General features: G+C 66.0%; 45 protein-coding genes, 1 tRNA gene, 2 rRNA genes, 1 pseudogene and 1 riboswitch (2 of these 50 running past the window's edge). Of the genes and pseudogenes, 34 read left to right on the forward strand and 15 right to left on the reverse strand.

The window, feature by feature from the left end; genetic code table 11:
- From I6L39_RS09655 to cbl, 9 genes are all read left to right on the forward strand, one after another.
- Positions 1 to 1,184: ribosomal RNA gene (locus tag I6L39_RS09655) — 23S ribosomal RNA — on the forward strand; it begins 1,705 nt to the left of the window's first position.
- 124 nt (positions 1,185 to 1,308) lie between these two features.
- A 5S ribosomal RNA gene (gene rrf, locus I6L39_RS09660) occupies positions 1,309 to 1,423 on the forward strand.
- Positions 1,424 to 1,519: 96 nt separating this feature from the next.
- Positions 1,520 to 1,596, forward strand: a tRNA-Asp gene (locus I6L39_RS09665).
- A gap of 434 nt (positions 1,597 to 2,030) precedes the next feature.
- Positions 2,031 to 3,032 carry a sulfate ABC transporter substrate-binding protein gene (locus tag I6L39_RS09670; protein ID WP_042078603.1) on the forward strand — a complete coding sequence of 334 codons (1,002 nt, stop codon included), beginning with the start codon at positions 2,031 to 2,033 and terminating at the stop codon, positions 3,030 to 3,032.
- Positions 3,033 to 3,071: 39 nt separating this feature from the next.
- Positions 3,072 to 3,647, forward strand: a complete 576-nt coding sequence (locus tag I6L39_RS09675) for an alpha/beta hydrolase (RefSeq protein ID WP_042078604.1) — start codon at positions 3,072 to 3,074, stop codon at positions 3,645 to 3,647.
- 282 nt (positions 3,648 to 3,929) lie between these two features.
- A complete protein-coding gene (gene cysT / locus I6L39_RS09680; protein ID WP_216991654.1) occupies positions 3,930 to 4,769 on the forward strand; it encodes a sulfate ABC transporter permease subunit CysT in 840 nt (279 codons plus the stop codon).
- Positions 4,766 to 5,659 (forward strand): sulfate ABC transporter permease subunit CysW, encoded by an 894-nt coding sequence (cysW, locus tag I6L39_RS09685; protein ID WP_042078607.1) that lies wholly within the window; start codon positions 4,766 to 4,768, stop codon positions 5,657 to 5,659. The genes cysT and cysW overlap by 4 nt, the downstream gene beginning before the upstream one ends.
- A gap of 32 nt (positions 5,660 to 5,691) precedes the next feature.
- Positions 5,692 to 6,759, forward strand: a complete 1,068-nt coding sequence (locus tag I6L39_RS09690; RefSeq protein WP_042078608.1) for a sulfate/molybdate ABC transporter ATP-binding protein — start codon at positions 5,692 to 5,694, stop codon at positions 6,757 to 6,759.
- Between the two features lie 116 nt (positions 6,760 to 6,875).
- On the forward strand, positions 6,876 to 7,823 hold the full coding sequence (gene cbl, locus I6L39_RS09695; RefSeq protein ID WP_209794757.1) for an HTH-type transcriptional regulator Cbl: 948 nt from the start codon (positions 6,876 to 6,878) through the stop codon (positions 7,821 to 7,823).
- 80 nt (positions 7,824 to 7,903) lie between these two features.
- Here cbl and I6L39_RS09700 read toward each other — a convergent pair whose 3' ends face one another.
- From I6L39_RS09700 to I6L39_RS09710, 3 genes are all read right to left on the reverse strand, one after another.
- Positions 7,904 to 8,431 (reverse strand): cytochrome b, encoded by a 528-nt coding sequence (locus I6L39_RS09700; protein WP_216991655.1) that lies wholly within the window; start codon positions 8,429 to 8,431, stop codon positions 7,904 to 7,906.
- A 98-nt stretch (positions 8,432 to 8,529) separates the two neighbouring features.
- Positions 8,530 to 9,954, reverse strand: a complete 1,425-nt coding sequence (gene gbpA, locus I6L39_RS09705; RefSeq protein WP_216991656.1) for an N-acetylglucosamine-binding protein GbpA — start codon at positions 9,952 to 9,954, stop codon at positions 8,530 to 8,532.
- Between the two features lie 66 nt (positions 9,955 to 10,020).
- Positions 10,021 to 10,106, reverse strand: a riboswitch (cyclic di-GMP riboswitch).
- Positions 10,107 to 10,338: 232 nt separating this feature from the next.
- Complete coding sequence (locus I6L39_RS09710) at positions 10,339 to 12,021, reverse strand: methyl-accepting chemotaxis protein (RefSeq protein ID WP_042078614.1); 1,683 nt, start codon at positions 12,019 to 12,021, stop codon at positions 10,339 to 10,341.
- A gap of 295 nt (positions 12,022 to 12,316) precedes the next feature.
- On the opposite strand from I6L39_RS09710, the gene I6L39_RS09715 reads away from it, so the two are divergent.
- From I6L39_RS09715 to I6L39_RS09750, 8 genes and pseudogenes are all read left to right on the forward strand, one after another.
- Positions 12,317 to 14,161, forward strand: a complete 1,845-nt coding sequence (locus tag I6L39_RS09715; RefSeq protein ID WP_216991657.1) for a M3 family metallopeptidase — start codon at positions 12,317 to 12,319, stop codon at positions 14,159 to 14,161.
- Between the two features lie 211 nt (positions 14,162 to 14,372).
- Positions 14,373 to 14,849: a murein L,D-transpeptidase family protein gene (locus I6L39_RS09720; RefSeq protein WP_081843603.1), complete on the forward strand. Its 477-nt coding sequence runs from the start codon at positions 14,373 to 14,375 to the stop codon at positions 14,847 to 14,849.
- A 122-nt stretch (positions 14,850 to 14,971) separates the two neighbouring features.
- Entirely contained in the window at positions 14,972 to 15,685 is a 714-nt protein-coding gene (locus I6L39_RS09725) for an AzlC family ABC transporter permease (RefSeq protein ID WP_216991658.1), read from the forward strand.
- Between the two features lie 23 nt (positions 15,686 to 15,708).
- Positions 15,709 to 15,792, forward strand: a pseudogene (locus I6L39_RS09730) (branched-chain amino acid ABC transporter permease); the annotation flags it as partial.
- A gap of 2 nt (positions 15,793 to 15,794) precedes the next feature.
- Positions 15,795 to 16,136 carry an AzlD domain-containing protein gene (locus tag I6L39_RS09735; protein ID WP_216991659.1) on the forward strand — a complete coding sequence of 114 codons (342 nt, stop codon included), beginning with the start codon at positions 15,795 to 15,797 and terminating at the stop codon, positions 16,134 to 16,136.
- A gap of 116 nt (positions 16,137 to 16,252) precedes the next feature.
- Entirely contained in the window at positions 16,253 to 17,788 is a 1,536-nt protein-coding gene (locus I6L39_RS09740; protein WP_216991660.1) for a YjjI family glycine radical enzyme, read from the forward strand.
- Complete coding sequence (locus tag I6L39_RS09745) at positions 17,775 to 18,656, forward strand: YjjW family glycine radical enzyme activase (protein WP_216991779.1); 882 nt, start codon at positions 17,775 to 17,777, stop codon at positions 18,654 to 18,656. Before I6L39_RS09740 ends, I6L39_RS09745 begins: the two co-directional genes overlap by 14 nt.
- A gap of 117 nt (positions 18,657 to 18,773) precedes the next feature.
- On the forward strand, positions 18,774 to 19,097 hold the full coding sequence (locus I6L39_RS09750) for a DUF1820 family protein (RefSeq protein ID WP_216991661.1): 324 nt from the start codon (positions 18,774 to 18,776) through the stop codon (positions 19,095 to 19,097).
- A gap of 18 nt (positions 19,098 to 19,115) precedes the next feature.
- Here the strand turns inward: I6L39_RS09750 and I6L39_RS09755 are convergent, their stop codons facing one another.
- Positions 19,116 to 20,048, reverse strand: a complete 933-nt coding sequence (locus tag I6L39_RS09755) for a LysR family transcriptional regulator (protein WP_216991662.1) — start codon at positions 20,046 to 20,048, stop codon at positions 19,116 to 19,118.
- A gap of 64 nt (positions 20,049 to 20,112) precedes the next feature.
- Positions 20,113 to 21,309 (reverse strand): amino acid aminotransferase, encoded by a 1,197-nt coding sequence (locus tag I6L39_RS09760; protein WP_042078622.1) that lies wholly within the window; start codon positions 21,307 to 21,309, stop codon positions 20,113 to 20,115.
- Between the two features lie 390 nt (positions 21,310 to 21,699).
- Here I6L39_RS09760 and bcsG point away from each other — a divergent pair, with 390 nt between their 5' ends.
- The 7 genes from bcsG to bcsC are packed head-to-tail and all read left to right on the forward strand — an operon-like array spanning position 21,700 to position 33,570.
- On the forward strand, positions 21,700 to 23,346 hold the full coding sequence (gene bcsG / locus I6L39_RS09765; protein ID WP_216991663.1) for a cellulose biosynthesis protein BcsG: 1,647 nt from the start codon (positions 21,700 to 21,702) through the stop codon (positions 23,344 to 23,346).
- Between the two features lie 10 nt (positions 23,347 to 23,356).
- The gene (bcsR, locus tag I6L39_RS09770) at positions 23,357 to 23,581 is read left to right on the forward strand and encodes a cellulose biosynthesis protein BcsR (RefSeq protein ID WP_216991664.1); all 225 of its coding nucleotides are present in this window, start codon (positions 23,357 to 23,359) and stop codon (positions 23,579 to 23,581) included.
- Entirely contained in the window at positions 23,578 to 24,246 is a 669-nt protein-coding gene (gene bcsQ, locus I6L39_RS09775; RefSeq protein ID WP_216991665.1) for a cellulose biosynthesis protein BcsQ, read from the forward strand. The genes bcsR and bcsQ overlap by 4 nt, the downstream gene beginning before the upstream one ends.
- A complete protein-coding gene (gene bcsA, locus I6L39_RS09780) occupies positions 24,240 to 26,807 on the forward strand; it encodes a UDP-forming cellulose synthase catalytic subunit (protein WP_216991666.1) in 2,568 nt (855 codons plus the stop codon). Before bcsQ ends, bcsA begins: the two co-directional genes overlap by 7 nt.
- Complete coding sequence (gene bcsB, locus I6L39_RS09785) at positions 26,804 to 29,029, forward strand: cellulose biosynthesis cyclic di-GMP-binding regulatory protein BcsB (protein WP_216991667.1); 2,226 nt, start codon at positions 26,804 to 26,806, stop codon at positions 29,027 to 29,029. Before bcsA ends, bcsB begins: the two co-directional genes overlap by 4 nt.
- 3 nt (positions 29,030 to 29,032) lie before the next feature.
- On the forward strand, positions 29,033 to 30,142 hold the full coding sequence (gene bcsZ, locus I6L39_RS09790) for a cellulose synthase complex periplasmic endoglucanase BcsZ (RefSeq protein WP_254203763.1): 1,110 nt from the start codon (positions 29,033 to 29,035) through the stop codon (positions 30,140 to 30,142).
- Positions 30,127 to 33,570, forward strand: coding sequence for a cellulose synthase complex outer membrane protein BcsC (gene bcsC / locus I6L39_RS09795; protein ID WP_216991668.1), 3,444 nt, complete (start codon positions 30,127 to 30,129; stop codon positions 33,568 to 33,570). Before bcsZ ends, bcsC begins: the two co-directional genes overlap by 16 nt.
- A gap of 28 nt (positions 33,571 to 33,598) precedes the next feature.
- Here bcsC and I6L39_RS09800 read toward each other — a convergent pair whose 3' ends face one another.
- The gene (locus I6L39_RS09800; RefSeq protein WP_209794741.1) at positions 33,599 to 33,874 is read right to left on the reverse strand and encodes a metal/formaldehyde-sensitive transcriptional repressor; all 276 of its coding nucleotides are present in this window, start codon (positions 33,872 to 33,874) and stop codon (positions 33,599 to 33,601) included.
- Between the two features lie 71 nt (positions 33,875 to 33,945).
- Between I6L39_RS09800 and dmeF the strand changes: the two genes are divergently transcribed.
- A complete protein-coding gene (gene dmeF, locus I6L39_RS09805) occupies positions 33,946 to 34,902 on the forward strand; it encodes a CDF family Co(II)/Ni(II) efflux transporter DmeF (protein WP_216991669.1) in 957 nt (318 codons plus the stop codon).
- A 13-nt stretch (positions 34,903 to 34,915) separates the two neighbouring features.
- On the opposite strand, the gene I6L39_RS09810 is transcribed toward dmeF, so the two are convergent.
- A complete protein-coding gene (locus tag I6L39_RS09810; protein ID WP_209794739.1) occupies positions 34,916 to 35,320 on the reverse strand; it encodes a hypothetical protein in 405 nt (134 codons plus the stop codon).
- Between the two features lie 264 nt (positions 35,321 to 35,584).
- Between I6L39_RS09810 and pulA the strand changes: the two genes are divergently transcribed.
- Positions 35,585 to 39,619 carry a pullulanase-type alpha-1,6-glucosidase gene (gene pulA, locus I6L39_RS09815; RefSeq protein ID WP_042078633.1) on the forward strand — a complete coding sequence of 1,345 codons (4,035 nt, stop codon included), beginning with the start codon at positions 35,585 to 35,587 and terminating at the stop codon, positions 39,617 to 39,619.
- Positions 39,620 to 39,816: 197 nt separating this feature from the next.
- On the opposite strand, the gene I6L39_RS09820 is transcribed toward pulA, so the two are convergent.
- Entirely contained in the window at positions 39,817 to 42,192 is a 2,376-nt protein-coding gene (locus tag I6L39_RS09820; RefSeq protein ID WP_216991670.1) for a zinc/cadmium/mercury/lead-transporting ATPase, read from the reverse strand.
- Between the two features lie 253 nt (positions 42,193 to 42,445).
- On the opposite strand from I6L39_RS09820, the gene tpx reads away from it, so the two are divergent.
- From tpx to I6L39_RS09835, 3 genes are all read left to right on the forward strand, one after another.
- Positions 42,446 to 42,946: a thiol peroxidase gene (gene tpx / locus I6L39_RS09825; RefSeq protein ID WP_209794736.1), complete on the forward strand. Its 501-nt coding sequence runs from the start codon at positions 42,446 to 42,448 to the stop codon at positions 42,944 to 42,946.
- Between the two features lie 148 nt (positions 42,947 to 43,094).
- Positions 43,095 to 44,315, forward strand: a complete 1,221-nt coding sequence (locus I6L39_RS09830) for a DEAD/DEAH box helicase (RefSeq protein ID WP_216991671.1) — start codon at positions 43,095 to 43,097, stop codon at positions 44,313 to 44,315.
- Positions 44,316 to 44,395: 80 nt separating this feature from the next.
- Entirely contained in the window at positions 44,396 to 45,880 is a 1,485-nt protein-coding gene (locus I6L39_RS09835; protein ID WP_216991672.1) for an alkaline phosphatase D family protein, read from the forward strand.
- A gap of 74 nt (positions 45,881 to 45,954) precedes the next feature.
- Here the strand turns inward: I6L39_RS09835 and I6L39_RS09840 are convergent, their stop codons facing one another.
- From I6L39_RS09840 to I6L39_RS09860, 5 genes are all read right to left on the reverse strand, one after another.
- Positions 45,955 to 46,743, reverse strand: a complete 789-nt coding sequence (locus tag I6L39_RS09840; RefSeq protein WP_216991673.1) for a hypothetical protein — start codon at positions 46,741 to 46,743, stop codon at positions 45,955 to 45,957.
- Positions 46,740 to 48,056: a sphingomyelin phosphodiesterase gene (locus tag I6L39_RS09845; RefSeq protein WP_216991674.1), complete on the reverse strand. Its 1,317-nt coding sequence runs from the start codon at positions 48,054 to 48,056 to the stop codon at positions 46,740 to 46,742. Before I6L39_RS09845 ends, I6L39_RS09840 begins: the two co-directional genes overlap by 4 nt.
- A gap of 223 nt (positions 48,057 to 48,279) precedes the next feature.
- Entirely contained in the window at positions 48,280 to 49,839 is a 1,560-nt protein-coding gene (locus tag I6L39_RS09850; RefSeq protein ID WP_216991675.1) for a PAS domain-containing methyl-accepting chemotaxis protein, read from the reverse strand.
- Between the two features lie 165 nt (positions 49,840 to 50,004).
- A complete protein-coding gene (locus I6L39_RS09855; protein ID WP_209794730.1) occupies positions 50,005 to 50,304 on the reverse strand; it encodes a hypothetical protein in 300 nt (99 codons plus the stop codon).
- Between the two features lie 110 nt (positions 50,305 to 50,414).
- A complete protein-coding gene (locus I6L39_RS09860; RefSeq protein WP_216991676.1) occupies positions 50,415 to 52,019 on the reverse strand; it encodes an ABC transporter substrate-binding protein in 1,605 nt (534 codons plus the stop codon).
- A gap of 170 nt (positions 52,020 to 52,189) precedes the next feature.
- Here I6L39_RS09860 and I6L39_RS09865 point away from each other — a divergent pair, with 170 nt between their 5' ends.
- The gene (locus I6L39_RS09865; RefSeq protein WP_216991677.1) at positions 52,190 to 52,897 is read left to right on the forward strand and encodes a ParB-like protein; all 708 of its coding nucleotides are present in this window, start codon (positions 52,190 to 52,192) and stop codon (positions 52,895 to 52,897) included.
- A gap of 85 nt (positions 52,898 to 52,982) precedes the next feature.
- Positions 52,983 to 53,411: a DUF2753 family protein gene (locus I6L39_RS09870; RefSeq protein WP_042074087.1), complete on the forward strand. Its 429-nt coding sequence runs from the start codon at positions 52,983 to 52,985 to the stop codon at positions 53,409 to 53,411.
- 10 nt (positions 53,412 to 53,421) lie between these two features.
- On the opposite strand, the gene I6L39_RS09875 is transcribed toward I6L39_RS09870, so the two are convergent.
- Positions 53,422 to 54,165, reverse strand: a complete 744-nt coding sequence (locus I6L39_RS09875) for an enoyl-CoA hydratase-related protein (protein ID WP_161469980.1) — start codon at positions 54,163 to 54,165, stop codon at positions 53,422 to 53,424.
- Positions 54,166 to 54,254: 89 nt separating this feature from the next.
- Here I6L39_RS09875 and I6L39_RS09880 point away from each other — a divergent pair, with 89 nt between their 5' ends.
- The 3 genes from I6L39_RS09880 (at position 54,255) to I6L39_RS09890 (ending at position 56,155) form a co-directional block, all read left to right on the forward strand.
- Positions 54,255 to 54,695, forward strand: a complete 441-nt coding sequence (locus I6L39_RS09880) for a copper chaperone PCu(A)C (RefSeq protein ID WP_161469979.1) — start codon at positions 54,255 to 54,257, stop codon at positions 54,693 to 54,695.
- 92 nt (positions 54,696 to 54,787) lie between these two features.
- Positions 54,788 to 55,414 (forward strand): TIGR04219 family outer membrane beta-barrel protein, encoded by a 627-nt coding sequence (locus tag I6L39_RS09885; protein WP_042074091.1) that lies wholly within the window; start codon positions 54,788 to 54,790, stop codon positions 55,412 to 55,414.
- A gap of 60 nt (positions 55,415 to 55,474) precedes the next feature.
- Positions 55,475 to 56,155 (forward strand): SDR family oxidoreductase, encoded by a 681-nt coding sequence (locus I6L39_RS09890; RefSeq protein ID WP_042074092.1) that lies wholly within the window; start codon positions 55,475 to 55,477, stop codon positions 56,153 to 56,155.
- Positions 56,156 to 56,331: 176 nt separating this feature from the next.
- Here I6L39_RS09890 and I6L39_RS09895 read toward each other — a convergent pair whose 3' ends face one another.
- A protein-coding gene (locus I6L39_RS09895) for a PolC-type DNA polymerase III (protein ID WP_216991678.1) crosses the window boundary here: on the reverse strand, positions 56,332 to 56,793 show its 3' portion. The gene runs 168 nt beyond the window's last position; only the last 462 of its 630 coding nucleotides appear in the window; its start codon lies beyond the right edge, outside the window; it ends in the stop codon at positions 56,332 to 56,334.

The following is a 56,793-nucleotide window of genomic DNA, read 5'->3' on the forward strand; positions in this document are numbered from 1 at the left end:
AAGTCCCTTGCGGATGGAGCTGACGGGAGTCGCAGTGACCAGATGGCTGGGACTGTTTATCAAAAACACAGCACTCTGCAAACACGAAAGTGGACGTATAGGGTGTGACACCTGCCCGGTGCCGGAAGGTTAATTGATGGGGTTAGCGCAAGCGAAGCTCTTGATCGAAGCCCCGGTAAACGGCGGCCGTAACTATAACGGTCCTAAGGTAGCGAAATTCCTTGTCGGGTAAGTTCCGACCTGCACGAATGGTGTAACCATGGCCATGCTGTCTCCACCCGAGACTCAGTGAAATCGAATTCGCCGTGAAGATGCGGTGTACCCGCGGCTAGACGGAAAGACCCCGTGAACCTTTACTACAGCTTGGCACTGAACATTGAACCTACATGTGTAGGATAGGTGGGAGGCTTTGAAGGCGTGACGCCAGTTGCGCTGGAGCCGTCCTTGAAATACCACCCTTGTATGTTTGATGTTCTAACGCAGGGCCCTGAATCGGGCTCGCGGACAGTGCCTGGTGGGTAGTTTGACTGGGGCGGTCTCCTCCCAAAGAGTAACGGAGGAGCACGAAGGTTGGCTAATCCTGGTCGGACATCAGGAGGTTAGTGCAATGGCATAAGCCAGCTTAACTGCGAGACGGACAGGTCGAGCAGGTACGAAAGTAGGTCATAGTGATCCGGTGGTTCTGAATGGAAGGGCCATCGCTCAACGGATAAAAGGTACTCCGGGGATAACAGGCTGATACCGCCCAAGAGTTCATATCGACGGCGGTGTTTGGCACCTCGATGTCGGCTCATCACATCCTGGGGCTGAAGTCGGTCCCAAGGGTATGGCTGTTCGCCATTTAAAGTGGTACGCGAGCTGGGTTCAGAACGTCGTGAGACAGTTCGGTCCCTATCTGCCGTGGGCGTTGGATGATTGAAGGGAGTTGCTCCTAGTACGAGAGGACCGGAGTGAACGAACCTCTGGTGTTCGGGTTGTCACGCCAGTGGCACTGCCCGGTAGCTAAGTTCGGAATCGATAACCGCTGAAAGCATCTAAGCGGGAAGCGAGCCCTGAGATGAGTCATCCCTGACCCCTTGAGGGTCCTAAAGGGCCGTTGGAGACCACAACGTTGATAGGTGGGGTGTGTAAGCGCGGCGACGTGTTGAGCTAACCCATACTAATTACCCGTGAGGCTTAACCATACAACACCCAAGAAGTGTTCGAAGACTTGTAGCAAGTGCATGAACTACTTACAAATTCAGTGGTAATGACAAAGCAAACTAGCCGAGTTGTTATTCACATCAGCTTTCTGGATTGAAGAATTTGCCTGGCGGCAATAGCGCAGTGGAACCACCTGACCCCATGCCGAACTCAGAAGTGAAACGCTGTAGCGCCGATGGTAGTGTGGCATTCGCCATGCGAGAGTAGGACACTGCCAGGCACCCAATTAAACAGCGATGTGCAAAATAACATCACTGGCTGCGAGGATGACACCTCATAGAAGCGGCAAATGATTTAGCGAAAGCTAACCGAATGCGGAGCGGTAGTTCAGTCGGTTAGAATACCGGCCTGTCACGCCGGGGGTCGCGGGTTCGAGTCCCGTCCGCTCCGCCACTAATTTGAAGGCCTTCCCTGACGGGAAGGCCTTTTTGCTATCCGGCATTTGTGCATGGGAATCGGGAATCAAGGGACAGCAAACAGGGCTTCGCCTCGCCCACTCCTTGTCAAGCCCGTCTCTGCCCACAACCTCCTGAGCCTCGTGCCCTGCCTCTCGCTCACCGCCACTGACAAACCGCCAGAACGGGCGGATTTTGGATGCCCCTTTGGCGCACCGTATTCACTGGCCCGGTCTCTCGACCGGGCTTTTTCATGCCCGGTGTGGCGGTATCTGTGGACTATCTCGGTGGTGGAAAGAAGCCGGGAACAGGCGTCCGCACTCGGAAAAGGTCTGATATACAGTAAAGAGATAAGCAAAGCGCTTTTTCTTTCTTCATGGAATATGAATAAGCGGGCATGCTGTACTCAACCCAACGATATGGAGTATCACCATGAAACTGCGAATGACCGCTTTGACCCTTCTTTCCCTGCTGGCGCTTGGCCAGGCCAATGCTGCCGAAGTGCGCCTGCTGAACGTCTCCTATGACCCGACTCGCGAGCTGTTCCAGGAGTACAACGGCGCCTTCGCCAAGGAGTGGAAGGCCAAGACCGGCGATGATGTGGTGGTGAGCCAGTCTCACGGTGGTTCAGGCAAGCAGGCACGTGCCGTGGTGGACGGGCTGGAGGCTGACGTAGTCTCCCTGGCGCTGGCCTATGACGTCGATGCTGTGGCCAAGGCGGGTCTCACTGCCAGCGACTGGGAAGGACGGCTTGCCAACAATGCCTCTCCCTATACCTCCACCATCGTCTTCCTGGTGCGCAAGGGCAACCCCAAGCAGATCAAGGATTGGGACGACCTGGTACGCAAGGATGTCGCCATCATCACCCCGAACCCCAAGACCTCCGGTGGCGCGCGCTGGAACTATCTGGCGGCCTGGGGCTATGCCCTGAAGAAGAGCGGCAGTGAAGAGGGGGCCAGGCAGTTCGTCGGCGATCTCTACAAGAACGTGAAGGTGCTGGATTCCGGTGCCCGTGGCGCCACCACCAGCTTCATTGAGCGCGGGCTCGGGGACGTGCTGCTGGCCTGGGAAAACGAAGCCTTGCTGGTACTCAATCAGCCGGGGACCAGCGACAAATTCGAACTGGTAGTGCCGTCTGTCTCCATCCTGGCGGAGCCGCCGGTCGCGGTGGTGGACAAGGTGGCCAAGAAGCACGGCACCGAAGCCGTCGCCAAGGCTTACCTCGACTACCTCTACTCCGACGAGGGGCAGCGGATCATCGCCAAGTATCACTATCGCCCGAGCAACCCGGCGATCCTGAAGGAGACGTCTGCCCAGTTCCCCACCCTGAACCTGTTCACCGTCAAGGATCTGGAAGGTGACTGGGACAAGGCGCAGAAGAAGCACTTCGCCCAGGGCGGTCTGTTCGACCAGATTTACCAACCGGGCGGCTAAGGCTGGCCGGCCCCTGTGACAACAGCGAGGAACACCAAGATGAACAAGATCCTTCTGGTTCCCGGTCTGCACAACAGTGGGCCGGATCACTGGCAGAGCCGCTGGCACCAGCAGTTTCCCCAGTGGCAGCGGATGGTGGGTCTGCCCTGGGACAAGCCGGATTTAACGGTCTGGAGCGCCAAGCTGGCGAGCAAGCTCAGGAGCCGGCGCAGCCGGGTACACCTGGTGGCCCACTCCTTCGGTGCCCTGACGGCGATCGCCGCCGCCCGGCTGCAACCGGACAAGGTCTCCTCCATCCTCATCGTGGCGCCTGCCGATCCGGCTCGTTTCGGCATTCCGGACGAGGCGCTGGCGGGATCCATCAAGGTCTCTGCCCAGCTGATCGCCAGCCGCAATGATCCCTGGATGAGCTTCGAGCGAGCCGAGTATTGGAGTCGTCAGTGGCAGGTGCCGCTGTTCGATGCCGGCGAGGTGGGCCACATCAATGCCCAATCCGGTCATGGGGAGTGGAGCCAGGGGCTCAACCTGCTGAGCACCCTTCATCGCCGGGCCGAGATGGTGGTGGAGCCCGCGTCGACCGAGTGGGATAGGCGGGCGGCCCTCAGCTTCCGTTGATATTCCATCGATATGACAAGGAGAGTTCCCGCAAGATGTCAGACAGGCTCGCCACCCTGATCCCATAGTGACGCTCTTTGCAGTTCCGGTTTCACCGCTCCGTTTTTGTTAGGTCTTTTATTTATATAAAAGACCTTTTTTTATATTTATCGCTCTAAAAGCCTTGTCCCACCGTGGTTAGATAAAAAAGTGCTTAGCAAAGGCGTTATTGATGTTTGTTGTCCCTGGCCCCAGTGAGCAAAATCGCCATATCTAAAGTTATTTATAACAAACGGATGTGTTATGCGATTAAGTTCTTATTCCGTCCTGCCGGGTCTGGGGCCCACGCTGGGCTTCAGTCTGCTCTATCTGGGCATACTGGTGCTGCTGCCGCTCTCGGCGCTGGTGCTGTTCACCGTGAACCACCTGACCGCCGCCGAGTTCTGGCAGGTGATCGGCTCCCCCCGGGTGCTCGCTTCCTTCCGTCTGAGCTTCGGGGCCGCCTTCATCGCGGCGCTGCTCAACAGCCTGTTCGGCCTGATCCTGGCCTGGGTGCTGGTGCGCTACACCTTCCCCGGCCGCCGCCTGGTGGATGCGCTGATCGACCTGCCCTTCGCCATGCCCACCGCCGTCTCCGGCATCGCCCTGTGCGCCATCTTCGCCCCCAACGGCTGGATCGGCCAGTGGGTCGCCCCGCTCGGCATCGAGCTGGCCTACAACCCCATCGGGGTGGTGATAGCCCTGACCTTTATCGGGCTGCCCTTCGTGGTGCGCACCCTGCAGCCCGTGCTGCGGGAGGCGGAAACCGAGCAGGAGGAGGCCGCCGCCAGCCTGGGAGCCAATCGCTGGCAGACCTTCGCCCGGGTGCTGTGGCCGACCCTGGTGCCGGCATTGCTGACCGGTTTCGCCTTGGCCTTTGCCCGGGCGGTGGGGGAGTACGGCTCCGTCATCTTTATCGCTGGCAATTTGCCCATGGTCTCCGAGATAGCGCCGCTGATGATCATGAGCCACCTGGAGGAGTATGACTACGCGGGGGCTTCCGCCATCGCCTCCGTCATGCTGCTGATCTCGTTTGTCTTGCTGTTGATCATCAACAAGTTGCAGGCCTGGAGCTGGGCCCGCATCGGAGGGAGCCGTATATGAGCGCATCCAGTGCAAGTCTCGATCTGGCCCCAGGTGCCGTCACTGTGACCCAGGTGCGCCAGCCCCCGGTCATCCGTGAGCCGGCCTGGGTCAAATGGCTGCTGATCACGGTCGGTCTGGGCTGGTTTGCCGCCCTGCTGTTGCTGCCGCTGGCCACCGTCTTCATCCAGGCCCTGCGACCTGGGCTGGCCTTCTTCTGGCACGCCATCAGCGAGCCGGATGCCCTGAGCGCCCTCGGGCTGACGGCCCTGGTGACGCTCTGCGCCGTACCCCTGAACCTGCTGTTCGGTGTGGCGGCGGCCTGGGCCATCGCCCGCTTCCGCTTCCCGGGGCGGCAACTGCTCATCACCATCATCGATCTGCCGTTCTCGGTGTCCCCCGTCATCGCCGGCCTGATGTTCGTGCTGATGTTCGGCAGTCGCGGCTGGTTCGGCGAGTGGCTCGGCGAGCACGACATCAAGATCATCTTCGCCACCCCGGGGATCATCCTCGCGACCACCTTCATCACCGTGCCCTTCGTGGTGCGCGAGCTGCTGCCCCAGATGGAGGCGCGCGGCCCGGAGGAAGAGGAGGCCGCCATCATGCTGGGGGCAAGCGGGTTGCAGATGTTCTGGCGCGTCACCCTGCCCGGCATCCGCTGGAGCCTGATGTATGGCCTGCTGCTCTGTACCGCCCGGGCGGTGGGGGAGTTCGGCGCCGTCTCCGTGGTCTCCGGCCATATTCGCGGCCAGACCAACACGCTGCCACTGCACATCGAGATCCTCTACAACGAGTACCAGACCGGCGCCGCCTTCGCGGTGGCCAGCCTGCTGGCGCTGTTCGGGATCTTCACCCTGCTGGGTGAAACCCTGCTGGCCAGGCTGCGCAGTCAGCCGACCCAGTCCCATTGATCTCGAATTAACGGTTATCAAGAGAGGCATCCATGAGCATTCAGGTGCAAGGACTCAACAAGCATTTCAATCAGTACGCGGCCCTGGCCGATATAAACCTCGACTTTCACGACGGTGAACTGGTGGCCCTGCTGGGCCCCTCCGGCTGCGGCAAGACCACCTTGCTGCGGATCATCGCCGGGCTGGAGCAGGCCGACAGCGGCAGCGTCATCATCCGCGGAGAGGATGCATCGGATCTCCACGTGCGCGATCGCAACGTCGGCTTCGTGTTCCAGCACTACGCCCTGTTCCGCCACATGACGGTGTTCGAGAACGTGGCGTTCGGCCTGAGGGTCAAGCCGCGCGCCGACCGACCGAACGAGGAGGCCATCCGCGCACGGGTCAAGGAGCTGCTGGATCTGGTGCAGCTCAGCCACGTGGCCGGACGCTATCCTACCCAGCTCTCCGGCGGCCAGCGTCAGCGGGTCGCCCTGGCCCGCGCCCTGGCGGTGCAGCCCAAGGTGCTGCTGCTGGACGAGCCCTTCGGCGCCCTCGACGCCCAGGTGCGCAAGGAGCTGCGCCGTTGGCTGCGCGAACTGCATGACGAGCTGCACGTCACCAGCCTGTTCGTGACCCACGATCAGGAGGAGGCGCTGGAGGTGGCGGATCGGGTGGTGCTGATGAACGCCGGCAAGGTGGAGCAGATAGGCACCCCGGCCGAGGTCTATGACCAGCCCGCCAGCGCCTTCGTGCACAGCTTCCTCGGCAGCGTGAACCTGTTCCGCGGCCGGGTGGCCGGGCAGGGGCTCGGCATCGGCGAGCAGCAGCTGGGGGGCCCTATCCCCTCCCACCTGGCGGAGGGGAGCGCGGCCATCGCCTATGTGCGCCCCCACGAGCTGGAGATACTGCCGGCGGACGCCCCGGGGGGCATTCGCGCCACCATCACCCGACTGCTGCCCATGGGGCCGCGCATCCGGGTGGAGCTGCGTGGTGACGGGGAGACGGGAGGTGCCCATTACGAGGCCGAGCTGAGTAAGGAGGCCGCCCGGGCCTTCGCCCCCGGCCAGGGGGTACGTCTGGTGGCCAGGCAGGCACAGCTCTACCCCGACTACCAGATTTGAGGGCGCGCCGCCCGGCGCGGCCCCCCTTCAGGCTTGCAACCGTGCAATGATCCCGGCAATCCATAACAAGAGGACGGTGGCCCGAGCCACCGCCACTCAGCGCAGGAGGCGATGAGGTGAACTTTCAGCAGTTGCGTATCATTCGGGAGGCGGCACGGCGGGATTACAACCTGACCGAGGTGGCCAATGCCCTGTTTACCTCCCAGTCCGGGGTCAGCCGCCATATCCGCGAGCTGGAGGAGGAGCTGGGGCTGGCGCTCTTCATCCGCTACGGCAAGCGGCTGCTCGGCATGACGGAGCCGGGCAAGGAGCTGCTGGTGATCGCCGAGCGCATCCTGGGGGACGCCGACAACATCCGCAAACTGGCGAGTACCTTCGCCAACCGCGACTCGGGCCGGCTGCTGGTGGCGACCACCCACACCCAGGCGCGTTACGCCCTGCCCCGGGTGGTGAAGGCGTTTCGCGAGCAGTTCCCCCTGGTGCAGCTGGAGCTGCGCCAGGGCAGCCCGGAGGAGATAGTGCGGCTGGTGCAGACCGGCGAGGTGGACATCGGCATCAGCAGCGAGCAGCTCGACAAGAGCGAAGGGGTGGTGGCCTTCCCCTACTATCGCTGGCACCACAACATAGTGGTGCCGGAGCAGCATCCCCTCACCGCCGAGCGGGATCTGACCCTGGCGGCCCTGGCCCACTGGCCCATCGTCACCTACCAGGCTGGCCTCACCGGTCGGGCACGGGTGGACGAGGCCTTTGCCGAGGCGGGCATAGTGCCGCAGATCCTGCTGACCGCCCAGGACTCCGACGTCATCAAGACCTATGTCGAGCTGGAGATGGGGGTGGGCATACTGGCGGACATGGCGTTCGACCCCCAGCGGGACAAGGGGTTGGTGCAGCTGGACGGCAGCCGGCTGTTCGCGCCGCACACCGCCTGGATCGGCCTCAAGCAGGGGCAGTTCCAGCACAACTTCACCTGGCAGTTCATCCAGCTCTGCAACCCCGAGCTGGCGCTGGCGGAGATCCAGGCCAGGGCCATGAGCAACGAGCCGCTGGTCGACTACCAGATCTGAGCGCTTTGCCGCGTCCGAAAAAACAGGGAGCCATTGGCTCCCTGTTTGCTTATCCGCCTCTTCCCGGTTCCAGAGACAGGCTAGCGGCCGCTCTGGGGGCCCAGCATGCGATACAGGGTGCGATCCCCCTTGATCCTGTGGTGGTAGAGGGCGGCCGCCACGTGCAGCAGGACCAGCGCCGCCAGCGACAGGCAGCCGACGCGATGGACGCCGAAGAAGAAGGCGTTGACGTCGGGGTCATCGATGGGGTTGGCGACCGGGTAGAGCCAGAACAGGGAGTAGCCCTGCTCCAGCATCAGGAAGCCGCTCAGCAGCACCACACACATCAGGCTGTAGAGCAGGGCGTGAGCCAGCCGGGCGGCGGGGTGGTGCCGGGTCCGCTCCTCGGGCAGGGGGGGCCGCCAGTGCCGCCAGCCCCAGCGCAGCAGGAAGAGCGGGGTGATCAGGGTCGCCATCGACATGTTCAGCTCAGACAGAAATTGAAACAGCCTTGGGTGGCTGTCGATCACCAGGTGCATCAGGTAGCCGGCCAGGGTGGCGTAGAGGATGACGGCGGCCATCAGCCAGTGCAGCAGGCGGCTCAGGGGGTCATAGTAGTCTTTCGTCATGGGATGTTTCCGAGAGGGCCACGGCGGCACGAGGCCGCGGCAGCCAGGATGACAGGCACAAAAAAGAGGCCGCTCGGGCCTCTTCTGCTTGCGGGGGATCAGTTCACCAGGGTCCAGGCATCCTGCCAGTTGGTGCCCACGCCGGGCTCATACTGGGTCGCGGTACTGGTCCAGATGGTGCACCAGCCGCTGTAGGGGTAGGGCTTGCACTGATAGATCCTGCCGTCCTTGGGCTGCAGCACCTTGGTGCCGGCCTGATAGGAGGACAAGCCTTCCGGGAAGCGGTACTGGTAGTCGCCACCGCTGGCCGGATCCTTGAACATCAGATCCAGGGTCTGCTGCAGGGGAGCGCCGCCCGCCTTCGGCTTGCCCTCGATCACCAGCTGGTGATGACCCGTGCTCAGGCCGCCGACCTCCATGGTGAAGCTCTGGCTGCTGTCCTTGATGTCGGCGCTGGTCTGGCCCTTGGCGGCGCCGCCGTGGTCATACAGGGTGTTGGTGACCGCGAGATCCCCCTCGGCCGTGACGGTGAAATTCAGGGTGACCTTGCCGTTGTCGAGCAGGTATTCGCTCTCCAGGCCGCTCACGCTGATGCTGTCGCTCACCGGGGGTTGCTGCTGCTCGAGCTGGACCTCGACCCGCTGCAGGTTGCTGCCCGCCTTCAGATAGACGGGGTTCTGGCCGTAGACCGGGTTGAACTGGCCATCGCTGCCCTGCTGACCGGCGCGGATCTGGCTCTGCTCGGCGTTGATCCTGGCGGCCAGATCGTGGGCCCAGTTGTTCTTCTGACCCTGCTCGGCGGAGCCTATGGTCAGCACTGTCTGCAGATCGGTGCGCTCGCCGTTGGCGTCGAATACCCGGGTCCTGGCCTTGTCGCCGACCGCCAGATCGGTGGAGGGGTAGATGGTCCCGCCCTGGCTCCAGGTCAGCGGCGGCTGGGTACCGCCATCGAACTGGGCGTCGATGAGGTTGTAGAAGCTGTTGGCGGTATCGCCCACCTCCCAGACACCGAGGATGACCTGGTAGCCGGTGCGCGCCGGCAGGGTGCATTGATGGGTGACCTGCTTGGGCGGCTGCACCATGCCCCCGTCGATGACGCAGAATGGATTGAGATCGAAGGAGTCCCGGGTCAGCGGCTGATTCGGGTTCCACTCCTGCTTGGTGAGGTAGTAGCGCCAGTTGCGGGTGACGTGGTTGGCGGTGAAGGTCCAGCCGATGGTGAAGGGACCGGCCTGCACCTGGCGCTTGGTCCAGCGGTCGCTGGTCTGGGCGTTGAGCTCACCAAATTGCGAGTGGCCGGCCGAGGCGATCTGGCCGTCGGCGGGGCCGCCATTGGGGAAGCCTGACGGCGCCTCCAGGCTCTGTGGCTCCCACTGGATGGCGCCGCACTGGCTGTTGCCACCCGTCTTGCACAGATAGTTGCGCGACTCCGGCTGGCTGATGTAGCCGTGGGCGAGCACGCCGCCACTGGCCAGCAGCGCCAGCGCCGCCGCGAGGTGATTGAGTTTGATAGTTGCTGCCATACATTCCTCTGTTCGGTGATGTGGGCAGTCAAGTTGGCAGGGGGAATACCCCGTGACACACCTGAGTGTGGCAACCCCGCTATCCTGGACGTCATGTCTTTAGACCGGAGGCTTTGCGTCCTGGCCTTTCAACCAGTTTGCCAAATGACTACAAAAAGGGTCATGTGCCGCCAATGGCGACCCCTCATCATGACTATATTTTGTTAAAAAATTAAGTGTAAAAATTGACAGGTCTGTCTCATCGGAGCACCGCAATCCGGGATGCCGTCTTCCCGGGGGCTGTTCTTCGGGGCTTGGGGGAGACAGCCCGTAGCGGGCTCTCAGGGGGTTGATGAGGGTCTGTCCCCTGTCAGCCAGGCTGACAGGGGACGACGAGGTGCCACGTCAGTGGCGTGGCTGAGGGGTGACCCTGTGTGTGGACGAGGAGCCCTGAATCGGTCGTGGCGCCAGATCCGGGGCTGTGCTGCCCAGTCTGAACAGGGCCAGGCGCTCGTCCAGACTGCGGGAGAGTCCGGCCAGCAGTTCGCTTTCCCGGGCCAGCTGGGAGGCGGCCTGGGACATCTCGAGCGCCGAGTCGTTGATGCCGCTGACGTTGCGGTTCATGTCCTCCGCCACCATGCTCTGCTGCTCCGCCGCCGTGGCGATCTGGGTCGCCATGTCGCTGACGTGCTGGATGTGGTTGACGATGAGGGAGAGATCCTGACCCGCCTTCTCGGACTGGTTGACACTGCTCTCCGCCAGTTTCCGGCTGGCGTCCATGGCGCTGGCGGCGGTGACCGCCCTTTGCTGCAACTGGGTGATGGTGCTCTGGATCTCCTCGGTGGAGTGACGGGTCCGACTCGCCAGCTGGCGTACCTCGTCGGCCACCACGGCGAAGCCGCGTCCCTGTTCGCCGGCCCGGGCCGCCTCGATGGCGGCGTTGAGGGCCAGCAGGTTGGTCTGCTCCGAGATGGCGCTGATGACCGCCGTCACCTCGCCTATCTGCATCACCCCCTCCTTGAGCTGGTTGACCTGCAGGGTGGCCTGCTCCACCTCGGTGGCCAGCGCCTGGATGCCGTGCACGCTGGCATGGACATCCTGGTTGCCGAGCCCGGCCTCGCTGGTGGCGTCCTGGGTGTCCCGTGCCGTGTTCTCGGCGTGGCCTGCCACGTCGGAGATGGTGGTGCTCATCTCGTTCATGGCGGTGGCGAGCTGGGCCAGCTGATCCCGCTGGCTGTTGACCGCCTGGTTGGTCTGCTCGGCGGAGGCGGCGATGCGCAGGGCGGCATCCGCCACGTTGCGGGCGCCCTGGCTCGCCTCCAGCAGGGCGTGACGAATGGCATCCAGCCCCTGGTTGGTCGCGCTGGCGACGGCCCCCAGTTCATCCTTGCCGTGCACCGGGATGCTCACAACCAGATCCCCGGCGGCCACCCGGGCCATGGCCCGGTTGATCTCGGTGAGCGGGGTGACGATGGAGCGGCTGATGGCCAGGCCCAGCAGCCCCATCAGCAGGATCACCAGCAAGGTGGCCCCGCCCATCAGCCGGTACTGGGACCAGATGGTGGCCTGGATGTCCTGCAGCAGCACGCCGGAGCCCAGGATCCAGCCCCAGGGCTGGTAACCGGCCACCAGCGACATCTTCTGGGCCGCCTCGCCGGAGGGGGAGAGCCACTGGTACTCCAGGCGCCCGCTGCGGCCACCCTTGCCCAGATCCACCATGCGCTGCCAATGGGATTCGGCGGGCGTCCCGCCCATCTGCTGGCCGACCAGCTCCGGCTTGGCGGGATGCACCACCACGTGGCGGTTCTCGTCCAGCACGAACAGGTAGTTGTCCCCGTCAAAGCGCATGCTGTCGAGCATGGCCTTGGCCTGCGCCTGCGCCTGCTCCGGGGGGAGGGTGGCGGCCAGGGTCTGGATCCGGCTCATGGCCAGATCCAGCACCGCCTGCAGCCTGGCTTCCCGCTCGCTCATCAGATTGCGATGCAGGGCACTGGCCGAGATGAACAGCAGTGCGAGGAAGCCGATCAGTGCCAGTGAGAGCAGCAGCATCAGCTTGCGACTCACGGCGATATCACCGAGCTTGAACATAGTCTTTTCCTTACTTTCCCATGCGGGTCTGGTTATGACCGGTCTGCCGGCCGGACCTGATCGTTTTTATTGTTAACATCCATTTAACTTTCAAAGGGTTGTGATGGCTGGTTGCCAATTGGGCGTGCCGGCATCCAGTATAGCCAGCAGACAGCAACCCCCGCTTTTGGTAGCGTGATGACGCGCATCCCGTCGCACAATTTGTCCGCTCTATTTGCAAGAAGTGTGAATGAGTCGGCATCTCACCAAAAAGGAGTGGGCGCCCCCGTGGCTGCCCCATAACAAGAGGGAAGTTATGAGTTCCATTGCCAGGAATTATCTCAACCGGCTCAACGCCGACTACCTGCAGGTGCACAGGCGCAAGGAGGATCTGTTCTGGTCCACCTACATGGGCACCAGTGACGATCAGGCCGGCTTTACCGCCGCAGAGCAGGCCTACAAGGCGTTCTGCGCCGATCCGGCGCGCCTGCCGGTACTGCGTGAAATGCTGGCCCAGGCCGAGGAGGCCGAGCTCAGGCGCGGTCTGGGGGGCTGGATCGCCTTCTTCGAGTGCAACGTCATCGAGGATCCTCAGGCTGCCGCCCTGATGGACGAGCTGGTGGCCGCCGAGGCGGAGCTCTTCGCCCGTCGCAAGGGGTTGAGGCTGACGCTGCTGGACGAGCAGGGTCGCCAGGTGCCCGGCAGTCTGCCCGCCGCCAGCACGGCGCTGGCCGCCAGTAGCGACGAGGCGGTGCGCCAGAGTGCGCTCGCCATGTTCCACACCCTGGAGCAGTGGGTGGTCGGCAACGGCTTTCTCGAGGTGGTGGCCCTGCGCAACCGCTTCGCCCGGGCCATGGGCTATCGGGACTATTTCGACTACAAGGTGCACAAGAACGAGCAGATGAGCCCGGCGCAGCTGTTTGCGGTGCTGGACGACTTCATCGCCCGCACCGAGGAGCGGCTGCACCAGAGCCTGGCCGAGCTGAAGGCCGCCAAGGGGGAAGAGGCCCTGCTGCCCCACAACCTGCGCTACAGCGTGAGCGGCGACGTGACCCGCCGGCTCGACCCCTATGTGCCCTTCTCCCGGGCACTGCAGGATTGGGTCGAGAGCTTCCGCCGCCTCGGTATCCAGTACCGCGGCGCCACCCTGACCCTGGATCTGCTGACCCGGGAGGGGAAATACGAGAACGGCTTCTGCCACGGCCCGGTGCCGAGCTTCTGGCAGGAGGGGGAGTGGGTCCCCGCCGTGGTCAACTTCACCAGCCTGGCCAACCCGGCCCAGGTGGGCAGCGGCTGGAGCGGGCTCAACACCCTGTTCCACGAGGGGGGCCATGCGGCGCACTTTGCCAACGTCACCGGCAACGCCCCCTGCTTCTCCCAGGAGTTTCCGCCCACCTCCATGGCCTATGCCGAGACCCAGTCCATGTTCTGCGACAGCCTGCTGGACGACGCGGACTGGCTCAAGCGCTACGCCAGGAATGCGGCGGGTGAGCCCATCCCAGACGACCTCATCCAGGCGATGATCGAGGCGCGCCAGCCGTTTCGTGCCTTCAATGAGCGCCAGATCGCGCTGGTGGCCTACTTCGAGCGGGATCTCTACGCCATGGACGAGGCCGAGCGCACCCCGGCCGCCGTGCTGGCGCTGGCCCGCCGCTGGGAGCGCCAGATCCTGGGGGTGGAGAGCCCACGCCCGCTGCTGGCCATCCCGCACCTGCTGAACCAGGAGTCGGCCTGTGCCTACCACGGCTACCTGCTGGCGCTGATGGCGGTGGAGCAGACCCGCGCCTACTTCCTGCGCCGGGACGGCTACCTCACCGACAACCCGCGCATCGGCCCGGATCTGGCCGCCCACTACTGGGGACCGGGCAACGGCATGACCCACGACGAGACACTCAGGAGCCTGACCGGCGAAGGCTTCAGCGCCATCCCGCTGGCGACGGTGTGCAACCAGACCGTGGCCGAGGCGTGGCAGCAGGCAGAAGCCTGCATGGCGGCGGCACGCCAGCGTCCGCCGGCGGGGGAGGGCGCCCCGCTCAACGCCCATATCCGGGTGGTGCACGGGGCCGAGCTCATCGCCGACAACCGCGAGTCCGAGGCACGCATGCTGGCGGACTTCGAGGCCTGGATCCGGCGCCAGGAGGCGCCTGCCGGGCAGTCATGACGAGACGAAGCCCCGCCACTGGCGGGGCTTCGTCATTGGAGGCCCGCGTGGCGAACGGGGCTCTCGCCAGGCTGGTCACAGATATGTTTCTCCCGATATATTGAGAATTCATGGCGATCCCATATCATGGCGCTCGCTCGCCACCAGAGAGTGGCGACATTCGGATGATTTGCTAACAAGAGAGCCCTGAAGGCTCGCAGAGGGATGGAAATTGAGAGCCGTATTGCTGTGTTTGCTGGGGCTGTGGCCCGCATTGAGTTTTGCCACCTTGTCCGCCGATATGGTGGTGGTCAAGAAGTCGAGTTATAGCCTGACCCTGATGAAGGATGGCAAGGAAGTCAAACGCTACTGGGTCGCTCTGGGCCCGGCGCCCATGGGGCACAAGCAGCGGGAAGGGGATCAGCGCACGCCGGAAGGCCGCTACACCCTGGACTACAAGAAGAGCAACTCCGGCTTCTACAAGGCGATCCACATCAACTACCCGAACTTGGACGACATCAAGCGCGCCAACGAGCTGGGGGTGAACCCGGGCGGCATGATCATGATCCACGGCCAGCGCAACAGCCTGGGGGATCGCAGGGTGCAGCCGTCCAACTGGACCAATGGCTGCATCGCGGTGCTCAACCACGAGATGGACGAGATCTGGAACGCCATCGAGCCCGGTACCCCCATCATCATCGAGCCCTGATCCCGCCCTCCGACGCCCGCAGCCATGCGGGCGTTTCATTTTGCCGCAGACCATGGCGTGACAGCCAATCCCGCCCCGTGCTAGCTTTTCCGGCTCGCATTGGCAGTGACAAGGATGATCCCATGACGTCAGGAACCCGCCTCCCCGCGCCCGAGCGCACGGGGGGGCTCTGGTGGCGCGCCACCCTGGACATACTCCCGCTCTCCATCTCGGTGATCCCCTGGGGGATCCTGTGCGGCGCCCTGGCGCTGCAGGCGGGGCTGAGCCCGCTGCAGGCCCAGCTGATGTCGCTGCTGGTCTATGCGGGCGCCGCCCAGCTCTCGGCCACCACCTTGTTCGGGGCGGGCACTCCCCTGCTGCCCATCATGGGATCCACCGTGGTGATCACCTCCCAGCACCTGCTCTATGGCTTCACCTTTCGCCGCGACGTGCTGCCGCTCTCCCTGCGCTGGCGGGCCAGCCTCGCCTTCTTCCTGACCGACGAGATGTTCGCGGTGGCGCTCAAGGAGAGGGAGCGCAGCGGCACCTTCAATCCCGCCTACGCGCTCATCGCGGGCTTCGTCTTCTACCTGTTCTGGAACCTGGCGACCCTGCTCGGCATCGCCGCCGGCCAGTACATCGACGGGCTGGACAGTATGGGGCTGGACTTCGCCATCGCCGCCACCTTCATCGCTATGACCATACCCGCCATGAAGAACCTGCCCATGGTGGCGGCCACCCTGGTGAGCGGCGGCACGGCGCTGCTCACCAAGCCGCTGCTGGCGGAGATCCACATCATCGTCTCGGCCCTGGCCGGCATGGTGGTGGGCTACGTATTGCACCGGATGAGGAGGTAATCATGAGCTGGCTGAAGATAGGGCTGCTGGCGGAGGTCTACACCATCATTGTCTCGGCCCTGGCCGGCATGGTGGTGGGCTATGTGCTGCACCGGATGAGGAGGTGATCATGGGCTGGCTGATGATAGGCCTGCTGGCCCTGATCACCTTCTTCAACCGCTTCGCCTTCTTCTCCCGGCTGACCCGTTACCAGCCCGGCGCCGAGATGGGAGCCTTCCTCAGCTTCTCGGCCCAGTCGGTGCTGACCGCCATCTGGCTGCCCATCGTCTTCAGCTACGAGCCGGGACAAGGGCTGGACTGGGATCCGGATTACCTGGCCGCCACCCTGCTGGTGACCGCGCTGACCCTGCTGCGGCTGCCGACCCTGGTGGTGGTGGTCGTCGGCATGGGGGGCTTCTTCCTGCTGCGCTGGCTGGGGGGCGTGGCCGCGATCCTGCCCTGGCTTTGCTAGGCCCGTGATCCGGCATGGCGGATGTCGTTCTCGGATATCCGCCATGTTGGGAATGTCACTTCAAAAAAGGCCTCCAGAGTGTGAGGATTCTGGCATTCCCCTGTGAGGAGCGAGCCATGTCTTTCACCGACACCTGCCAGCGCATCGTGCGCGACCCCCTGCTCTCGCCGGCCCAGAAGCGCCATGCCCTGGCGCTGGCCGCCGAGAATGCGCTGCCCTATCCCGAGCTGCCCGCCACCGTCCAGGAGGCCATGGCGCGAGGGGTGCTGTGCGACATGTTCGAGGGGCACGCCCCCCACAAGCCGCGCTATGTGCTGCCGGACTATGAAAAGTTCCTGCGCCAGGGCTCGGCCTGGCTGGAGCTGGTGCCGCCAAGGGATTTCGATGAGGCCCTCGACGCCCTGCGCATCCTCTACCACCACGTGCCCTCCGTCACCGGCATGCCGGTCTGGCTGGGCCGGCTCGATCAACTGCTGCTGCCCTTCGTCGGCGCGCTGGATGACGAGACCCTGCATCGCAAGCTGAAGGCCTTCTGGATCTACCTGGACCGGGTGCTGCCGGACGCCTTCATGCACGTCAACATCGGCCCCGATGACAACCGCCTCTGCCGCCTGATCCTGCGCATCGACGGCGAGCTCCAGCAGGCGGCGCCGAACCTCAGCCTGTTCCACGACCCGGCGCAGACCCCGGATAGCCTGCTGCTGCAGGGGGTCGAGAACATAGCCCTGTGCAGCAAGCCCCACATCGTCAACTACCCGCTGCACCGCGACACCTTCGACAGGCGCGGCTTTGGCATCGTCAGCTGCTACAACGCCCTGCCGCTCGGGGGCGGCGCCAACACCCTGGTGCGACTCTCCCTCAGGGCGGTGGTCGAGCAGAGCGCAGGGGTCGAGGATTTCATGGAGAGAATGCTGCCTCACCACTGCGAGCAGGCGTCCCTGCTGATCGAGGCGCGGGCCGCCTTCCTGCACCGGGAGTCCGGCTTCTTCGACAGCTTCCTGGTGCAGGAGGGGTTGATCGAGGAGGGGCGCTTCGTGCCCATGTTCGGCATCTTTGGCATGGCGGAGGCGGTGAATCTGCTGATGGAGAAGGCGGGGCTGGCGGGGCGCTATGGCCACGACGAGGGGGCGAACCGGCTCGGCCATCGCATCTCGGCCCGGCTCGCCGAGCTGGTGACCAGCCGGCCCCAGCCCCACGCCTGGGGCGGGCGGGCCCTGCTGCACGCCCAGGGGGGGCTCAGCCTGGATCAGGGGGTTACCCCAGGGGTGCGCATCCCCTATGGTGAGGAGCCGGATCCCGCCAGCCACCTGCTGGCCCTGGCCCCCCATCACGGCTTCTATCCCTCCGGGATCAGCGAGATCCTGACCCTGGATCCCACCATTCGCCAGAATCCCCAGGCGCTGCTGCAGCTGTGCAAGGGGGCCTTCGCCCTCGGCATGCGCGAGTTCAGCGCCAACGTGGCGGACAGCGATCTGGTGCGGGTGACCGGCTACATGATCCGCAAGCGCGATCTGGCCCGCTTCGCGACCGAAGGCTCGCGGCTGCAGACCACCTGCCTCGGGGTCGAGGCGAGCGAGCTGACCGGCATCCGCCGCCGGCAGCCCAGGGTGGTGGCCGTCGAGGCGCTCCTGGATGACCATGGCGTGCGATGAGGAGGGCGTAAGAGGGACGGTCAGCCGCTGGCTGCCCTTCTCCTGCGTGGACGGGCCCGGAAACCGGCTGGTGCTGTTCCTGCAGGGCTGCAACTTCCGCTGCCCCGGCTGCCACAACCCGCACACCATAGGGGGGTGCGATCACTGCGGCGACTGTGTGCCCGGCTGCCCGGGCGGGGCCCTGAGTCTGAAGGATGGGAGGGTGCACTGGCAGGAGGCGCGCTGTACCCAGTGCGATCGCTGCCTGGAGATCTGCCCCCGCAGCGCCAGCCCCAAGACCCACGAGATGCCGGTGGCCGAGGTGCTGGCCTTGCTGCGCCGCTACGGTCCGCTGCTCAGCGGCATCACTGTGTCCGGCGGGGAGGCGACCACCCAGCTGCCGTTCGTGATCGCCCTGTTCACGGCCATCAAGGAGGCGCCGGATCTGGCCCACCTCAGCTGCCTGCTCGACAGCAACGGTTCCCTCGCCGAGACCGGCTGGCAGCGGCTGCTGCCGGTGCTGGACGGCGCCATGATCGATCTCAAGGGGTGGCAAGCGCCGGTGCACCGTACCCTGACTGGGCGTGATCGGGATCGGGTGCTGGCGTCGCTGCGGCTGCTGGCCGCCCGGGGCAGGCTCGCCGAGTTGCGCCTGCTCCATGTGCCGGGGCAGAGCGACTTTCTCGACGGGGCGGGCGAGCTGGCGGAGGGGCTGGCGGCCTTCCTGGCGTCGCTGGGCCCCGTGCCCATCCGCCTCAACGGCTTTCGCCATCACGGGGTGCGCGGGGCGGCGCTGGCCTGGCCGCAGGCCAGGGAGGATGAGCTGGTGGCCCTGGCCACCGCCTTGAAGGCCAAGGGGTTTGGCCCCGTGATGCTGCCAGCGATCTGAGCCGGCCGGCGCGTCGCTGCCCTGAGACCCGATATGACGCAACTGTGAACTCTGTCTATATGGCACGCCGTCAGTGGCGGCTAGAATGGGAAAACCGCCCACCATCAACAGATACCCATGAGTGAAGCCAACGCCTTATATCGAGTGCAGTTTATTTGTCACAACGAGCGTTACGAAGTCTATGTCAGGGATGTGAGCCAGGGTCAGCTGTTCGGCTTCATCGAGATCGCCCACTTCGTGTGGGACAACCACACGGCGCTCATCGTCGACCCCAGCCACGAGAAGTTGAAGAGTGAATTCGCCGACGTCAATCGCACCATGATCCCCATGCACCACGTGCTGCGGGTCGACCAGGTGCGCAAGCAGGGGGCCGCCCGCATCACGGATCTGGGCAGCAACGTCGCCTCCTTCCCCAGCCCCATCTACACCAAGAAACCCTGATCCCCAGGCTGTCTGGCCTCATCGGGGGGCGCCCATCTCCCGGGCCAGCTGCAGGATCCGCTGGCGGAACCAGCGCAGGGCGGGATCGCCCCCCAGGGGGCCATACCACACCAGGCTGTGGGTGACGGCGCCGTAATCGAAGGGGACGGGGCGGCTCGCCAACCCCTGGGGCGCGGCCTGATCGGCCCAGCCCTCGATGGCGGTGAGGATGAGATCGCTCTGGCGCAGCAGGGCCGCGGCGCTGCCAAAATCCGGCAGGGTGGCGGCGATCTGCCGGCGCACCTGCAACTGGGCCAGGCTCTGCTCGAAGAAGGGGTCGGCCAGCTCGTTGTCGCGGATGGCGATGTGGCGCCAGCTCAGGTAGGCGTCGAGATCCCAGGACCCGGCCAGCGCCGGGTGATCGTCCCGCAACAGGCAGACCAGCCTGTCCTCCCTCAGGGTCTCCCACACCAGACCGGGTTGGCCTGGGCCGGGCTGGCTCTGGTCGTGGGGCAGGATCACGAAGTCCAGCTTGCCCGCCGCCAAGGCCGCCAGTCCCTGCTCCTCCTTGTTTCTGATGACGGGCACCAGCCCGGGCACCTCCTGCATCAATTTCCCCAGCACGGGCCCCATGGGCCAGATCATGCTGCTTTCGCGCATGGCGAGGGTCAGCTCCCCCTGCCAGCTGGCCGGTGCAAACCCCTCCTGGCCGGTGAGGCCGTTCAGCTCTCCCAGCAGGCGGCGCAGGCCGGGCCCGATCCGCTCGGCAAAGGGGGTGGGCAGGAGTTGGTTGCCCTGGCGGTAGAGCAACTGATCCCCGAGCAGCTCCCTGAGCTGGTTGAGGGTCTTGCTGACGGAGGAGGGTGTGGTGCAGAGGCGCTCGGCGCTGCGAGTGACGCTCCGGCTGTCCAGCAGCAGGTGCAGGGTGACCAGGTGGCGGCCGCCGAGACGGGAGAGGGAGATCAGATCCATGGCACCTCCGGACAGGATGGCAAGGGAGAAACAAAAAGCCCCGCCTGAGCGGGGCTTGCGGGGATCACCCCTTGAGCACGGCGGCCATGGCGTCGGCCACGTAGTCCACGTTGCGGCTGTTGAGGCCCGCCACGCACATGCGGCCTGAGCGCACCAGGTAGACGGCGAACTCCTCGCGCAGGCGGTCCACCTGCTCCGGCGTGAAGCCGGTGTAGCTGAACATGCCGCGCTGGTTGATGAAGTAGCCGAAGTCGCGGCCCGGCACCTTGGCGCAGAGCACCTCGTAGAGCTTCTGGCGCATGGCCTTGATGCGGGTGCGCATCTCGGTCACCTCGCCGACCCAGAGGGCGTGCAGTTCGGGCTGGCTCATCACCGCCGCGGTGATCTGGCCGCCGTGGGTGGGGGGGCTGGAGTAGTTGCGGCGCACGGTGGCCTTCATCTGGCCCAGCACCCGGCCCGCCTCTTCGGCATCCTGGCAGATGACCGACAGGCCGCCGCAGCGCTCGCCGTAGAAGGAGAGGTTCTTGGAGAAGGAGTTGCTGACGAAGAAGCTGACCCCCGCATCGACCATGGCGCGGATGGCGTAGGCATCCTCCTCCAGGCCGTCGCCGAAGCCCTGATAGGCGATATCCATAAAGGGGATGAGGTTCTTCTCGACCACCAGCGTGATGACCCTGTCCCACTGGGCGCGGGAGAGATCCACCCCGGTCGGGTTGTGACAGCAGGGGTGCAGCAGCACTATGCTCTTGGCCGGCAGTTGGCTCAGGCAGTCGATCATGGCGTCAAACTGCACGCCGCCGGTGGCCGCGTCGTAGTAGGGATAGTCGTGCACCTTGATGCCGGCCCCCTCGAACATCGCCTTGTGGTTGTCCCAGGTGGGGTTGCTGACCCAGACCTCGGAGGTCGGGAAGTAGCGCTTGAGCAGATCTGCGCCGATCTTCAAGGCGCCTGAGCCCCCTATGGTCTGGATGGTGGCGATGCGACCGGCCTTGACCGCCTCATGGTCGGCGCCAAACAACAGGTGCTGCACCGCGGTGCGGTAGTTGGCGGCCCCTTCCATCGGCTGGTAGGGGCGCGGGGCCGGGGCGGCGGCACGGGCGGCTTCGGCCTGCTGTACCGAGGCCAGCAGCGGGATGCGTCCCTGCTCGTCGTAATAGAGGCCGATCCCCAGGTTCACCTTCTGCTCGCGGGCATCTTTGTGGAAGGTCTCGACTAGCGTCAGTATGGGGTCGCCAGCATAGGCATCGACGTGTTCAAACATGGGGGGTCCTTGAGGTTGACTGTCCAATTCGACCGGCCTGGGGCCGGGGCCGTTATCATGGCGCAATCCGGAGGTGGCCTCAAGCTGTTCGAGATGGCGACAAGGGTGACAGCCTCTGTCGTAGCGGGTTCCCCTTCGAGCCCCATGGTGCGCGTCAGCGCGGCCGGTCATCCCCCCCATTTTGGCGGTGCGGGGTGCCTTTTATGGGGTCGCTTGGGTAACATTGGGCACGTATGGCACTAAAACGTGCGCATCACCCGGTTGTCTGTCCTTGATCCGGTGCCACTCGAGGCGAATCATTCGTTGCATAATAGGCCGACTATCATTCAACCGTTGCAGTGTGCCCGGGTTCCCAGGCGGGGGCCCAAGATAACAGGTGACCCATCGCCGATGACCCGACACGTCTCTGACTCCGCTTCTCCCTGGCTGGACTGGCACGGCCTGGGCGGCTGGAATATCTATTTTCTCGCCAAGTTTGCCCTGCTCTGGGGGGGCTATCTCAACTTCCATCCCCTGATCAACCTGGTGTTCGCCGCCTTCCTGATCTTTCCCCTGCCCCGGGCGGGGTGGCGCCGTGTCAGGCACTGGCTGGCGCTGCCCATGGGAGTGGGGATCTTCTACCACGACACCTGGCTGCCGGGGATGGAGAGCATTCTCGATCAGGGCAGCCAGGTCTTCTCCTTCACCCTGGACTACTGGCTGGCGCTGCTCGGGCGCTTCATCAACTGGGAGATGGTCGGCGCCGGCTTCGTGATGCTGACCCTCTACCTCTTCATCGCCCAGTGGCTGCGCTTCACCCCCTGGATCCTGCTGGCCCTGCTCTGGCTGTGGCTCTCGCCCCTGATAGGCGATCCCTTTGCCTCCAGGACGGCGGTGGCATCGGGCGGGACATCGGTTTCCCGACCCGTGCCCGACCGGGGCGCGGTGTCGATGGAAGAGCAACTGGATCAGAGCGCCCCACCGACCAACGAGAACCTCAACGCCTATCTCGATGATTTCTATCGGGAGGAGCAGGATCGCCTGGTGCGCTTCCCGGACGCCCTGCCCGCTCAGGCGGCGCCCTTCGATGTGCTCATCATCAACATCTGCTCCCTGGCCTGGCGCGACGTGGAGGCGAGCGGCCTGACCGGGCACCCGGTCTGGCGCCATTTCGACATCCGTTTCAACCGCTTCAACTCCGCCACCTCCTACAGCGGCCCGGGCACCATTCGCCTGCTGCGGGCCAGTTGCGGGCAGACCAGCCACCAGGGCCTCTATGTGACGGCCCCCAGCCAGTGCCTGCTGTTCGAGAACCTGGCCCGGCTCGGCTTTGCCAAGCAGGTCGCCATGGATCACTCGGGGGCGTTCGGCAACTACCTGACGGGGCTGCAGCAGTATGCCGGGCTGGACGTCCCTCCCATGGACAAGCAGGGGCTGGCCCACGACCTCGCCTCCTTCGATGGGGAGCCCATCTATCGCGGGGACGCCCTGTTCGGGCGCTGGCTGAACGAGCGGACACAGAGCCAGGCGGCGCGCAACCTGACCTTCTTCAACCTCATCGCCCTGCACGACGGCAACCGCTATGCGGCCAGCCGCCAGATAGCCCCCTACAAGGCCAGGCTCAAGACCCTGCTGGATCAGCTGGACGACTTCATGACGACGCTCGAGCAATCCGGCCGCAAGGTGGCCGTGGTGGTGGTGCCTGAGCACGGTGCCGCACTCACCGGGGACAAGATGCAGATGCCGGGGCTGAGGGACATTCCCAGCCCGAGCATCACCCAGGTGCCGGTGGGGGTAGCCCTGCTCGGCACCAGGGCGCCCCACGAGGCGACCCGCATCATCGACACCCCCAGCAGTTTCCTGGCGGTCTCCGAGCTGGTCTCCCGGCTGGTGAGCGGCGACCTCTTCGGCAGCGAGCGCATCGACTGGGACGCCCTGCTGGGCGACCTGCCGCAGACGCCCGCGGTGTCGGAAAACCAGGGCTCGATCGTGATCGAGTACCAGAACCAGTACCACATCAAGCTGGGGCAGGGGGACTGGGTCCCCTATCCCCAGTGAGGAGGCGACGATGCAGCGCGCGTGGCGGCAAGGGGCGCCGGCCCCCTTCGGTGTGCCGGTGGAGGGGAGAGTGGTGAACGACGTGGTCATGGTCCAGCAGGCCTTCGGCGTCAGCCTCGCCTACCAGGACATCGCGTTCCGGGAGCGGCTGAAGGCCCTGCGCGAGCGCTTCCCGCTGCTGGCTGAGCTGGAGCCGGGGGGACCGGCAGGATCGGAGAAGGGGAGGTCTGCATGAATCTTGTCGCGCTGCAGGGGATCCGCGGTGGCGTGGGGACCACCTCCATCGTCGCCGGTCTGGCGCTGGCGGCCCGGGAGCAGGGGGCCAGGGTGCTGGCGGTGGATCTCTGCGAGGACAACCTGCTCGGCATCCACCTGGGCCTGCCCCATGACCACCCCGGAGGCTGGAGCCGGCTGACCAGCCCGGCGCTGGAGTGGTCAGGAGCCCTCCATCGCTACGAGGAGGGACTGGATCTGCTGCCCCATGGCGGCGTGACGGGGGCCTTCGCAGGCCCCTGGCTGGAGGCCATCCCGGGTTATGACCTGGTGCTGCTGGATCTGCCCATGGGGCCGGTGCCCGAGCTGCCTTGCCGGCGGCTGCTGGTGGTCAACGCCGACGCCAACTGCCATGTGCGGCTTCACCGGCACCGCTGGGCGGCCGACGAGCGCCTGCTGGTGACCCAGTTCACCAGCCACTGCGCCCTGCAGCAGGATCTGCTGGATCTCTGGCAGGCGGGCGGATTGCCCCTGCTCACCCTTCGCCTGCACCGGGACGAGGCGATGGCCGAGGCCATGGCCGCCAAGCAGCCGGTCGGCCGCCATGCCCCCGCCAGCCTGATCGCCCACGAGCTGGCGGCCCTGGCGAGCTGGTGCCTGGGCATCGGGGACGCCGGCCCATGCTGATCCGGCTGCTGGCGCCGACGGCGAGCCTCTGGTGCTCCCAGCGCTATCGCGGGCTGCGCGCCCGGGGCGCCTCCCGCTGGGGGGCCGCCGGGCTGACCCTGGGCTGGCTGCTGGCCTGGGCCCTCTTCCCTCTGGAGCGCCACGGCTGGCAGTGGGTGCTGGGCCATGCCCGGGATCTCTATCCCCAGCTGACACATCCCAGGGCCGGGGACCCGCTGCGCATCCTGTTGCAGAGCCTCTGGATGATAGTGCGCCGTCCCGTGCCCATCCCCCTGCGCTGGCCCGCCTCCTGGCAACGGGCCTGGCACCGGGGCACCCAGGCCCTCGGCGCCTTCCTGATCCGCCAGGAGGAGAAGGGGCTGGCAGCGGCCAGGGCGACCCCCAGGGAGGCGCGCTGGAAGAGCGTGCTGCTCTGCACGGTGGCCGGCGCCCTCTCCCTGCTCTGCATCACCCAGCCGTTCACTCTGGAGGCCCAGCTGGTGTTCGTCATCATGCTGATGGGGATGGCCTTCATCCTGCGCGCCGTGCCGGGCCGCTACCCCATGCTGATGATGATGGTGCTCTCCCTCACCGTCTCCTGCCGCTACATCTGGTGGCGCTACACCTCCACCCTGGACTGGTTCGATCCCGTCAGCCTGGCCTGCGGCCTGCTGCTGCTGGCCGCCGAGACCTATGCCTGGGTAGTGCTGCTGCTCGGCTACTGGCAGACGGCCTGGCCCCTGCACCGCCCGCCGGCGCCGCTGCCGGCGGACCCGGCCCAGTGGCCCAAAGTGGATCTGATGATCCCCACCTACAACGAGGATCTCGCCATCGTCAAGGGCACTGTCTACGCCGCCATGGGGCTCGACTGGCCCGCCGACAGGCTCACCATCTGGCTGCTCGATGACGGGGGACGGGAGTCGTTTCGTGACTTCGCCGAAGAGGCGGGGATCCGCTATGTGGCACGCCCGACCCACGAGCACGCCAAGGCGGGCAACATCAATCACGCCCTCAAGATGGCCACCGGGGATCTGGTCGCCATCTTCGACTGCGACCACCTGCCGACCCGCTCCTTCCTGCAGATGACGGTGGGCTGGTTCTACCGGGATCCCAGGCTGGGGGTGGTGCAGACCCCCCACCACTTCTTCTCGGCCGATCCGTTCGAGCACAACCTGCAGCGGTTTCGCAAGATGCCGAACGAGGGGGCCCTCTTCTACGGCCTGGTGCAGGATGGCAACGACATGTGGGACGCCAGCTTCTTCTGCGGCTCCTGCGCCGTCATCAAGCGCTCGGCCCTGGACGAGATCGGCGGCATCGCGGTGGAGACGGTCACCGAGGATGCCCACACCTCGTTGCGGCTGCACCGCCTCGGCTACACCTCCGCCTATATCCGGATCCCGCTGGCGGCGGGGCTCGCTACCGAGAGTCTCTCGGCCCACATCGGCCAGCGCATCCGCTGGGCGCGCGGCATGGTGCAGATCCTGCGCCTGGACAACCCCCTGTTCGGCAAGGGGCTGAACCTGGGGCAGCGGCTCTGCTACTTCAACGCCATGCTGCACTTCCTCTCGGGCATACCGCGCCTCATCTTCCTGACGGCGCCGCTCGCCTTCCTGATCCTGCACGCCTACATCATCTATGCGCCGGCGGCGGCCATCGCCCTCTACATGCTGCCGCACATCGTCCACAGCGCCCTGACCAACTCCCGGCTGCAGGGCAAGGTGCGCCACTCCTTCTGGGGGGAGGTCTACGAGACGGTGCTGGCCTGGTACATAGCCCGGCCGACCACGGTGGCGCTGTTTGCCCCCCACAAGGGCAAGTTCAACGTCACCGCCAAGGGGGGCATGACGGAGGAGGTGTTCCTGGATCTGGCGGTCTCCCGGCCCTATCTGCTGCTGATCCTGCTCAACCTGTGCGGGCTGGGGTTCGGCATCTGGCGCATCGCCACCGGTCCGGCGGACGAGGTGCCGACCCTGATCCTCAGCATGCTCTGGGCCCTCTACAACATGACCATACTGGGCGGGGCCCTGGCGGTGGCGTTCGAGTCGCGCCAGGTGCGCGCCAACCCCAGGGTGGAGATGGTGATGCCGGCGGCCATCAAGCTGGCCAACGGCCACCTCTACCCCTGCACCGTCAAGGACTACTCCAACGGCGGGGTCGGCATCCTGCTCGAGACGCCCCTGCCCCTGGCCGACAAGGAGCGGGTCTGGCTGCTGCTGCGCCATGACCAGCGGGAGCAGGCGTTCGCCGCCAAGGTGCAGCGGGTGTTCGGCCGCAAGCTGGGGCTGGAGCTGGAACCCATGGAGCAGGCGCAGCACGTCGCCTTCATCCAGTGCACCTTCGCCCGGGCCGACACCTGGTCCCTGTGGCAGCAGCGTCTGGGCAAGGATCGCCCGCTCCACAGCCTGCTCGACATCACGCTGCTGGGGTGGGGCGCCTACTGGCGGCTGGCCCGAACCTCACCCATCGGCTTTGTTTGTATCCTCCTCGAGAAGCTGGCTCGCTGGCTGCTCTCCTTCGTTCCTCGTCGCGTCTCGCCGGATTTCCGGTCAGGGGCTCCGACCACACAGACAGTGAAAGGATGATGAAACCACTACGCTACCTTATCCCTCTCCTGCTGATGGCGCAGGGGGCGACGGCCGACGAGGCCTCGGGCCCCCGGCCGCAAGTCCCCGCGCCGGTGCGCAGCCTGGCGCTGAGTTTCGAGCAGATGGCGTCGGCGCCGGGCACCCTGTCCCTGCGCGGCAATGCCCCTGACGGGCAGGCGGACTTCACCGTGCGGCGCGACGAGGTGGTCACCCGGGCCACGCTGGACCTCGACTTCACGCCGTCCCCCTCCCTGCTGCCGCTCATCTCCCAGGTCAAGGTCTACCTCAATGACGAGCTGATGGGGGTCACCGCCCTCACCAAGGAGCAGATGGGGGAGCGTACCCATGCCCGCATCGAGCTGGATCCGCGCTACGCCAAGGACTTCAACCGGATCAAGGTGAGCTTCGTCGGCCACTACCAGAAGGTGTGCGAGAACCCGGCGAGCGATACCCTGTGGCTCAACGTCAACCGGGACAGCAAGCTGAGCCTGCAGCTGCAGACCCTGCCGGTGCGCAACGAGCTCTCCTTCTTCCCCATGCCGTTCCTCGACATGCGGGACAATGGCAAGCTGATCCTGCCCATGGTGTTCAGCGGTGCCGTGCCCCTCGAACAGCAGCAGGCGGCGGCGGTGCTGGCCTCCTGGTTCGGCACCCGGGCGCAGTGGCGGGGGCAGCACTTCCCGGTGCTCATCAACCGCTTGCCCGATCGCAACGGGGTGATCTTCGCCACCAACGACGCTCGCCCCGATTTCCTGGCCGACTATCCCGAGGTGAAGGGGCCGACCATCGACATGATCAGCTCCCCCGACAATCCCTATGTGAAGCTGCTGCTGATCCTGGGCCGGGATCAGCAGGATCTGCTGGCCGCGGTCAGCGGGCTGGCCCGGGGAGAGGTGCTGCTGCGGGGCCAGAGCGTGCGGGTGGACGAGGTGAAGCCGCTGGCACCGCGCCAGCCTTACGACGCTCCCAACTGGGTGCGCCTCGATCGCAAGATGCGCTTCGACGAGCTGACGGAGTACCCGGGCCAGCTGCAGGCCACGGGGCGCCGCCTCTGGCCCATGAGCCTGACGCTGCGCCTGCCGCCGGATCTCTATCTGCTGGGGGAGAGCGGCATCAGGACCGAGCTCAAGTATCACCACAGCGCGCCGACCCTGAGGGATGGCTCCCGGCTGGATGTGGCGGTCAACGGCCAGTTCATGAAGTCGTTCCCGCTCGAACCCGGTGAGGTCAAGGGGGAGCGGTTGCTTACCCTGCCGCTCTGGTTTGCCGACGACGGCGACGCCACGGCGCTGCGGATGCCCGGGCTCAAGACCACCCAGGCCAACAATCTGAGCTTCTCGTTCGAGTATGCCCAGCAATACATGGGAGGGACGGAGGATGGCCGCTGCGATCTGGTGATGCCGCCGGCCCATCAGGTGCGCATCGACGAGGCCTCCACCATCGACTTCACCGGCTATCGCCACTTCATCGAGATGCCGAACCTCAGGGCCTTCTCCTACGGGGGCTTCCCGTTCAGCCGGATGGCGGATCTCGCCGATAGCCAGGTGGTCATGCCGGCCAGGCCCCACCCGGAGCAGATCACCACCTTGCTCGACACCCTGGGCGCCATCGGGGCCGAGACCGGGTATCCGGCCCTCTCCCTGCGTGTCCTCAATGACTGGGAGCAGGCGCGCACGGCGGATCTCGATACCCTGCTCATCGGCACCCTGCCGGAGGAGTTCAGGCGGGATCCGGAGCCGGACGCCCTGCTGCAGGCCACGCGCAGCTGGGTCAATGAGCCGACGCGCCAGCACAGGGGGGATCTGCTCCACAACATGGCCGATCGCCAGCCCCAGGCCAGGGTGGGCATGACGGGCAACGACGCCATCGCCGTCATCCTGGGGCTGCAGTCCCCGACCCATGATCAGCGCAGCCTGGTGGCCCTGCTGGCGGACGGGTCCGCGGGGGTCAGGCTGCTCAACGACACCCTGCAAACCCCAGCGCAGCGCGATCAGGTGGCGGGCTCGGTGACCCTCATCCGGGAGTCCGGGGTGAAGAGCCTGGAGGTGGGCGAGCGTTACGAACTGGGCTATCTGCCGTGGTGGGAGCGCCTCTGGCAGCTGTTCGCCCGCTATCCGCTGCGCCTCGCCGGGCTGACCCTGGTCTGCATGCTGGTGCTGGGCTGGGGCCTGCGGGTGCTGCTCGCCAGTGCCAGTCGCCGCCGTCTGAAGGAAGACTAAGAGATGACTCAGATGAAGAATGCCTGTGGAGCCCTGATCCTCTGGGCCCTCTGTTCCCTGCCGGCCCTGGCCGCCTGTCACTGGCCGGAGTGGGACCATTTTCGCCAGCACTACATCAGCGAGGAGGGCAGGGTCATCGATCCTGCCGACGGTCGCCGGATCACCACCTCGGAAGGGCAGAGCTACGGCCTCTTCTTCGCCTTGGTCAACGACGACAGGGAGACCTTCGCCCGCCTGCTCGACTGGACCGAGCGGGAGCTCGCCCGCGGCGATCTGACCGGCTTCCTGCCGTCCTGGCTCTGGGGACGGCGGGAGGACGGCAGCTGGGGCGTGCAGGACGAGAACAGCGCCTCCGACTCGGATCTCTGGATAGCCTACAGCCTGCTGGAGGCGGGGCGCCTGTGGGACAACCACAGCTACTCGGCCATCGGTACCCTGCTGCTGCGCCGCATCGCCCGGGAAGAGGTGGCCAGCCTGCCGGGGTTGGGGACGGTGCTGCTGCCCGGTGCGAAAGGCTATGAGGGGGAGGGACGCTGGACCCTGAACCCGAGCTACCTGCCCCCGCAACTGCTGGCCCGCTTCGCCCCCTTCAAGGGACCCTGGGGGGAGATGAGGGCCCTGCTGCCCAGGCTGCTGCAGGAGAGTGCGCCCCTGGGCTTTGCCCCCGACTGGGTGGACTGGCAGACGGACAAGGGGTGGCAGGTGACGGCGGACAAGGGCGATCTCGGCAGCTATGACGCCATCCGCGTCTACCTCTGGCTCGGCATGTTGAGCGAGGAGGATCCCGCCAGGGCGCCCCTGGTGGCGCACTTCGCCCCCATGCTGGCGAGCACGGCCGCACAGGGCGCGGTTCCCGAGCGGGTCGACACCCGCAGTGCCCAGACCAGGGGCAAGGGGCCGGCCGGCTTTGCCGCCGCCCTGCTGCCCCTCTCCCGGGGCGGGCCCATGGAGGCCACCCTGCGCGGCCAGGTGTCGGCCCATGGCCTGGATGCCGACGCCTATTACGGCAGCGTGCTGAGCCTGTTCGGTGCCGGCTGGGATCAGGGGCGCTACCGCTTCGCCGCCGACGGCACCCTGCAACCGGACTGGAGCGCGTCATGCCGGGCAGAGTGATCCTGGGGGGCCTGCTCGCCTGTCTGGTGAGCGGCGCCCTGGCGCAGGAGACGGTACGGCCTGTGCCCTGGCTGCTGGAGCAGGTCAGGATAGGGGAGGCCCGCGGGCGGGAAGATCTCGTCAGCAACAGCCTCTACTCCCTCTCCCTGGTGGAGCCGGACCACCCCGAACTGCTGGCGGCCCAGGCGCGCCAGGCCCTGCGCCAGGGCAAGACCAGGGAGGCCGAGGCGCTGCTCGCCCGGCTCGGCAAGCTGGATCCCGATTCCCCCCTCTATCGCCAGGGCATGGCGAATCTCGCCCTGAGCGAGCCGGCCCGGCGCCAGCAGCTGCAACAGGCGAGGCTGCTGACCAACGCCGGTCGCCTCGAGGAGGCGGAGCGCCTCTATCGCACCCTGTTCTCGGGGGATCTGCCCCCCAATCTCGAGGTGGCGGTGGAGTACGCCCTGTTGCAGACGCGCATCCCCGCCATGAAGGCGAAGGGGCTGGCGGCCCTGGAGGCGCTGAACCGGCAATATCCGGGCGAGCCCAGGGTGCGGGGCGGGCTGGCTCGCCACTACCTGGCGGGTGGACGCCAGGAGGAGGCCCTGGATCTGCTGCGCCAGATGGCGCGGGATCCATACCAGCGGGACGAGGCCGCCGAGATCTGGTTCGCCCATGTCGAGACCATGCCGGTCGGACCCGGGAGCATGGCGGCGCTGCAGGAGTACATAGTGCTGTTCGGCGAGGGGGCGGATACCACCAAAGCCGAGGCGATGCTCGAGACCCAGGAGGCACAGTGGGCCTCGCCCGCCTACCGCTCGCGCCAGTCGGCGCTGGCGCGCGCCGCCGGCGGCACCGCCTCCATCGCCGAACTGCGGCAGGCCCTGGCCGCCAATCCCGGGGATCCCGAGCTGATGGGGGCCCTGGGGCAGGCCTACTCCCGCAACGATCAGCGGGCGCTCGCCATCACCCAGTTCGAGCGGGTGCTGGCACACCCCGAGGCGACCGACAAGGACAAATGGCGCAGCCTGCTGGCCACCAACCGCTACTGGCTGCTGGTGAGCCAGGGGCGCAGCGCCCTCGAACGGGAGCAGTGGGAGGAGGCGGCGACCCTGTATCGCCGTGCCATCGCCCAGGATGGTCGTGAGCCCGAGGCCTGGCTGGGCCTGGGGGACAGCGAACGGGGCCGTCATCGCGACGCCGACGCGGAGTCCGCCTACCGCAGGGCGCTCGCCATAGGGGGCGCACGGGAGCGGGCACTGGCCCGCCTGTTCGACCTCTACAAGGAGCAGGATCCGGCGCGGGCCCTGGCCCTGCTGGCGCAGCACGGCACTCCGGCCATGCAGGCCGAGGGCAAGCGGCTCAGGGCCGAGCTGTTGCAGGAGGAGGCCGACCGGCTCGATCGGGACGGCCAGCTCGCGCAGGCGCTCACCCGGCGTGAGCAGGCGCTCACCCTCACCCCGGACGAGCCCTGGTTGGCCTACCGGGTGGCCGATACCCGGGCCCGCCTCGGGGAGGCCGGGAGCGGGGAGCGGCTCTTGCGGGAACGGCTGGCGGCGCGGCCCCAGGACGCCGCCCTGCGCTACGCCACCGCCCTCTATCTCTCGGGGCAGGACAAGACGGTGGAGGCGAGAGGGGTGCTGGCCGCCATCCCCAGGTCCGGCTGGACACAGGACATGGATGCGCTGGATCGGCGCCTTGCCCGCGGCGAGGTGCTGGCCAAGGCCAGGGCGAGCCATGCCCGGGGAGATGATGCCGGGGCCGAGCGGCTGCTCCAGCCGCTGCAACCCGATGAGGAGGTGACCCTGATGCTGGCGGACTGGGCCGCCGAGCGGGGGGAGCTTGCTCTGGCCGAGCACCATTACCGCCAGGTGCTGGCCCGTACGCCGCAGCAGCCCGAGGCCAGGCTCGGCATGGCCGAACTGGCCCGGGCCAGGGGGGACGGGGCTGAGGCCCGGCGCTGGCTGCCGGCCTGGCCGATCAGCCCGCTGCCCCCGGAGGCGTTCAACTACTACCGCCGGGTGGCGAACCTCTATCAGGCGCTGGGAGAAGGCGAAACGGCCGGGGCCATCTTCGCCGGCTACGAGCCCCTGGTGTTGGAGCAACCGGCCTCCCAGCAGACGGCCCTGTTCTGGCGCGATGCGGCCCGCCAGCGCTTCGCGGCCCACGACACCGAGGGGGCCCTGGTGCGGGATCGCAAGGGGCTGGTGGCCGCAGGCCTCGCCCCCCGCGAGGAGCTGGACGAGGGGGAACTGACCCGGCTGGCCCGCAGCCAGGACGGGGAAGGATGGCTGGCGTCCGGCCTGCGCAGCGATCTCGACAGGCATTACCGGCAGAGCCAGACCACCCTCTCCCTCGACAGCGATTACTGGGGATCCAGCGGCACCGGGGGCTACTCGGATCTGCGGGCCCTGACCCAGATGGCGCAGCTGGATACCCCCCTGGCCGGTGGCACCGCCTTCGGCCGGCTGGAGCTGGTCGACATGGATGCGGGGCAGCTGCCGGACTCCCCCTACCGGGCGCAGTTCGGTACCTGCGCCGCCCGCGACTGCCGGGGGCAGGAGCACCAGCAGAGTCGGGGCACCACCCTGGCGGCGGGCTGGCAGCGGGGGAACTGGGCCTTCGATCTCGGTACCACGCCGCTCGGCTTCGAGGTGGTGGACTGGGTCGGTGGTGCCACCCTGACCGGTGACTGGCGCGAACTGGGGTGGGGGCTCACCCTCTCCCGGCGGCCCGTCAGCAGTTCACTGCTCTCCTACGCGGGGACGGTGGATCCGGGGACGGGCATCAGCTGGGGCGGGGTGCGAGCGAACGGGGTGCGGCTCGATCTCAGCCATGATCTGGGGGGCGCCGTCGGCTTCTGGGGCAGCGCCCAGCAGCACCTGCTGACCGGCAAGAACGTGCCGGACAACTGGCGCACCCGGCTCATGGGGGGTGGTTACTACAAGTTCGTCAACGAGACGCACCGCCGCGCCAGCGTGGGGCTCAGCACCATGCTGTGGCATTACCAGCAGGATCTGGGCGGCTACACCCTGGGGCAGGGGGGCTACTACAGCCCGCAAGGGTACTTCTCGCTCTCGGTGCCGGTCAGCTACCGGCAGCGCACGCCGGACTGGTCCTGGGAGCTGGGCGGTTCCGGTTCCTGGTCCCACTCCCGCACCGACGACAGCCGTCGCTACCCGCTGGAGGACCTGCTGCCCACCGCCTTGCCGGACAGCAACGCCCCCGTGCAGGGGGGCAGCAGCAGCGGTTTCGGCTATACCCTGAACGCCGTGGTGGAGCACCGGCTGACCGAGCACTGGCGCATCGGCGGGCGGGTGGACATCCAGCAGGCGGATGACTATGCCCCCAGCCATGCCACTCTCTTCCTGCGCTACACCTTCAAGCCCTGGCAGGGGGATCTCGACATGCCGCCGAGGCCCCTGACCCCCTACGCCGACTTTGACTGACAGGGGCGCCCGGCCTGGCCGGGCGCCCTCATTTCAGATAGGAACGCAGCACCCGCACCACCTGGTCCAGATCCTCCAGCCGCTCGGCCGGGGTCGCCTCCTCGGCACCCAGATGCTCGCGCATGTGTCCCTCCAGCACCTCCAGCATCAGGCCGTTGACGGCGCCGCGGATGGCGGCGATCTGCTGCAGGATGGCGGCGCAGTCGCTCCCCTGCTCCAGGGCGCTCTCCAGGGCGCCGGTCTGGCCCTTGATGCGGCGCACCCGCGCCAGCAGCTTCTTCTTGCCGTGAATGGTGTGTGACATGCAGGATCCTCTCGCGCAATAAAACTATACTGGGGTATAGTATATTGCATCCTCGTCTTCAGGAGAAATCCATGTCATCCCTCACCTCATGCCACTGCCACCAACCCGTCGTGCACCAGGGCAACCCCCTTGCGGAGCAGAAGACCCGCTGGGCCGTGCTGCTCACCGTCATCATGATGGTGGCGGAAATCGGCGGCGGCTGGTTCTACAACTCCATGGCGCTGCTGGCAGACGGCTGGCACATGAGCTCCCATGCCCTGGCCCTCGGACTCTCCGTGCTGGCCTATCGCGCCGCCCGCCACTTCGCCCGGGATCACAGGTTCAGCTTCGGCACCTGGAAGATCGAGGTGCTGGGGGGCTTCAGCAGCGCCCTGCTGCTGGTGGGGGTGGCGGGAGTGATGCTGTTCGAGTCGGTGGCCAGGCTGCTGAATCCCAGCCCCATCCACTACCAGCAGGCGATCGGCATCGCCCTGCTGGGCCTGCTAGTCAACCTGGCGTGCGCCTGGCTGCTCAAGGACGATCACGGCCATCACCACGGCCATCACCACGGCCATCACCACGACCACCATGATGATCATCACCACGGCCATGACCATCATCACGGTCATCAGGATCTGAACCTGCGCGCCGCCTACCTCCACGTGCTGGCGGACGCGGCCACCTCGGTGCTGGCCATAGTGGCGCTGGTGGGGGGCATGCTGTGGGGGGCTGACTGGCTGGATCCCCTGATGGGCATAGTGGGGGCCGTGCTGGTGGCGATCTGGGCCCGGGGGCTGCTGCGGGACACGGGGCGCGTGTTGCTGGATGCGGAGATGGACGCCCCCCTGGTGGCGGAGATCCGCGAGGTGATAGCCGAGCTGCCGGGCGCCGAGATCCGCGATCTGCACGTCTGGCGGGTGGGGCAGACGCAGTATGCCGCCGCGATGTCGTTGCAGATGACGACCCCCTTGCCGGCACAGGCGATCCGCGAGCGGCTCGCCATCCACGAGGAGCTGGTGCACCTGACCATAGAGGTGGCCGGAGGCTGAGGTCCCGCCGGGGTCAGCGCTGTCCCTCGCTGCCCCCCAGATCCTGCCAGAGGGAGCCCAGCATCAGCCTGAGCAGCAATCCCGGGGGGTCATCGAGCAGTTGGCCTGGCTCCAGCAGCAGGTGGCCGTCGGCGCGAAAACCCAGGCTGGCGTGGACCTTGCCCTCCTCGCCGCACACCTGGATGAGGCCGTTCAGGGCCCCCCGTTCGCCGGGCTGGCAGCGCAGGCGCAGCTCCCGCGGCTCTCCCAGCAGGGTGAAGGCGCGGGAGAGGGGCGGACTCTCCTCGTAGTCCGGCCAGTTGAAGAAGTGGTAGCGCTCGGCGAGCGCACCGGCCTGCTGGCAGAATTGATCGAACAGCTGGGCAATCCCCTGATACTCCTGATCCAGCCGCCTCGCCTGCTCCTCAATCCGTTTCATCTCTCATGGCTCCCTCTATCCACTTGATTAGGCATTGATTTCGCCCGTGTTCCCCATCTCTCTGCTGGTATGTGCCGAAAGTGCCTGCCGGTCTGTGAGCCCGATCCAATTTTCGTTATGAAAACGTTATCTTGTTGAAACGGGTTGGTTTTTTTTGCCCATCCGCTCACATTTACGACAATCTCCGCTGATTAATATGACACCGCTCGGCCACGACCGGGCACCTCGAGTATCGAGACCAACTACAGCGGGAATTATAAAAAAATGGATATGAAAAAGACCAAGGTGGCGCTGGTAACAGCCTCACTGCTCGCGCTTTTGTCAGGCTGTAACGACAACAGTTCTTCACCCTCCACCCCGACTCCCCAGGATGAGCCCGTCGCTCGCCTTCCCAATGTGCAACCCCCGGCCGAGCAGCTGGTGGCCGGTCCCAATGAGGCGGTCATCGCCCTGGTCGACACCCAGAGCAGCGCGGCCCGTGGCGTCGACGGCCCCTTCGCGGGTCACAGCCTGCATCTGTGGAACAACGACGCCTGCAACTCCACCGCCGACGGCGGCCTGAACGCGAGCTGGGACGACAAGAGCAAGACGCCGTCCGCGGCGGACAGCTTCGGCCCGAGCTGGGTGGTGCCCCTCAGCAAGATGGAAGGCTGCATCAACTTCATCGCCCGCAACGGCGATCTGGCGAACCTGACCGGCGCCGACATGAAGGTGGTCTTCAGCGATCACCCGGATCGCACCGTGGCCATAGTCGCCGGCAAGAACGAGATCTTCGGCAGCCGGGCCGACGCCTTCACCGCCGCCTTCGGCGTGGCGGGGGCCAGCGCCCACCTGATCGACGGCAACACCCTGATCTGGCAAGGGGGCAAGGACAAGCCCCACGTCCGCCTCTACTACACCGAGTCCGGCACCATCACCGCCAACGCCGAGGGGGTGTTTGACTTCCCCTACCTCAAGCTGACCCCGACCAGCCTGACGGCCGAGCAGCAGGCCAAGTACCCGCATCTCAAGGATGCCGCCGCCTTCGCCCTGCCGGCGGGGCAGGATCTCAAGCCCCTGCTCAAGGGTGAGCTGGTGGCCATCGGCACCGATGCCGACGGCATCCTGCAGGGCGCCACCCTGGTGCAGAGCGCCGGCGCCCTTGATGCCCTCTACAGCGAAGCGGCCACCAAGCTGGCCTACGGTGCCGTGGTCGAGGGGGGCAATGTCACCTTCCGGCTCTGGGCGCCGACCGCCAAGTCGGTCAAGCTGGCGCTGTTCGACGAGCAGCACAACGCCATCGGCGAGCGTGCCATGACCCTGGACGAGGCCAGCGGCAGCTGGAGCGTACAGGGGGGCAGCGATCTGGTGGGCAAATACTATCGCTACGACATCCAGGTCTATCACCCGGTCAGCCGCAAGCTGGAATCCTATCAGGTGACCGACCCCTACTCCCTGAGCCTGGCCATGAACTCCGAGTTCAGCCAGGTGGTGGATCTCGACGATCCGGCCCTCAAGCCGGACGGCTGGGACAGCCTGAAGGCGCCCCACAGCCAGCAGAACCCCGCCGACATCACCATTTATGAGGCCCATGTCCGGGATCTGACCGGCAACGACGCCTCGACCGATGCAGAGAAGCGCGGCAAGTTCCTCGGCCTGACCCAGCCCGACAGCGTGCCGGTCAAGCACCTGCAATCCCTGGCCAAGAGCGGCGTCAGCCACCTGCACCTGCTGCCGGTGTTCGACATCGCCACCGTCAACGAGGATCCGGCCAAGGTGGCCAACATCGGCGACGACTTCAGCAAGCTGTGCGAGGTCAATGCCGAGGTCAAGAACTCCAAGTTTGCGAGCCACTGTGGCGGCGGCCAGACCATCGAGGCCGTGCTGGCAGATCTGCAAGCCAGCGACAGCAAGGAGAACCCGGTCGTACAGGAGCTGTACGGCTATCTGCGCGGCGTGGACTCCTTCAACTGGGGTTATGACCCCTACCACTACACCACGCCGGAAGGCTCCTACGCCACCGATGCGGAGGGGACGACCCGGATCAAGGAGTTCCGCGAGATGGTCATGGCCATCAAGCAGAACATCGGCATGAACGTGGTGATGGACGTGGTCTACAACCACACCAACGAGGCGGGCCTGGGGCCGAAGTCCGTGCTCGACAAGATAGTGCCCTGGTACTACCAGCGCCTGAACCCGGAGACCGGCTCGGTGGAAAACTCCACCTGCTGCTCCAACACGGCACCTGAACACGCCATGTTCGCCAAGCTGATGGATGACTCCCTGGTCACCTGGGCGCGGGACTACAAGATCGACGCCTTCCGCTTCGACCTGATGGGTCACCACCCGAAGGATCAGATGGTGCAGGCCCTGGCCGAGGTGAAGAAGGTCAACCCGGACATGTACTTCTACGGCGAGGGGTGGAACTTCGGCGAAGTGCAGGATGACAAGCGCTTCGTGCAGGCGACCCAGAAACACCTGGCCGGTACCGGCATCGGCTCCTTCTCCGACCGGTTGCGGGATGCGGTGCGCGGCGGCAGCCCGTTCGACGGCGGTGATGCCATCCGTGAAACCCAGGGCTTTGGCAACGGCGCCTTCGTTGACCAGAACGAGGCAAGCAAAGTTGACGAGGATAGCGCGAAACACCTTGCAGACCTGGTGCGCCTCGGCATGGCGGGCAACCTCAAGGAGTTCGTGCTGACCGACAAGGACGGCGTACCGAAGAAGGGGTCCGACATCGACTACAACGGTCAGCCCGCGGGCTATGCCCAGGATCCGACCGAAATCCAGAACTATGTCGACAAGCACGACAACCAGACCCTGTTCGACAACCTGGTCTACAAGGCGCCGGCGGGGGCCGATCTGGTGCGGATGCAGGGGGTGTCGCTCGCTACCGCCATGCTGGGTCAGGGCATTCCCTTCACCCACGCAGGGGTGGAACTGCTGCGCTCCAAGTCCATGGAGCGGGACAGCTATGACTCCGGCGACTGGTACAACCGGGTCGACTATACCCTGGGCGACAACAACTTCGACAAGGGCCTGCCGCGCAAGGACAAGGACGAGGCCAACTACGAGTTGATCGAGCAGGTGCTCGGCCAGCACGCCAAGCCGGGTTCGGCCGAGATGGCGCAGATGGTGAGCTTCTACCAGGAGCTGTCCGAGCTGCGTCAATCCTCCCGCCTGCTGCGTCTGGGCAGTGGTGCCGAGGTGATCAAGCGGGTTGACTTCCGCAACACCGGGCCGGATCAGACTCCGGGTCTCATCGTGATGACGGTGGACGATGGCAGCAAGGCCGGCGCGGATCTGGATCCGGCCATCGACGGCCTGGTGGTGATGATCAACGCCACCAGCCAGAGCCAGAGCATCGGCGACTTCCGTGACGGCGACGATCAGCCCATCGACCTCTCCGGTCTGGTGCTGAGCGGTGCCCATCGCGACGTCGACAGCATCGCCAGCGGCGCCGCCGTGGGGAACGGTGAGCTGACCCTGGGGGCCTGGTCCGCCGCCGTCTTCGTCAAGCCGCAGAACGGCGCCCAAGGCGCGGGTCTGCCGGTGAGCAAGAAGACGGATCTGAGCACCTTGCCACCCTTCGGTGATACCGAGGTGTTTGTCCGTGGCTTCTTGGGGGCCTGGGATCCGGTCAACAAGATGAGCTTCAGTGGCAACTACACCTATGAGTTCACCACCGAAGTGACGACGGATCAGCTGGGGACGACCCAGGTGAAGATCGCCGGCAGCGACTGGGGCGGCCCCGTCAACTACGGCAAGTGCAGCGATACCGACCAGCTGGCAACCGGCCAGGTCAGCGCGCTCTGCGCCAACGGCGGGGATCTGCCGTTCAATGTGGACAAGGCGGGCACCTACAAGTTCGTCTTTACCGCCATGAACAAGGACAAGCCGACCTTGAGCGTCAGCTACACCGAGCCGGTGCAGGGCTGCAAGGTGCTGGATACGGTGGCGGGCAACCCGCTCGGCTACAACCTGTTCGTCAAGGGTGAGCTGTCTGGCTGGAATCCCCAGCCTCAGTACCAGTTGAGCTACAAGGGGATGGAGGGCGATCTCGCCATCTATCAGGTCGCGTTCAACTACACCGGCACCACAGAGTTCAAGGTGGCCAACGAGGACTGGAGCAAGGAGTACCTGATCAATGGCGGTGGTGAAGTTCAGGCCGAGACAGGCTATCCGTTTGCCTTCTCCCAGCCAGCCAGCGCCAACAACAAGATCACCCTGCCGCAGGGTCTGTGGAGCGTGCTGGTGAAGGTGGATCCGGCTGCGGCTAAGCCGGGCACCGCCGTGATCCAGGAGTGCAGCGCCAAGTAAGCCTTCCCATTGAGCCCGGGGCTGGCTCGGCAGCCCCGGGTTGAATTCCGCCTCGCCAAGGGCGGGATAACACCGAGAGAGTAAGCAAAGCGCGACTGCCGACCGGCAGGCGCGCTTTTTCTTTGTCGTCGTGGGCGAGGCAATAAAAAAAGCCGCCCCACTGGGGGCGGCTGTTGGCTGTGCCGTTAAGGGCCGGCTTAGCGCTTGCGCAGCAGGCGCAGGGCGTTGGCGGTGACCAGGGCGGTGGCGCCGGTATCCGCCAGCACCGCTATCCACAGACCCGTGATGCCGAGCAGGCTGGTGACCAGGAAGACGGCCTTGAGCCCCAGCGCCAGCGCTATGTTCTGGTGGATGTTGGCGAGCGCCGCGCGCGAGAGCCTGATCATGGCGGCCAGGCCACCGAGCTGGTTGTGGGTCAGGGCCGCGTCCGCGGTCTCCAGCGCCACGTCGGTGCCGCCCCCCATGGCGATGCCGATGCTGGCCCGCTTCATGGCCGGGGCGTCGTTGATGCCATCCCCTATCATGGCCACCCTCTGGGTCTCGGCGAGTCTGGCTATCTCCTCCACCTTGCCCTGGGGCAACAGGCCGGCGCGCCAGCTCATGCCGAGTTCGGTGGCGATGGCCTCGGCGGTGCGCGGGTTGTCCCCGGTCAGCATAAGGCTCTGCAATCCCAGCACCTTGAGCTCCTGCAAGGCCGCCGCGGCCTCGGGCCGGATCTGGTCCCGCAGGGCCAGCAGGGCCGCCGGGGCGGTGTCGGGCTGAGCGAGCACCACCACCGTCTTGCCCTGCTGCTCCAGGGTGGCAATCCTGGCCTGCACCGCCGCATCCAGGGCGGCGACCCGGCTCGGTGCCAGCAGCTGCCAGAGGGTGCCGTCGATGCGACCCTCCACCCCCATGCCGGGCAGGGCACGCAGCGCCTGGGCCGCGGCGAGGCTGAGGCCACGTTCGCCGGCCGCCGCCACAATCGCCTTGGCCAGCGGGTGATGGGAGCCCTGCTCGATGGTTGCCGCCAGGGCCAGCAACGCGTCCTCACCCCGGTCGTTCAGGGCGATGACGTCGGTCAGCTGCGGCTTGCCCAGGGTCAGTGTGCCGGTCTTGTCGAACGCCACCGTATCGATGTGGGCGAGGCGCTCCAGGGCCGCGCCCCCCTTGATCAGGGCACCCTGGCGGGTGGCCGCCGCCAGGGCCGAGGTGACGGCCGCCGGGGTGGAGATGACCAGGGCGCAGGGGCAGCCGATCAGCAGCAGCGCCAGGGCGCGGTAGATCCACGGATCCCACGCCTGGCCGAAGGCGAGCGGTGGCACCAGCATCACCAGCAGGGCGATCAGCATCATGGCCGGGGTGTACCAGCGGCTGAAACGGTCGATGAAGCGCTCTATGTGCGCGCGCTGGCTCTCGGCCTCCTCGATCAGGTGCAGGATGCGGTCGATGGCGTTGTGGCCGGGCTCGGAGACCACCTCCAGGCGCAGCACCCGATCCGCCGCCAGACTGCCGGCGGGCACCCTGTCACCCCGGCGGCGCTCCACCGGGATAGATTCGCCGGTCAGGGCGCTCTCGTCGAAGGCCCCGAGTGGGTCGAGCAGCACGGCATCGGCGGGCAGTCGGGCGCCCGGGGCGATCTCGACAAGGTCGCCGGGACGCAGCTGCTCGGCCGCCACCTCTTCACGCAGCTCCCCTTCGGGGGTCTTGCGGAGGCGCAGCGCCTTGTCCGGCACCAGCGCCATCAGGGCGGTGACCCCGGCGCGGGCGCGGCCGGCGGCGTAGGATTCCAGATGCTCCCCCAGCATGAAGAGCAGCAGCACCATGGCCGCCTCGGCGGTCTCGCCGAGGAACAGTGCCCCCACGGCGGCGACTGTCATCAGGGTTTCGATGGCGAAGGGGGAGCCGCTTTGGGTCAGTGCCCAGGCCTTGCGGGCGACGGGCCAGAGCCCCCAGAGGGTCGCCAGGACAAACAGCGGCTTGCCGAGGGTGTCCGGCAACAGGGCGGCGATCCCCATCAGGGCCGCCAGCGACAGGGGTTGCCCATATTTGCTGAACAAGTTGCCCAGCGTCGCCAGCCAGGGGCTGCGCTGCTTGTCATCGGCTTTTATCGCCTGGGTGTTTCCCTTGAGCTGGAAACCGGCGGCCAGCACGGCGGCGGTGACGGGATCGGGGGAGAGGCCGGGGGCCAGATCCACCACCAGCTTCTCGGTGGCGAACAGCACGCGAGCCTGGGTGACCCCCTCGACCCGGCTGACGGCGGTCTCTATCTTGCGGGCGCAGCTGGGGCAGTCCATCCCCAGCACCTGCCAGCTGTGGCGGCGGCTGTCGCGGGTGGGGGCAGGCAGGGGGCCGTCGGGGGCGTGTGCATGATGCGCAGGGGGCGGGCTTTTGGCCCCGGCGGGGGGATCCTCATCCCCGGTACATTCGCCTGTGCCGTGCTCCTGGTGATCCCGGGAGGCCTGACGCTGGCAACCCTGGGTCGGGGCGGCGTTGTCGCAGCAGTGGCTGTCGTGCTGGTGCTCGTGGGGGGCGGCCTTGACGATGCCCTTGATGGGGGCGGCATGGGAATGGCCGCAGCAGGATTTGCTCATGATGAGTCCCTCTTGAGTGGATCCCGCCCCTGCGGGATCCCCGATGTCTGGACCCAGTGTAAACCTTGGTCTTTAGTCCAAGGTCAAGCCCGGTTTGTGGTCTTTGTCCGGGTGTCTGATCCCAAGTCCCGTGGCTGGAAAGCGCGGGGGACGGGAGCAGGGCGCAAATCCCTCTTGTTAGCGGGTGTTTGTCCCCGCCCGGCAGGCCTATACTGTGGACCCTGGATCCCACACCGATAATCAAGGACCTAACATGAGCAATACCGTCACCCTGCAAGGCAACCCTGTCTCCGTTTCCGGTCACTTCCCCGTCGCCGGCGAGCAGGCCAAGCCCTTCTCCCTGGTTGCCAAGGATCTGTCCGATGTGACCCTGGCGAACTTCGCCGGTCAGCGCAAGATCCTGAACATCTTCCCGAGCGTCGATACCCCGACCTGCGCCACCTCGGTGCGCAAGTTCAACGAGCAGGCCAGCGCCCTGAACAACGCCGTGGTGCTGTGCATCTCCGCCGACCTGCCGTTCGCCCAGGCCCGTTTCTGCGGCGCCGAGGGGCTGGACAAGGTGGTGAACCTCTCCACCCTGCGCGGCGCCTCCTTCCTGCAGGACTATGGCGTGGCCTTCTCCTCCGGTCCGCTGGTGGGTCTGGCTGCCCGTGCCATCGTCGTACTGGACGAGCACGACAAGGTGCTGCACAGCGAGCTGGTGGCCGAAGTCGCCGACGAGCCGAACTACGCCGCCGCCCTGGCTGCCCTGTAATTCGCGCCCTCTCCTGATTGCCTGACGGCCTGCCCCGTGCACACGGGGCAGGCCGTTTTCATTGCATATCCCGATCCTTTTACTTATGGGACGGCTCTGGCTAGACTTCGCCCCCACATCCTCGTTCAGCCTCTATCTGCGTAGCCCCATGACCTTTGACGAACTCTCCCTCGCTCCCCCCCTGCTGGCCGCCTTGCCCGCGACCCTGCACACGCCCACTCCCGTCCAGCGCCTGGCCATACCGGCGGCGTTGGCCGGCCGGGATCTGCTGGCCCTGGCCCGCACCGGCAGCGGCAAGACCCTGGCATTCGGCCTGCCGCTGCTGCAGCGGCTGGACGCGGCCTCCGATCGGGTGCAGGGACTGGTGCTGGTGCCGACCCGCGAGCTGGCCAGCCAGGTGAGCGCCGCCCTGCAAGGGGTGGCCGAAGGATTGGGGCTGCGGGTCCTGACCCTGTGCGGTGGCGTGGCGCAGGAGCTGCAACAGGCCGAGCTGGCCCTGGGGCCGCAACTGCTGGTGGCGACGCCGGGGCGGCTGCGGGACTTGCTGGCCCAGCAGGTGCTGGGGCTGGGCGCGCTGCGCTGCCTGGTGCTGGACGAGGCGGACCGCCTGCTGGAGATGGGCTTCTGGCCCGATATCCAGTGGCTGATAAAGGCGATGCCCGCCGAGCGTCAGACCCTGCTGTTCTCGGCCACCCTGCCGGCCGAGTTGGAGAGCCTGGCCACCGGCCTGTTGCGGGATCCGGTGCGTATCGAGGCCGAGCCCCTCCACAGCCTGGTGAGCGAGATCGAGGAGCGGCTCTATCTGGTCAACAGGAGCAGCAAGGTGCCGGCGCTGATCGCCCTGCTCAAGGCGCACGACTGGTCCCAGGTGCTGGTCTTCATCAGCGCCAGGGACGACGCCGACGGAGTGGCGAAGAAGCTCGCCAGGGGGGGCATTGCGGTGGCGGCTCTGCACGGGGACAAGGAGCAGGCGGTGCGGGAGCAGGCGCTGGCCGACTTCAGGACGGGCAGGGTACGGGCGCTGGTGGCCACGGATCTGATGGCGCGGGGCATTCACGTGGAGGCGCTGCCCCTGGTGATCAACCTGGATCTGCCTGCCCATGCCCCCGTGTATGTGCACCGCATCGGCCGCACCGCCCGGGCCGGGCGCAGCGGGCTCGCCATCTCCCTCACCTGCCACGGCGACGGCGGGGCGCTCGAGGCGATACGGGCCCTGACCGGGCGGCCCCTGCCGCTGGCGGCGCTCGACGGCTTCCCGGTGACCGATCAGCCGGCGAGCGGGGAGGGCAAGCGGGCCCCCAGGGACAAGCAGGCAAACCGGCGCACCCAGGGCAAGCGCAGCATCAGGCAGTTCAAGGGCAAGGCCTAGGCGCGACGCTGCCCGGTTGGGCAGTATCAAAGGAGGCCTGTTTCGGTATGCTCCATGGACTGGACCATGGAGGATAGCGGATGACGACCCTGGTAATGGGGCCCCTGCTGGGGCTCGAATCTGAGACACAATACAGCATCTGTTTCCTGGCGGTGGCGGGCTTCAAGGGGGCCAGCGTCAGGATCAATGGCAGGCTGCTGACCGCCAGCAAGCAGGCGGATACCCCCAGAGGGGCGTTCTGGCGCGCCGTCTGGTCGGCGACCCCGGAGGCCCGGGCCAGCACGGTCGATTACGAGATCCTGCTGGACGGTGTGGCCGCCCGGGATCTGGCCGGGATAAGCCAGTGGCAGTTTCATCTGCCGGGGCGGGAGGAGCGGGTGCGCATCGGGTATGCCTCCTGCAACGGTTTCTCCGACTTCAAGCTGCTCACCTCCACCCCCCAGCCCTATGTGATGTGGGACAAGCTGGCCGCCGAGCACAGGGAGCATCCCTTCTCGCTGTTGCTGATGGGCGGGGATCAGGTCTATGCCGACTCCCTCTGGACCTCGGTACCGACCCTGAAGGCCTGGAACGAGCTGGATCGGGTGGAGAAGGTCAAACGCAAGGCGACCCGGACCATGGTGGAGCAGCTCGATCGCTTCTATTGCGAACTCTACTGCCGGCAGTGGAACCGCCCCGAGGTGGCCGCCATGCTGGCCCGGGTGCCGAGCGTCATGATGTGGGACGATCACGACATCTTCGATGGCTGGGGCAGCTATCCCGCCGACTTGCAGGGCTGTGAGGTCTATCAGGCCATCTATGCCGCCGCCGCCAAGTATTTCCGGCTGTTCCAGCTGCGCTCCGCTGCCAATGCCTCCTTGCTGGATCCTGCGAACCTGGCCCATCACTCCTGGCGACTGCGTTTTCGGGGCTACCAGATCCTGGCCCTGGACAACAGGGCGACTCGCACCCAGAGCCAGGTGATGAGCCGGGAGCAGTGGGATCAGATCAACGGGGGACTGGCCGATTGCGGCGAGGGGCACCTGCTGGTCATGACCGGGGTGCCCGTGGTCTATCGCGACTTCTCCTTCACCGAGGCGGCGTTCGATGCGACCCCCTGGGAGGAGGAGCTGACCGACGATCTCAAGGATCACTGGCGCGCCAAGTCGCACGAGGGGGAGCGGGCCCGCCTCATCATGCGGCTGCTGGACAACGCCAAAAATCGTCGCCAGCGGGATCCTGGCTGCAAGACCCTGATCCTCTCCGGCGACGTGCACGTGGGCTGCCTCGGGGTGATCCAGGACAAGCGGGACGGGGTGCTCAACGTGCACCAGCTGGTCTCCTCCGGCATAGTGCATCCCTGCCCCACCCAGTTCCAATGGACGGGGATCCTCGCCATGACCAACGACGATCCCGAATACCTCGACGAGAGCCGGCTGATCCGCGCCGAGCTGATCAAGCCGTTCGGCGCCCCCGTCTATCTGCGCACCCGCAACTTCGCCACCCTGCAGATGGGCAGCGACAGCAAGCTGTGGGCCAACTGGCACTGCGAGAACGGGTTGGCGGCCAGCTATCCGCTGGCCTGATGACCCGGCAAACATCAAGGGCCCTGACGGGCCCTTTCTCTTGTGGCGATCAGACTCCCCAGGCCGTCGCCGGTTCAGGGCCGGCCCTGCTCCTGGGCGAAGAAGTCGCGCCTAAACTGCCCGAGCACCACCTCCCTGTGCTGCTGCCAGCTGGCCTCGTCCATGTTGCCTCGGCTGGCCGCCAGCTGCTGCTCCAGCTCGGCCAGCTGCTGCTGATAGTGGCTGCGCTGCGCCAGCTGCTGTTGCCGGCTGGCGGCGAACTGCATGGTCGCCTCGGCCTGCCCGACCGGCAGGAAGTGGCGAGCCAGGGTCGCCAGCTCCTCGTCCCCCCACAGCTGGCGCGCCTGCTGCAAGCGGGCATCCGGGTTGAACAGATCCGCCGCCAGATCCGGATGATCCGCCGCCCACTCATCCTGCAGCCGGCTGAGGGCCGCCAGCCGCTCGGCCAGGGTTAGCTGCTCGCTCTCCTGCGCCAGCTGCTCGAGTGCCAGGGCGTAGCGCCCCTGCAGCCGAAACAGGCTCTCCCCCTCGCTCAGCCATTGGGCCTCTATCGCCTCCAGATTGGCGAGCCGCTCGGCCAGCGGCTGCTCGCTGTCGCTGACCTCGCTGGCGAGCTGCCGATTCATCTCGTCCGGCAGATCGCGCCAGCTGGCAGGGACCTGTGCTGGGCTGGCTGGCGCGGCGGTGGTGGCAATCGGGCCGGTAGCGGGGGCCAGTGGCGGCTGTGTCTGCGGTGACTCGGCGGCGGCTGGCCGAGCGCTCTGGCTGGTGAGCGCCGGCCGCTCGGGCGCCTCCTGCCAGCCGAGGTGGAGCAGCAACAGCGCCAGCACCGCCAGGGCCAGGAACCCGTAACGGCGCTTCATCGGCTGATCTCTCCCTTGACCGGGAAGTGATCGGAGAGGTTGCTGGCGGGCCAGAGGCTGCCATCGCTGCTGCGCGGGATCCAGACGCTGTTGAGGTTGTGGCTGACGGTGCCGTACTCCTGGCTCACCACCAGATAGTCCAGATACTCGACGTTGGCGCCGCCTGAGAGGGGCCCGCCGGCGTAGGGGTTGATCCTGGGATCGAAGGTGGCCTCGGTGTAGCCGCCATAGGCGGGCTCATGGGCGTTGAGGTTGGCCAGCATGCCGGCGTAGTCGTCGGCGAACTTGCGCTTGTTGACGTTGAAGTCGCCACCGTAGATGACGGTGTCGCTTGCCGGGATCCCGAGGCTGGCGGCCAGGGTGCGGATCTGGCCGAACTGGATCTGGCGCAGCCGGCGCGCCTCGTCGGTGTCGAAGCTGGCGGTGTGGGTGGCAAACAGGTGCCAGGCCTTGCCCCCCTTGATCACCTCGGCGTACATCACCCCCTTGTCGGCGAAGCAGTCGGTGCCGGTGCACTGGGGATAGACCAGCTGGGCCTCGCGCACTATGGGGTAGCGGCTGACGATCACCACGCCGCCGTCGTGGATGTTGACCCCGGGCTTGTCGAGCACCTTGGTCTGGTAGGGGTACTCCCTGGCCAGCGCCTGCAGGAAGCCCTCGCGCCGACCGTCGAACACCTCCTGCAACAGCAGGGCGTCATAGCCCTTGAGATGATCGGGCAGCAGCGCCAGCCGCTCGCCTATGCTGGCGGCGATCACCGGCAGGGCCCAGACGTTGTAGCTGGCGACCTTGAGCTTGTCTTCTGCCGGTTCCGGCTGCTCCCGCTGTTGTGGTGGGGTGAGCATGTAGTGCAGATCGTCGTAACGGCCGGTGAACTTGGCGGCGAAGGCCAGCTCCTGCGGTCCCCGGGTGCGATGCAGGGCGCGATCGTTCTGCCAGCCGGAGCTGGCGGTCGGCGTCTCGCCGCCGTGCTGCAGGGTGCTGTTCCACCAGGTGCCCTCCATCCGCTGGTTGAGGCGATAGGTGTCGCCGCCGGCGGTGGTGACACGGGTTTCGAACAGATAGAGCTTGCCCGCCTGCACTCCCTCGTAGCGATTGAAGCTGAGCACCATGGCGCTCTCCCAGGGGCCCAGCTCCGTCCTGTGCTGAATCCACTGGCTGCCAGCCTGCAGCTGGCCGCTGCCGCTTTGGTTGACCGTCAGTTGCAGGGGTTCCGGGCTGTTGTTGGTGAGGTAGACATCGGTGTCGGCCAGCGCCTGCAGCGGCAGGGCGCCGGCGAGCAGCAGGGCGGCATAGCTCAGAGCGTTGTGCATCATGAAGTCCTTTTGGTTGAGGCACGATGGAAAGTGACTGTTATGGCGGGCGTTGGAGTAATTCCATTTACATTTTTGTTACAAATGTATGAAAGGCCCCATATGGGGGTGAGAAACGGAGGAGGGGAGCGCAACCGGGTAGGGCCGGCGTCTGGCATCAAGGGGTGGTGGCGGAGAAATCGCAGCGCGTCCGGAGACGCGCCTGGCTACACGGAGGGCAATTTCAGTCGTGGAACTGGGTGATCAGGCGGGAGAGGTTTTGCAGCCGCTCCACCAGCAGGGTGATGCCATCCAGCGCCTGTCGGCTGTTGTCCGCGGTGTGGCTCGCCAGCTGATGGATCTGCTGTATCCCCTGATCCAGGGTGCTGGTGACATCCGCCTGCTGGCTGACCGCCTGGGCTATCTCGTCGCTGGTGTGGGTCACCCGGGTCAGCATCTGGTTGATCTGGTCGAGCACCTCGGCGGTAGCCCCCATGTGCTGCTGGCAGCGCTCCGAGGTTTGCGCCCCCTGGGCCATGCCATCTGACAACTGCCGGGTGCTCTGCTGCAGGGCCCCTATCATCTCGCTGATCTCACCGGTGGAGCTGCGGGTCTTCTGGGCCAGAGCCCGGATCTCGTCGGCCACCACCGCAAAGCCGCGCCCCTGCTCGCCGGCCCGGGCCGCCTCGATGGCCGCATTGAGGGAGAGCAGGTTGGTCTGATCCGCGATCTGCCCGATGACCTCCAGGATGCCGCTGATCTTCTGGCTGTCCTGGTTCAGGCGGGCCAGCACCGCCTGACTGGCATCCAGCTCCTGATGCAGCTGGTTCACCGAGGCGCGGGTGGTCGCGAGCGCCTGCCGGCCGCTCTCAGACACCTGCTGCACCTCGCTCACCAGGGCGTTGGCCTGGTGGGCGTTGTCGGCCACGTCGCGAATGGAGTGGCTCATCTCGGTGATGGCCGCCGCCAGCTGCTCGCTCTGGGCCCGCTGCTGTTGCAGGTGGGTGTCTATGGTCTGGATATGGCCCCTGTCATCCTCCGCCGCCTGCAGGATCTGCTGGTTGGTGTCGGCGCTGCGCCCCACCACGGCCCTGAGCTCGGCCTTCCTCATGCGCAGCAGCAGCTCGAGGGCCCCCAGACCGTCCTGCCGCCGGGCGTAGAGCACCTGGCACAGGGGCGTGCCCAGCTCCTCGCCGGCCATGGCCAGCAGCCGGGCCAGCCGCCGCTGCTGGTGCCAGCCATGCCCCATCTGGGCCAGCAGGCAGAGCAGGGTGATGGCGCCCCATCCGGCCTGGCCCGTCACCAGGGCGGCCCCCATGCCCGCCAGGGCCAGCCCGCACAGCAGCAGGGTGAGCTGTCCCGGCTCCAGGGTGAGTCGGCTGAGCCAGGGTAGCGCCCTGCCGGCGCGGATCCGGGCATAGAGCTGCTCCGCCCAGGCGATGTCGTGATCCTGCGGACGGGTGCGGACCGACTGGTATTCGATGATCTGCCGCCGTTCGTTGAGGATGGGGGTGACATAGGCATTGACCCAGTAGAACTGGCCGCTCTTGGTGCGGTTCTTCACCAGCCCCATCCAGCTCTTGCCCTGCTGCAGCCGGCGCCACATGTCGGCGAAGGCGGCCTTGGGCATGTCGGGGTGGCGCACCAGGTTGTGGGGCACCCCCTCCATCTCGGCGGCGCTGTAGCCGGCCACGTCGCAGAAGTGCTGGTTGGCGTAGGTGATGTGACTGCTGGGATCCGTGGTCGAAATCAGCGAGATGTAATCGGGGAAACGGATCTCCCCCTCTTGTGGGTTTGTGGTCATGTGCGCATCCTGAATGAGCCAAGTAACTGATAAATTTGTTTTTATTTTTTGTGACTGTTACGGCGTCATTGTAGATGCGGGGTGTGACACCACCTTGGCTTGGGTCAACAAATCCACGGGATGAAGACTGAAAAAAGTCGTAGATGGCGGGCCTGTGCGGCGGGATCAGCTTCGGGGGGTGAAGTCGTGGATCTCCCCCGTTCTCGGCTTGAAGCGGGGATCCCGGCCCGTATCCCCGTCGACCCAGGCCATGGCCTGGCAGAAACTCTCCTGTTTGGCGAAGGCCTCGCGAGCCCGATCGATGGCTCGCTCGGCGTTGCGCCGCTCCATCTTGCTGGCCTTGCGATCGCTGAACTGCTTCTGCTGGTCCAGCATCCATTCGAGGAAGGCCTGGCGGCACTCGGTTTCACTGGCGGCCTGGGCGGGGAGGGCGATCAACAGGGCAATCAGGGGCAGACAACGCATAGGGCGATCGAATCAACGGGCTGATGGACGAAGAGAAGCGGCATTCTATGCCGGGAACTTGAACGGGAACAGTGCCAGGAGGGGGCCAGACAGGCTGGCCCCTCTATTGCTCAGTGCTTGACGAGGTAGAGCTGGCGGCTGTAGGCCACGTCTTCCGGGTTGTTGATGGGATAGCCCTTGAGCCAGGGCTTGATCAGCCGGGCGTTGGTGTACTGATAGATGGGGGCGATCGGCGCCTCCTCCTGCAGTATGGTCTCGGCCTCGTCGAACAGGCGGGCCCGCTCGGCGGGGTCCTGGCTGGCGGCCGCCCTGGTCAGCAGGGTGTCGTAATGGGGGTTCGCGAAACGGGCCATATTGCCGCTGTGGCCGGATCCCCAGAGGCCGAGGAAGGCGGACGGGTCGTTGTAATCGGCCACCCAGGAGGAGCGGATCACCTCGAACTGGCCGCTCTGGCGGCTGTCGAGGTAGCTCTTCCACTCCTGGTTGGTGAGCTCGACCCTGGCCCCCAGCTTCTGCTTCCACAGGTTGGCGATGGCCAGCGCCATCTTCTTGTGGATCTCCGCCGTGTTGTACAGCAGGGTCAGCTTGAGGGGCTTGTCCGGGCCGTAACCGGCCTCCTTGAGCAGCGCCCTGGCCTGCTCGTCGAGCGCCTGCTGGCTGCGGGTGGAGATCAGGTTGGGCTTGGGCGCGAAGCCGGCGGTCACGTCCGGGGTGAAGTGGTAGGCGGGCTTCTCGCCTGTCCCCAGCACCTTGTCGGCAATCAGGCCCCGATCGATGGTGTAGGAGAGCGCCTTGCGCACCCGCACGTCGTCGAGAGGCGGGCGTTGGGTGTTGAAGGCGTAGTAGTAGGTGCCGAGCTGATCCGGGGTATGGACCTCGCCCGGGATCTGCTGCATCAGCTTGTGATACTGCTCCTTGGGGAAGGACTCGGTGATGTGCAGATCCCCGGCCAGGTAGCGGAGGGTGGCCGCACTCTCCTGGTTGATGGGGACGAAGGTGACCTTGGTCAACACGGTATGGGCGCGATCCCAGTAGTAGGGGTTGGGGGTCAGCTCCAGCTTTTCGTTCACCACCCGGTGACTCAGCACGAAGGCGCCGTTGCCCACCAGCTTGCCGGGCTGGGTCCACTGGCTGCCGTATTGTTCCATGCTGGCCCTGTGCAGCGGCGACAGGCTGGGGTGGGTCAGCAGGCTCAGGAAGTAGGGCACCGGCTGGGAGAGGGTCACCTGCAGGGTATGCTGGTCGAGGGCCTTCACCCCGAGCGCCTCGGGGGCCAGCTTGCCGGCTACGATGTCGTCCACCTTGTCGAAGCGGGCAAGCTGGGCGAACCAGGCGAAGGTGGCGGCTTCTTTCGGATCGACCAGTTTGCGCCAGCCGTAGACGAAGTCGGCGGCGCGCACGGGATCCCCGTTGGACCAGCGGGCATCGGGCCTCAGGTGGAATGTGAACTGCCGGTTGCCCCTGTTCTCCCAGCGGGCGGCCACCCCGGGCAGCACCTTGCCGTCCGGCCCCTGGGTCAGCAACCCCTCGTAGAGATCCCTGAGCACCTGCAGCTCCGGCAGGCCGACCAGCTTGAGGGGGCTCAGGCTGGCCGGCTCATCCTTGAGATGACGCACGACCGCCTGTTCGGCGGCGAGTTCAGTGCCGGGCGGTACATCGGCGGCCTGGACACTGACGCAACCCAGCAGGGCCAGCAGGGGGCTCCATCCTTTCATGGCGAATCCTTCAAATTGTGTGAAGCGGGGAGAAAAGTCGGCGAGAATGCATCGCCGGCAGACGGGAAATCATGATATCCCCTTTGCTGGTCAGACCGCCAGAGTGAGTCCCATGATATCCGGGGTGGCTGTCAACGTGCGCCCGTCTGGGGCGCGAGGAGGAGAGAGTGATGAGAGCATGGATCTTGTTGGCCTGTGTGCTGAGCCAGGGGGCCTGGGCGCTGGCCCCGTGCGAGAAGGAGAGCCCGGTGGGGAGCTGGTGCGAGGTGCGCATCGACCAGCTTCATCCGACCCAGGGCGGGGTGGGCCAGCTGCAGGTGGACGCCACGGCGCAGGAGCTGGCGGACAAGAGCGAGAAGCAGCTCGACAAATTGATGAAAAAGAAAGAGATCCCCATAGTGATTGCCCCCGATGGCGGCTACTGGCTGGTGGACAGGCACCACCTGACCAAGGCGCTGTGGCAGCAGGGGGTGAAGCAGGCCAGGGTCAAGGTGATCGCCCGGCTGCAGGACAGGGCCAACTTCTGGAGCCAGATGCAGAACAACCACTGGGCCTGGCTCAAGGATGAACGGGGCCGGCCCCTGACCCCGGATCAGCTGCCCCGGCACATCGGGGATCTGCCGGACTACCCCTACCGCACCCTGGCGGGGCTGCTGCAGGATGCGGGCTACTTCAGCAAGGGGGAGCAGGTCTATTTCGTCGAGTTCGCCTGGGCCAGCTGGCTCGGCCAGCAGATGGGCTGGCAGCCGGTCAACGAGGCCAACCTCGCGGAGCGCCTCGCCGAGGCCAAGCGCCTGGCCTGCGGCGCCAAGGCCGGCACCCTGCCCGGTTATCCCGGCAAACAGTGTCGCGTCAACCAGCCAAGAGCGGCGGGCTGAGGGATCCTGCACAAAGGCTCGGGTTGATATTTATTCTCGATTGGCCATGATACAGGTTCCACTCGTGTCGGCAGAGGAGAGGAAGATGGCGAATCAACACTGGCAACGTTACATGCTGGAGGCGGAAAACGCCCTGGACATGGGGGCACTTGGCACGGCCATCTGCCTCTATCAGCAGGCCCTGGGCGAGGTGTATGAACTGACGTCCGGGGATCTGGACGAGCTGGCCAGCATGCGGGTCGCCACCTGTCACCGCATGGCCGACTTCTGGCGTGCCATGGACGAACCCGCCTATGAGCTGCGCTACCTCAAGCTCGCCTCCGAACTGGTCACCGCCCTGGTGCCCCAGTGCCCCAACCGGGCGTGCGAATCCCTCATCAGCGAGCTGGGCTGCTGCCGCGCGGCCCTGCTCGCCTTCCTGAAGCGCCACCCCAACCCCGAGATCGCCCGACTGATCCAGGTGCAGGACAAGGTGCAGGGCTGCGAGCTGATCGGGCGTTTTCGCCTGAACTAGCGATTGGCCCTCAGCGCCTGAGCCGGTGGGCGATGCGGCGCTGGGCCTCCTCCCCCTGCAGCGCCTGTGAGAAGGCGCGCGCCTCCAGATCGATGACGAAGTGCACCGCCTGCTTGAGCTCCTGCCTGAGCAGCGCCTTGCTCTTTTGCAGCGCCTTCGGCGGCTTGGCCGCCAGCCTCAGCCCCTGCTCCCGGGCGAAGGGGAGCAGTTCGGACGCCGCCAGCACCCGGTTGGCGAGTCCGAGGCGCAGCGCCTCGGAGGCATCCATGGGGTCGGCCAGCAATAGCAGCTCCGCCGCCTTCAGATGGCCCACGGCGCGGGGCAGCAGCAGGCTGGAGGCGAACTCGGGCACCAGCCCCAGCTCGACGAAGGGCAGTTGCAGCCTGGCGTTGTCCGCCAGATAGACCAGATCGCAGTGCAGCAGCAGGGTGGTGCCTATCCCCACCGCCGGGCCCGCGACGGCGGCGATCACCGGCTTGGGAAAATCGGCCAGGGTGTGGAGGAACTGCAGTATGGGGTCGTCGGCCTCCAGGGTCTCCTTCCCCACGAAGTCCGCGAGATCGTTGCCGGCGGTGAAGCAGTCGGGCTGTCCCTGCAGCAGCAGGGCATGCACGTGCTCGTCCCGGGTCGCCTGGCGCAGCGCGTCGGCAAGGGCCTGATACATCCCGGTGTTGAGGGCATTGCGCTTGTCCGGCCGGTTGAGGGTCAGGATGAGCAGGCCATCCTGCTGTTCGGTCAGAATTGTGAGGGGCATGTCTGAATCCTTGTTGTCGGGGCTGCCAAAAGCTTGCCATAGGGGGTAAGCTTCGCTTCGTTTAACAACATCATAAAAGGATTTCAACCATGTTCAAACGTGCGTTTTACTCCAGCCTGGCCCTGCTCCTGGCCGCCCCCGCGCTGGCCAAGGTCGAGGCCGTTGACGGCTATGTGCGCCTGCTGCCCCCGGGCTCGCCGAACACGGCGGCCTTCATGGTACTCAAGAACGATGGGGACAAGCCGGTGGCGCTGGTGGCGGCGGCTTCCCCGGAGGCGGGTCGTGCCGAGCTGCACACCCACCTGCACGAGAACGGGGTGATGAAGATGCGCCAGGTGGAGCGCATCGAGATCCCCGCCAGGGGGGAGGCCGTCCTCAAGCCCGGCAGCCTGCACATCATGCTGTTCGAGGTGCGCGAGCTCTCCCAGGGGACCCCCTTCCCGCTGACCCTGACCCTGGATGATGGTCAGACCCTGGGCCTGAGCCTGCCGGTGAAGCCCGTCGAGCCGATGAAAGGCATGCAGCACTGACATTTCTGGACGCTTGTTCAGCTTTTTACTCTAGGTATTCCGTGCACTCCGGGTAAAATGATGGCCTTTCCCGTCCATGATGGAGCCTTATGATGAAGAAGACCTTGATTGCCGGTTGTGTACTGGCCCTGTTCAGCCACGCCGCCACCGCCGCCGATGACTGGCGGTTTGCCGCGGGTGCCGATCTGTGGAACGCCCAGGGCAGCGGCCAGGTCAGCGGTGTGAGTGCTGGCAGCTATGACGAGAACTACAACTGGAGCGGCTACCTGCAACTGGAGCACGGCATTCTGCTGCTGCCCAACGCCAAGTTCGAGATGTCCGACTTCAGCAGCAGCGGCGGCGCCTTCAACAACGATCTGCTGGCCTATGATCTGAGCCTCTACTATCGCCTGTTCAACAACGACCTGTTCCAGATCGATCTGGGTCTGACCGGTCGTCGTTACGACGGCGATTTCAACACCCAGCACTACTCCTATGACAAGGACGTGCTGATGGCCTACACCGGCGGTGAAGTGCGCATCCCGGGGACGGGCTTTGCGGCCTTCGGCGACATGCGCGTGCAGGATGCCGACAACTACGACTACCGTCTGGGCGGTTCCTACAAGTTCTCCACCGTGCCGCTCAAGATCCGTGCCGGCTGGCGTGAGGCCGAGATGGACTTCGACCGCGTCGACCAGACTATCGACGGCTGGTTCATCGGTGGCGAGTTCACCTTCTGATCTGACGCCCCGGGCGGCGCATCACGGCTAAGTGATGGCTGGCTCTGATGAGGAGAGAAGATGGGCCATATCATAGTGACTGGCGCGGGCTCCGGGCTCGGGCGTGCACTGACCATAGGACTGGTTGAGCGCGGCCATCGCGTCTCCATGATGGGTCGCCGCTACCAGAAACTGCAGGAGCAGGAGCTGCGTCTCGGCAGCGCCGTGGTCGGCATCGCCGCCGATCTCGCGCACCACGAAGAGGTGGACGTCGCCTTTGCCGCCGCGGTGGAGTGGGGCGGCCTGCCCGATCTGGTGCTGCACTGCGCCGGTGTCGGCGAGTTCGGCCCGGTGGGCGTCTACACCGCCGAGCAGATCCGCCGGGTGGTGGAGAGCAACCTCGTCTCCACCATACTGGTGGCCCAGCAGACCGTGCGTCTCATCGGCGAAAAGGGCGGCGTGCTGGCCAATGTGCTCTCCTCGGCGGCCCAGGCCGGCAAGGCCAACGAGAGCCTCTACTGCGCCTCCAAGTGGGGGATGCGGGGCTTTCTGGAGTCCCTGCGGGCCGAGCTCAAGGGCTCGCCCCTGCGGCTGGTGAACCTCTATCCGAGCGGGATCCGCAGCGAATTCTGGGAGAATTCGGATCACGTGGACCCGAGCGGCTTCATGACTCCGGAAGACGCGGCGGCCTACATGCTGGACGCCCTGGAGGCGCGCAGCAGCTGCCATGTGACCGATCTCTTTATCGGTCGCAATGGCTGAGGCGCCGTGAGCCGGCCCTGTCGCCAGATGACAAGGAAACAAAAAGCGCGCCATTTGGCGCGCTTTTTTCTAAATTATCTTCTTGCCTGTCTTTACGCCGGGCCATCATGGATTTGAAGGCGGGTAAATTTAATACCGACATGGCATGAATGATTGATGATGCATGTCGGCACCTGTTATTTCCGAGCCGCATATTCCCGCAGGAAGGATGGGATCACCGGTTTTGGCTTCTTGCCAAGGGTCAGCAGCAATTCAAAATCCGGGTCGATAATGCCATGTCGACACGCCAGCTCTTCCAACAAGGCAAGCCAGAGGTGGGCCGTCACCTCGGCATCCGCCAGGGCGCGGTGAAACACCCCGTCATTGGGCAGGCACCGGTATTGCACCAGGGTACCCAGCTTGTGATCCGGGGCATCGGGAAACAGGCGCCTCGACAGCAGCAGGGAGCAGGCGAACTGCCCGCGGTATTGCGCCGGCAATCGCTCTAGTTCCGCATCCAGAAAGCGCTTGTCGAAGGAGGCGTTGTGGGCGACCAGATTGTCATCACCGATAAAGTCGACGAAATCCGCCATCACCTCGTTGCAGGGGGGAGCCTGTTTCAGCATGGCATTGCTGATCCCGGTATATTGCTCGATGAA

The organism is Aeromonas sp. FDAARGOS 1409, from assembly GCF_019048705.1.
Lineage (GTDB): Bacteria > Pseudomonadota > Gammaproteobacteria > Enterobacterales > Aeromonadaceae > Aeromonas > Aeromonas sanarellii.

What these genes read in the sequence shown, in the direction of transcription:
- I6L39_RS09670 (WP_042078603.1), top strand. Translation starts at nt 2,031, where the DNA reads ATGAAACTGCGAATGACCGCTTTGACCCTTCTTTCCCTGCTGGCGCTT.
- I6L39_RS09675 (WP_042078604.1), top strand. Translation starts at nt 3,072, where the DNA reads ATGAACAAGATCCTTCTGGTTCCCGGTCTGCACAACAGTGGGCCGGAT.
- cysT (WP_216991654.1), top strand. Translation starts at nt 3,930, where the DNA reads ATGCGATTAAGTTCTTATTCCGTCCTGCCGGGTCTGGGGCCCACGCTG.
- cysW (WP_042078607.1), top strand. Translation starts at nt 4,766, where the DNA reads ATGAGCGCATCCAGTGCAAGTCTCGATCTGGCCCCAGGTGCCGTCACT.
- I6L39_RS09690 (WP_042078608.1), top strand. Translation starts at nt 5,692, where the DNA reads ATGAGCATTCAGGTGCAAGGACTCAACAAGCATTTCAATCAGTACGCG.
- I6L39_RS09700 (WP_216991655.1), bottom strand. Translation starts at nt 8,431, where the DNA reads ATGACGAAAGACTACTATGACCCCCTGAGCCGCCTGCTGCACTGGCTG.
- gbpA (WP_216991656.1), bottom strand. Translation starts at nt 9,954, where the DNA reads ATGGCAGCAACTATCAAACTCAATCACCTCGCGGCGGCGCTGGCGCTG.
- I6L39_RS09710 (WP_042078614.1), bottom strand. Translation starts at nt 12,021, where the DNA reads ATGTTCAAGCTCGGTGATATCGCCGTGAGTCGCAAGCTGATGCTGCTG.
- I6L39_RS09715 (WP_216991657.1), top strand. Translation starts at nt 12,317, where the DNA reads ATGAGTTCCATTGCCAGGAATTATCTCAACCGGCTCAACGCCGACTAC.
- I6L39_RS09725 (WP_216991658.1), top strand. Translation starts at nt 14,972, where the DNA reads ATGACGTCAGGAACCCGCCTCCCCGCGCCCGAGCGCACGGGGGGGCTC.
- I6L39_RS09735 (WP_216991659.1), top strand. Translation starts at nt 15,795, where the DNA reads ATGGGCTGGCTGATGATAGGCCTGCTGGCCCTGATCACCTTCTTCAAC.
- I6L39_RS09740 (WP_216991660.1), top strand. Translation starts at nt 16,253, where the DNA reads ATGTCTTTCACCGACACCTGCCAGCGCATCGTGCGCGACCCCCTGCTC.
- I6L39_RS09745 (WP_216991779.1), top strand. Translation starts at nt 17,775, where the DNA reads ATGGCGTGCGATGAGGAGGGCGTAAGAGGGACGGTCAGCCGCTGGCTG.
- I6L39_RS09750 (WP_216991661.1), top strand. Translation starts at nt 18,774, where the DNA reads ATGAGTGAAGCCAACGCCTTATATCGAGTGCAGTTTATTTGTCACAAC.
- I6L39_RS09755 (WP_216991662.1), bottom strand. Translation starts at nt 20,048, where the DNA reads ATGGATCTGATCTCCCTCTCCCGTCTCGGCGGCCGCCACCTGGTCACC.
- I6L39_RS09760 (WP_042078622.1), bottom strand. Translation starts at nt 21,309, where the DNA reads ATGTTTGAACACGTCGATGCCTATGCTGGCGACCCCATACTGACGCTA.
- bcsG (WP_216991663.1), top strand. Translation starts at nt 21,700, where the DNA reads ATGACCCGACACGTCTCTGACTCCGCTTCTCCCTGGCTGGACTGGCAC.
- bcsR (WP_216991664.1), top strand. Translation starts at nt 23,357, where the DNA reads ATGCAGCGCGCGTGGCGGCAAGGGGCGCCGGCCCCCTTCGGTGTGCCG.
- bcsQ (WP_216991665.1), top strand. Translation starts at nt 23,578, where the DNA reads ATGAATCTTGTCGCGCTGCAGGGGATCCGCGGTGGCGTGGGGACCACC.
- bcsA (WP_216991666.1), top strand. Translation starts at nt 24,240, where the DNA reads ATGCTGATCCGGCTGCTGGCGCCGACGGCGAGCCTCTGGTGCTCCCAG.
- bcsB (WP_216991667.1), top strand. Translation starts at nt 26,804, where the DNA reads ATGATGAAACCACTACGCTACCTTATCCCTCTCCTGCTGATGGCGCAG.
- bcsZ (WP_254203763.1), top strand. Translation starts at nt 29,033, where the DNA reads ATGACTCAGATGAAGAATGCCTGTGGAGCCCTGATCCTCTGGGCCCTC.
- bcsC (WP_216991668.1), top strand. Translation starts at nt 30,127, where the DNA reads ATGCCGGGCAGAGTGATCCTGGGGGGCCTGCTCGCCTGTCTGGTGAGC.
- I6L39_RS09800 (WP_209794741.1), bottom strand. Translation starts at nt 33,874, where the DNA reads ATGTCACACACCATTCACGGCAAGAAGAAGCTGCTGGCGCGGGTGCGC.
- dmeF (WP_216991669.1), top strand. Translation starts at nt 33,946, where the DNA reads ATGTCATCCCTCACCTCATGCCACTGCCACCAACCCGTCGTGCACCAG.
- I6L39_RS09810 (WP_209794739.1), bottom strand. Translation starts at nt 35,320, where the DNA reads ATGAAACGGATTGAGGAGCAGGCGAGGCGGCTGGATCAGGAGTATCAG.
- pulA (WP_042078633.1), top strand. Translation starts at nt 35,585, where the DNA reads ATGGATATGAAAAAGACCAAGGTGGCGCTGGTAACAGCCTCACTGCTC.
- I6L39_RS09820 (WP_216991670.1), bottom strand. Translation starts at nt 42,192, where the DNA reads ATGAGCAAATCCTGCTGCGGCCATTCCCATGCCGCCCCCATCAAGGGC.
- tpx (WP_209794736.1), top strand. Translation starts at nt 42,446, where the DNA reads ATGAGCAATACCGTCACCCTGCAAGGCAACCCTGTCTCCGTTTCCGGT.
- I6L39_RS09830 (WP_216991671.1), top strand. Translation starts at nt 43,095, where the DNA reads ATGACCTTTGACGAACTCTCCCTCGCTCCCCCCCTGCTGGCCGCCTTG.
- I6L39_RS09835 (WP_216991672.1), top strand. Translation starts at nt 44,396, where the DNA reads ATGACGACCCTGGTAATGGGGCCCCTGCTGGGGCTCGAATCTGAGACA.
- I6L39_RS09840 (WP_216991673.1), bottom strand. Translation starts at nt 46,743, where the DNA reads ATGAAGCGCCGTTACGGGTTCCTGGCCCTGGCGGTGCTGGCGCTGTTG.
- I6L39_RS09845 (WP_216991674.1), bottom strand. Translation starts at nt 48,056, where the DNA reads ATGCACAACGCTCTGAGCTATGCCGCCCTGCTGCTCGCCGGCGCCCTG.
- I6L39_RS09850 (WP_216991675.1), bottom strand. Translation starts at nt 49,839, where the DNA reads ATGACCACAAACCCACAAGAGGGGGAGATCCGTTTCCCCGATTACATC.
- I6L39_RS09855 (WP_209794730.1), bottom strand. Translation starts at nt 50,304, where the DNA reads ATGCGTTGTCTGCCCCTGATTGCCCTGTTGATCGCCCTCCCCGCCCAG.
- I6L39_RS09860 (WP_216991676.1), bottom strand. Translation starts at nt 52,019, where the DNA reads ATGAAAGGATGGAGCCCCCTGCTGGCCCTGCTGGGTTGCGTCAGTGTC.
- I6L39_RS09865 (WP_216991677.1), top strand. Translation starts at nt 52,190, where the DNA reads ATGAGAGCATGGATCTTGTTGGCCTGTGTGCTGAGCCAGGGGGCCTGG.
- I6L39_RS09870 (WP_042074087.1), top strand. Translation starts at nt 52,983, where the DNA reads ATGGCGAATCAACACTGGCAACGTTACATGCTGGAGGCGGAAAACGCC.
- I6L39_RS09875 (WP_161469980.1), bottom strand. Translation starts at nt 54,165, where the DNA reads ATGCCCCTCACAATTCTGACCGAACAGCAGGATGGCCTGCTCATCCTG.
- I6L39_RS09880 (WP_161469979.1), top strand. Translation starts at nt 54,255, where the DNA reads ATGTTCAAACGTGCGTTTTACTCCAGCCTGGCCCTGCTCCTGGCCGCC.
- I6L39_RS09885 (WP_042074091.1), top strand. Translation starts at nt 54,788, where the DNA reads ATGAAGAAGACCTTGATTGCCGGTTGTGTACTGGCCCTGTTCAGCCAC.
- I6L39_RS09890 (WP_042074092.1), top strand. Translation starts at nt 55,475, where the DNA reads ATGGGCCATATCATAGTGACTGGCGCGGGCTCCGGGCTCGGGCGTGCA.